At 73.7% G+C, this 42388-nt stretch carries 40 protein-coding genes and 1 rRNA gene (1 of these 41 cut by a window edge); 24 read left to right on the top strand and 17 right to left on the bottom strand.

The genetic code is table 11. The features are described 5' to 3' along the window. Positions 1–113: ribosomal RNA gene (gene rrf / locus C5507_RS08290) — 5S ribosomal RNA — on the top strand; the annotation flags it as partial. Positions 114–297: 184 nt separating this feature from the next. Here rrf and C5507_RS08285 read toward each other — a convergent pair. Together C5507_RS08285 and C5507_RS08280 are read right to left on the bottom strand one after the other, a co-directional pair. Then, on the bottom strand, positions 298–963 hold the full coding sequence (locus C5507_RS08285; protein ID WP_104528053.1) for a DUF2461 domain-containing protein: 666 nt from the start codon (positions 961–963) through the stop codon (positions 298–300). Next, entirely contained in the window at positions 960–1529 is a 570-nt protein-coding gene (locus tag C5507_RS08280; RefSeq protein WP_104528052.1) for a GNAT family N-acetyltransferase, read from the bottom strand. The genes C5507_RS08285 and C5507_RS08280 overlap by 4 nt, the downstream gene beginning before the upstream one ends. Positions 1530–1594: 65 nt before the next feature. On the opposite strand from C5507_RS08280, the gene C5507_RS08275 reads away from it, so the two are divergent. Next, positions 1595–2818, top strand: coding sequence for a winged helix-turn-helix domain-containing protein (locus C5507_RS08275; RefSeq protein ID WP_104528051.1), 1224 nt, complete (start codon positions 1595–1597; stop codon positions 2816–2818). Here the strand turns inward: C5507_RS08275 and C5507_RS08270 are convergent. Then, positions 2781–3212 (bottom strand): YkvA family protein, encoded by a 432-nt coding sequence (locus tag C5507_RS08270; protein WP_104528050.1) that lies wholly within the window; start codon positions 3210–3212, stop codon positions 2781–2783. The genes C5507_RS08275 and C5507_RS08270 overlap by 38 nt on opposite strands. Before the next feature lie 48 nt (positions 3213–3260). Here C5507_RS08270 and thyX point away from each other — a divergent pair, with 48 nt between their 5' ends. The 5 genes from thyX to C5507_RS08245 all read left to right on the top strand — a co-directional run bounded on the left by thyX (position 3261) and on the right by C5507_RS08245 (position 8063). Then, positions 3261–4013 (top strand): FAD-dependent thymidylate synthase, encoded by a 753-nt coding sequence (gene thyX / locus C5507_RS08265; RefSeq protein WP_104528049.1) that lies wholly within the window; start codon positions 3261–3263, stop codon positions 4011–4013. Positions 4014–4088: 75 nt separating this feature from the next. Then, on the top strand, positions 4089–4895 hold the full coding sequence (locus tag C5507_RS08260) for a thymidylate synthase (RefSeq protein WP_104528048.1): 807 nt from the start codon (positions 4089–4091) through the stop codon (positions 4893–4895). Then, the gene (locus C5507_RS08255; protein ID WP_242611104.1) at positions 4892–5455 is read left to right on the top strand and encodes a dihydrofolate reductase; all 564 of its coding nucleotides are present in this window, start codon (positions 4892–4894) and stop codon (positions 5453–5455) included. Before C5507_RS08260 ends, C5507_RS08255 begins: the two co-directional genes overlap by 4 nt. Then, positions 5452–6348, top strand: a complete 897-nt coding sequence (dapA, locus tag C5507_RS08250) for a 4-hydroxy-tetrahydrodipicolinate synthase (protein WP_104528047.1) — start codon at positions 5452–5454, stop codon at positions 6346–6348. The genes C5507_RS08255 and dapA overlap by 4 nt, the downstream gene beginning before the upstream one ends. Before the next feature lie 14 nt (positions 6349–6362). After that, on the top strand, positions 6363–8063 hold the full coding sequence (locus C5507_RS08245; RefSeq protein WP_104528046.1) for a ribonuclease J: 1701 nt from the start codon (positions 6363–6365) through the stop codon (positions 8061–8063). A 172-nt stretch (positions 8064–8235) separates the two neighbouring features. Here C5507_RS08245 and C5507_RS08240 read toward each other — a convergent pair whose 3' ends face one another. Beyond that, positions 8236–10167, bottom strand: coding sequence for an alpha/beta hydrolase family protein (locus C5507_RS08240; RefSeq protein ID WP_104528045.1), 1932 nt, complete (start codon positions 10165–10167; stop codon positions 8236–8238). Between the two features lie 285 nt (positions 10168–10452). Here C5507_RS08240 and nthA point away from each other — a divergent pair, with 285 nt between their 5' ends. The 6 genes from nthA to pgsA all read left to right on the top strand — a co-directional run bounded on the left by nthA (position 10453) and on the right by pgsA (position 17009). After that, positions 10453–11079 carry a nitrile hydratase subunit alpha gene (gene nthA / locus C5507_RS08235; protein WP_104528044.1) on the top strand — a complete coding sequence of 209 codons (627 nt, stop codon included), beginning with the start codon at positions 10453–10455 and terminating at the stop codon, positions 11077–11079. 5 nt (positions 11080–11084) lie between these two features. Next, the gene (gene nthB, locus C5507_RS08230) at positions 11085–11708 is read left to right on the top strand and encodes a nitrile hydratase subunit beta (protein ID WP_207225779.1); all 624 of its coding nucleotides are present in this window, start codon (positions 11085–11087) and stop codon (positions 11706–11708) included. Then, on the top strand, positions 11708–12067 hold the full coding sequence (locus tag C5507_RS08225) for a nitrile hydratase accessory protein (RefSeq protein WP_104528042.1): 360 nt from the start codon (positions 11708–11710) through the stop codon (positions 12065–12067). The genes nthB and C5507_RS08225 overlap by 1 nt, the downstream gene beginning before the upstream one ends. A 149-nt stretch (positions 12068–12216) precedes the next feature. Continuing rightward, positions 12217–14724 carry an FtsK/SpoIIIE family DNA translocase gene (locus C5507_RS08220; RefSeq protein WP_104528041.1) on the top strand — a complete coding sequence of 836 codons (2508 nt, stop codon included), beginning with the start codon at positions 12217–12219 and terminating at the stop codon, positions 14722–14724. Positions 14725–14937: 213 nt separating this feature from the next. Further along, positions 14938–16338, top strand: a complete 1401-nt coding sequence (locus tag C5507_RS08215; RefSeq protein WP_242611103.1) for a MiaB/RimO family radical SAM methylthiotransferase — start codon at positions 14938–14940, stop codon at positions 16336–16338. A gap of 5 nt (positions 16339–16343) precedes the next feature. Further along, on the top strand, positions 16344–17009 hold the full coding sequence (pgsA, locus tag C5507_RS08210; protein ID WP_242611102.1) for a CDP-diacylglycerol--glycerol-3-phosphate 3-phosphatidyltransferase: 666 nt from the start codon (positions 16344–16346) through the stop codon (positions 17007–17009). 46 nt (positions 17010–17055) lie between these two features. Here pgsA and C5507_RS08205 read toward each other — a convergent pair whose 3' ends face one another. The 3 genes from C5507_RS08205 to C5507_RS08195 all read right to left on the bottom strand — a co-directional run bounded on the left by C5507_RS08205 (position 17056) and on the right by C5507_RS08195 (position 20505). Beyond that, positions 17056–17367, bottom strand: coding sequence for a hypothetical protein (locus C5507_RS08205; RefSeq protein WP_130504236.1), 312 nt, complete (start codon positions 17365–17367; stop codon positions 17056–17058). Positions 17368–17433: 66 nt separating this feature from the next. Further along, on the bottom strand, positions 17434–19650 hold the full coding sequence (locus C5507_RS08200) for a hypothetical protein (protein WP_104528037.1): 2217 nt from the start codon (positions 19648–19650) through the stop codon (positions 17434–17436). A 93-nt stretch (positions 19651–19743) separates the two neighbouring features. Then, complete coding sequence (locus C5507_RS08195; RefSeq protein WP_104528036.1) at positions 19744–20505, bottom strand: AfsR/SARP family transcriptional regulator; 762 nt, start codon at positions 20503–20505, stop codon at positions 19744–19746. 117 nt (positions 20506–20622) lie between these two features. Here C5507_RS08195 and C5507_RS08190 point away from each other — a divergent pair, with 117 nt between their 5' ends. The 4 genes from C5507_RS08190 (at position 20623) to C5507_RS08175 (ending at position 23463) form a co-directional block, all read left to right on the top strand. Then, positions 20623–21108, top strand: coding sequence for a CinA family protein (locus C5507_RS08190; protein ID WP_104528035.1), 486 nt, complete (start codon positions 20623–20625; stop codon positions 21106–21108). A gap of 252 nt (positions 21109–21360) precedes the next feature. Beyond that, positions 21361–22410, top strand: a complete 1050-nt coding sequence (locus C5507_RS08185) for an IS110 family RNA-guided transposase (RefSeq protein WP_207225777.1) — start codon at positions 21361–21363, stop codon at positions 22408–22410. A 173-nt stretch (positions 22411–22583) separates the two neighbouring features. Next, positions 22584–22991: a helix-turn-helix domain-containing protein gene (locus C5507_RS08180; protein ID WP_104528034.1), complete on the top strand. Its 408-nt coding sequence runs from the start codon at positions 22584–22586 to the stop codon at positions 22989–22991. Positions 22992–23070: 79 nt separating this feature from the next. Continuing rightward, the gene (locus C5507_RS08175) at positions 23071–23463 is read left to right on the top strand and encodes a TetR family transcriptional regulator (RefSeq protein WP_242611101.1); all 393 of its coding nucleotides are present in this window, start codon (positions 23071–23073) and stop codon (positions 23461–23463) included. A 35-nt stretch (positions 23464–23498) separates the two neighbouring features. Here C5507_RS08175 and C5507_RS08170 read toward each other — a convergent pair whose 3' ends face one another. Both C5507_RS08170 and C5507_RS08165 read right to left on the bottom strand, forming a co-directional pair. Beyond that, positions 23499–23972 carry a GNAT family N-acetyltransferase gene (locus tag C5507_RS08170; protein WP_158657548.1) on the bottom strand — a complete coding sequence of 158 codons (474 nt, stop codon included), beginning with the start codon at positions 23970–23972 and terminating at the stop codon, positions 23499–23501. After that, a complete protein-coding gene (locus tag C5507_RS08165; protein ID WP_104528032.1) occupies positions 23969–24982 on the bottom strand; it encodes a PfkB family carbohydrate kinase in 1014 nt (337 codons plus the stop codon). The genes C5507_RS08170 and C5507_RS08165 overlap by 4 nt, the downstream gene beginning before the upstream one ends. Before the next feature lie 122 nt (positions 24983–25104). Here C5507_RS08165 and C5507_RS08160 point away from each other — a divergent pair, with 122 nt between their 5' ends. After that, the gene (locus tag C5507_RS08160) at positions 25105–25941 is read left to right on the top strand and encodes a PspA/IM30 family protein (RefSeq protein ID WP_104528031.1); all 837 of its coding nucleotides are present in this window, start codon (positions 25105–25107) and stop codon (positions 25939–25941) included. An 88-nt stretch (positions 25942–26029) separates the two neighbouring features. On the opposite strand, the gene C5507_RS08155 is transcribed toward C5507_RS08160, so the two are convergent. From C5507_RS08155 to C5507_RS08150, 3 genes are all read right to left on the bottom strand, one after another. Beyond that, complete coding sequence (locus C5507_RS08155) at positions 26030–26887, bottom strand: DNA-formamidopyrimidine glycosylase family protein (RefSeq protein ID WP_104528030.1); 858 nt, start codon at positions 26885–26887, stop codon at positions 26030–26032. Positions 26888–26950: 63 nt separating this feature from the next. Further along, positions 26951–27124 carry a hypothetical protein gene (locus C5507_RS22190; protein ID WP_158657547.1) on the bottom strand — a complete coding sequence of 58 codons (174 nt, stop codon included), beginning with the start codon at positions 27122–27124 and terminating at the stop codon, positions 26951–26953. 213 nt (positions 27125–27337) lie between these two features. Then, entirely contained in the window at positions 27338–31945 is a 4608-nt protein-coding gene (locus C5507_RS08150; RefSeq protein WP_104528029.1) for an ATP-dependent helicase, read from the bottom strand. A 92-nt stretch (positions 31946–32037) separates the two neighbouring features. Here C5507_RS08150 and C5507_RS08145 point away from each other — a divergent pair, with 92 nt between their 5' ends. From C5507_RS08145 to C5507_RS08130, 4 genes are all read left to right on the top strand, one after another. Then, the gene (locus tag C5507_RS08145; protein ID WP_242611100.1) at positions 32038–33309 is read left to right on the top strand and encodes an MFS transporter; all 1272 of its coding nucleotides are present in this window, start codon (positions 32038–32040) and stop codon (positions 33307–33309) included. Positions 33310–33451: 142 nt separating this feature from the next. Beyond that, positions 33452–33646: a DUF3046 domain-containing protein gene (locus tag C5507_RS08140; RefSeq protein ID WP_104528028.1), complete on the top strand. Its 195-nt coding sequence runs from the start codon at positions 33452–33454 to the stop codon at positions 33644–33646. Between the two features lie 186 nt (positions 33647–33832). Continuing rightward, complete coding sequence (gene recA, locus C5507_RS08135) at positions 33833–34870, top strand: recombinase RecA (RefSeq protein WP_104528027.1); 1038 nt, start codon at positions 33833–33835, stop codon at positions 34868–34870. A 94-nt stretch (positions 34871–34964) separates the two neighbouring features. Next, a complete protein-coding gene (locus C5507_RS08130; protein ID WP_242611099.1) occupies positions 34965–35531 on the top strand; it encodes a regulatory protein RecX in 567 nt (188 codons plus the stop codon). Positions 35532–35593: 62 nt separating this feature from the next. On the opposite strand, the gene C5507_RS08125 is transcribed toward C5507_RS08130, so the two are convergent. The 5 genes from C5507_RS08125 to C5507_RS08105 all read right to left on the bottom strand — a co-directional run bounded on the left by C5507_RS08125 (position 35594) and on the right by C5507_RS08105 (position 39550). Further along, the gene (locus C5507_RS08125; protein ID WP_242611098.1) at positions 35594–36118 is read right to left on the bottom strand and encodes a hypothetical protein; all 525 of its coding nucleotides are present in this window, start codon (positions 36116–36118) and stop codon (positions 35594–35596) included. Between the two features lie 143 nt (positions 36119–36261). Beyond that, positions 36262–37155 (bottom strand): amino acid ABC transporter permease, encoded by an 894-nt coding sequence (locus C5507_RS08120; RefSeq protein WP_104528025.1) that lies wholly within the window; start codon positions 37153–37155, stop codon positions 36262–36264. Continuing rightward, positions 37152–37802, bottom strand: coding sequence for an amino acid ABC transporter permease (locus C5507_RS08115; RefSeq protein WP_104528024.1), 651 nt, complete (start codon positions 37800–37802; stop codon positions 37152–37154). Before C5507_RS08115 ends, C5507_RS08120 begins: the two co-directional genes overlap by 4 nt. Before the next feature lie 87 nt (positions 37803–37889). Then, a complete protein-coding gene (locus tag C5507_RS08110) occupies positions 37890–38777 on the bottom strand; it encodes a glutamate ABC transporter substrate-binding protein (RefSeq protein WP_104528023.1) in 888 nt (295 codons plus the stop codon). A gap of 17 nt (positions 38778–38794) precedes the next feature. Continuing rightward, on the bottom strand, positions 38795–39550 hold the full coding sequence (locus C5507_RS08105) for an amino acid ABC transporter ATP-binding protein (protein ID WP_104528022.1): 756 nt from the start codon (positions 39548–39550) through the stop codon (positions 38795–38797). 210 nt (positions 39551–39760) lie between these two features. Between C5507_RS08105 and C5507_RS08100 the strand changes: the two genes are divergently transcribed. Together C5507_RS08100 and miaB are read left to right on the top strand one after the other, a co-directional pair. After that, complete coding sequence (locus C5507_RS08100; protein WP_104528021.1) at positions 39761–41713, top strand: Ig-like domain-containing protein; 1953 nt, start codon at positions 39761–39763, stop codon at positions 41711–41713. 94 nt (positions 41714–41807) lie between these two features. Beyond that, positions 41808–42388, top strand: the 5' end (the start) of a protein-coding gene (miaB, locus tag C5507_RS08095) for a tRNA (N6-isopentenyl adenosine(37)-C2)-methylthiotransferase MiaB (protein WP_207225775.1). 883 nt of this gene lie beyond the right edge of the window; 581 of the gene's 1464 nt are visible here — the first part of the coding sequence; its start codon is at positions 41808–41810; its stop codon lies off the right edge, out of view.

The following is a 42388-nucleotide window of genomic DNA, read 5'->3' as shown; positions in this document are numbered from 1 at the left end:
GCGGTCATGGCGAGAGGGAAACGCCCGGTCACATTCCGAACCCGGAAGCTAAGCCTCTCAGCGCCGATGGTACTGCCCTGGAGACGGGGTGGGAGAGTAGGACACCGCCGGACATACTTTCACCGAAGGGGCCCCAGCATCCGTGCTGGGGCCCCTTCGCCATTCCCGGACGCCCCCCGGCGGAAAGCACACGAGCCGCCGGGCGGAAGGCGCACGAACTGTCGGGCAGAAAGCGCACGAGCTGCCGGGCGGAAAGTGCACGAAGCGCCGGAGCGTCCTGCGGCCCGCGGGTCCTCGTCAGCGGCGAGGACGCGCCTCCTTCGTCGTCGCGCCGACGTTGTCGGCGAACCACGCATTGAGCGTCACGAGATCCCGCCACGACTCGCGGACGCGGTCGAGGGCAGCCGGCGTGTGCAGCCACTCCTCGGGCGTCCAGTGGCGCGTGGCGTACAGGGACCGGTGCTTCAGCAGGTCGATGCTGTCGTCGTCGGCGGAGAAGCCGGCCGGGACGCGGACCAGGCGGTCCCCCTCGATCTCCCACCCGCCGGCCTGCAGGCGGTCCACCTCCGATGCCAGCCGCGGCCCCTGCACGTCGTCGGCAACCGCACGGCGGTACCGCGCGACCTGGTCGGACTCCAGACGCCAGCACCCGCCGGAAGCGACCAGTCCTTCGGCGGAGATCTGCACGTACCAGGAACCCGCGCCGCGGCCCTCGGGCGTGACGACCGCACCCTGGTGCGTCTTGTACGGGGTCTTGTCGTGGCTGAAGCGCACGTCCCGGTAGGGCCGGAACACCTTGGCCGCGCCGAACTCCGGCGCCAGCTCCTCGACCAGCGCAGTCATGGGGGCGCGCACGGAGGCCTCGTACGCCGCGCGGTGCGCCGTCCAGTAGGTCTTGCTGTTGTCGGCCTCCAGGCCCTCGTAGAAGACCAGCCCCTCGTCGGGGAAGCCGCCGAAGCTCATCGGCCCTCGTCCTCCTGCTCCAGCGCGGCGTGCCAGCGCACTTCCCGCAGCGGTTCGTCTCCGGTCTCCAGCGTCCGCGCCCAGCCGTCGGCTGCCCAGCCCGCGGACTCGAAGAAGTCCGCCGAGACGCGATCGGTCTCGAGCAACCACGCCTGCAGCTCCACCACGCCGTCCGCGGAGGCGTGATCGGCGACCGCGGCCAGCAGCCGGCTGCCGTGGCCGCGCCGCCCCCATCGCGGCTCCACCAGCAACGGGCCCAGCTCGGCGGCCGCCGGATCGTCCTCGACCGGCGCGACGGCCGCGAACCCCACCACCTCGTCCCGCTCGAGCGCGACCAGCACGCGGTACCGCGGGGTGGGCGGTGCGGCGATCGCGGCGGCCCACGAGGCGGTGACCCCGTCGGCGTCCCAGTCGTCGAGGACGGCCGCCGGGAGGACCGCGCGGTACGCCGTCCGCCAGGTGGTGCCCTGCACCCGGGCGATCGCCGCGGCGTCGGCGGGACGGGCGGGGCGGACGGAGACGTCGGCCGACCCCGTGAGGCGGGGGAAGGGCGGCAGCGAGGTCACCCCAGCAGCGTATGTGCCCAGCTCCGGGCCGCCGACGTCGTACCCGGCAGGCAGGATGCGACGACGTGACCGCTGTCGAACGGCTGCCCGCCGCGCTGGCCAGGCGCATCGCTCTCGCGGCGCAGGGGTTCGCCGAGCCACGACCGGCCACCGCGATCGGCACACGCCAGTTGCGCCGGCTCACCGATCGGCTGGCGGTGGTGCAGATCGACTCGGTGAACGTGCTGTCCCGCTCGCACTACCTGCCCGCCTTCAGCCGGCTCGGCCCCTACCCGCGACCGTCGCTGGATGCGCTCTCCAACCAGCGGCACGAGCTGTTCGAGTACTGGGCGCACGAGGCGTCGTTCCTCCCGGCGCGCCTGCACCCGTTCCTCCGCTGGCGCATGGCCGCCGCCGACCAGGAGGCGTGGGGCTCGATGACCCGGGTGCAGCGCGAACGGCCCGAGTACGTCGCCGCGCTGCTGGACCGGGTCCGCGCCGACGGCCCGCTCAAGGCCAGCCAGCTGCAGGAGGAGCGCCCCAACCGCCCCGGGAGCATGTGGAACTGGCACGCGGGCAAGGCCGCGCTGGAGTACCTGTTCTTCACCGGCGCGCTCACCGCCACCGCGCGGACCGCCGGCTTCGAGCGGGTCTACGACCTGCCCGAGCGTGTCCTGCCCCGCCACGCCCTGGAGGCGTCCACCCCACCGCGGGCCGACGCCGTCCGGGAGCTGGTCCGCACCGCCGCGCGAGCCCTGGGCGTGGCCACCGAGACCGACCTGCGCGACTACTTCCGCCTCAGCCCTGCCGACGCGAGGACGGCGATCGCCGAACTGACCGACGCCGGGGAGCTCCAGCCGGTCGAGGTCGCCGGCTGGGGGCGCCCGGCCTACCTGGACCCGGCGGCCCGCCGTCCCCGGTGGATCCGGGCGCAGGCCCTGCTGAGCCCGTTCGACTCGCTGGTGTGGGAGCGACCGCGCGTGGAGCGCATCTTCGGCTTCCGCTACCGGCTGGAGATCTACACGCCGGCGGCCAAGCGGGTGCACGGCTACTACGTGCTGCCCTTCCTCCTGGGCGACCGGCTCGTCGCCCGGGTCGACCTCAAGGCCGACCGGCAGGCCGGTGTCCTGCGGGTGCAGGCCGCGCACGCCGAGGAGGGGGTCGAGCGATCCGCGGTCGCCGCCGCGCTGGCCGGGGAGCTGCGGCTGATGGCGGCCTGGATGGACCTCGGCGACGTCGCCGTCGCCGAGCGGGGCGATCTGTGGCCCGGGCTCAGCGGCGCGCTGCGGAGTCCGTCGTCCCCGGGCTGAACCCGGCAAGCCGGCGCACCACCGCCAGCCCGGCCGGCTCGCCCGGCCAGTGCCGCGCCGTGGCGTCGTCGCCGGCGCAGCGGACCACCGAGCGCAGCGCCCACGCGACGACCACCACGTCGTCGGCGTACCCCAGGACCGGCACGACGTCGGGGACGAGGTCGATCGGCGACAGCAGGTAGCCCAGCAGCAGCCACAGCCGGACCCGCAGGCGCCGGGGGAGGCCACGGTCGGCGGCGAGCCGTCGGACGAGCCGCACGACGTCGGGGAGCAGGCGCAGGCCGTCGCGGACGGTCAGCCCGTCCGGGCGGGTCCGCCAGAGGGCGGCGAGCAGCGCCAGCCAGACCAGCAGCAGTCCACCGGCGACCGCGAGCAGCACCCGGCCCCCGTCCACGCCCGTCAGTGTGCCGGGAGCGGAGACCCCCGGCCGTAGGCTCGGTGCGTGCCAGAGGTCGCGCCGCTCCGGGTCCAGGTCATCGCGCAGACGCAGTTCACCCCGCCGGTGGACGTGCCGTGGGAGACCGACGTCGACGGCGGCCAGGCGCTCGCCGAGTTCGCCGGCCGGGCCTGCTACCAGTCCTGGGACAAGCCCGTGCCCGCCACGGCCACCAACGCCGGCTACCTGCGGCACATCCTCGAGGTCGGGCACCTCTCGGTGCTCGAGCACGGCAGCGTCACCATGTACCTGACCGGCATCTCGCGGTCGCTGACCCACGAGTTGGTGCGGCACCGGCACTTCTCCTACAGCCAGCTCTCCCAGCGCTACGTCCCCGAGGACGACGCCGCCGTCGTCGAGCCGGCCGTGATCGCCGAGGACCCGGAGCTGCACGCGCGGTTCCTCGCCGCCACCGAGGCCGCCGCCGCCGCCTACGCCGCGCTGCTCGAGGGGCTGGAACGGCGCCTCGCCGACGTACCCAACGCGGGGCTGCGCCGCAAGCAGGCCCGCCAGGCGGCCCGCGCGGTGCTGCCCAACGCGACCGAGACGCGCATCGTCGTCACGGGCAACTACCGGGCCTGGCGGCACTTCATCGCCATGCGCGCCAGCGAGCACGCCGACGTGGAGATGCGGGAGCTGGCGGTCGCCTGCCTGCGCGAGCTGCAGCGGGTCGCGGGCAACGTGTTCGGCGACTTCCGGGTCAGCGTGCTGGCCGACGGCACCCAGGTGGCTGCGAGCCCGTTCGTCACCGAGGGCTGACGCCTCGTCGGCACCTCCCGGCACCTCCGTCGCTGCCCTTCCGGCGCTGTCGGCAGGCGGTCGTAGGCTCGGACCGTGGCAGCCGCGATCGACACCCAGTACGAAGACCTCCTGCGGCGGATCCTGGAGCAGGGGACGCCGAAGCAGGACCGCACCGGCACCGGCACGGTGAGCCTGTTCGGCGAGCGGCTGCGGTACGACCTGTCGGAGACCTTCCCGCTGGTGACGACCAAGAAGGTGCACTTCCGCTCGGTCGCCGTGGAGCTGCTGTGGTTCCTGCGCGGCGAGAGCAACGTCGGCTGGCTGCGGGACAACGGCGTCACCATCTGGGACGAGTGGGCCTCACCCGAGGGCGAGCTGGGCCCGGTCTACGGGGTCCAGTGGCGGTCCTGGCCGACGCCGGACGGGCGGCAGGTCGACCAGATCGCCGACCTGCTCCAGACGCTGCGCACCGACCCCGACTCCCGGCGCATGATCGTCTCCGCGTGGAACGTCGCCGCGCTGCCGGACATGGCGCTGGCCCCCTGCCACGCGTTCTTCCAGTTCTACGTCGCCGACGGCAAGCTCTCCTGCCAGCTCTACCAGCGCAGCGCCGACATGTTCCTCGGCGTCCCCTTCAACATCGCCAGCTACGCGCTGCTGACCCGCATGCTCGCCGACCAGGTCGGGCTCCAGCCGGGTGACTTCGTGTGGGTCGGCGGGGACTGCCACATCTACAGCAACCACGTCGACCAGGTGCGCGAGCAGCTCTCCCGCGAGGTGCTGCCCTTCCCGACGCTGGAGCTGGCGCCCGCGCCGAGCCTGTTCGACTACACCTTCGAGCATTTCGCGGTCGCCGACTACCGGCACCACCCGGCGATCCGGGCAGCCGTGGCGGTGTGACCGGGTCCGGAGGCCCGCAGGGGCAGCACGGCATCGGGATGGTCTGGGCCCAGGGCCGCGGCGGCGTGATCGGCGCCGACGGCGGGCTGCCCTGGCACCTGCCCGAGGATCTGGCGCTGTTCCGCCGGCTGACCACCGGTTCGACGGTCGTGATGGGCCGGCGCACCTGGGAGTCGCTGCCCGAGCGGTTCCGGCCGCTGCCCGGCCGGCTCAACGTAGTGCTCACCTCCCGCCGCGGGTGGTCCGCCGACGGCGCCCGCCCGGCGACGTCGGTGCAGCAGGCGCTCGACGAGCACCCCTCGTGCTGGGTGATCGGTGGGGGAGCGGTCTACGCGGCCTTCCTGCCGCACGCCGACCGGCTGGTCGTGACCGACGTCGACGTCGCGGTCGAGGGCGACACCTGGGCTCCGGCGCTGGACGGGAGCTGGACGCGGTCGTCTCGGACGCCGGACAGCGGGTGGTCGACATCGGCGGCCGGCCTGCGCTACGCGGTCTCGGAGTACGTGCGCCGTGGGCTCGGCGAGACGTCGGCGCGCGGCTCGGTAGATTCCTCGTCATGACCACCGACCCCGCCCGTCCGTTCGGGCGCGTCCTGACGGCGATGGTCACCCCGCTCGCCGAGGACGGTTCGATCGACCTGTCCGGGGCCCAGCAGCTCGCGGCCCACCTGGTCGACCGCGGCGGCAACGACGGGCTGGTCGTCTTCGGGACGACGGGTGAGTCGCCCACCATGAGCGACGCCGAGCAGCACGCCGTCCTCGAGGTCGTGCTGGACGCGGTGGGCGACCGCGCCACCGTGGTCGCCGGCGTGGGCACCAACGACACGGCCCACTCCATCGACAAGGCGCGGTCGGCCGAGCGGCTCGGCGCCCACGGTCTGCTGGTCGTCACCCCGTACTACAACCGGCCGCCGCAGGCCGGGCTGCTGCGGCACTTCACCTCGATCGCCGACAGCACCGACCTGCCGGTGATGCTCTACGACATCCCGGTGCGCACCGGCCTGCCGATCGAGGTGGAGACCCTCGTGCGCGCCGCCGAGCACCCGCGGATCGTGGCGGTCAAGGACGCCAAGGGAAACCTCGGCGACCTCGCCTGGACGCTGGCCCGCACCGACCTCGCCTACTACAGCGGCGAGGACATGCTGAATCTCCCGATCCTGGCGCTGGGCGGCGTCGGCGTCGTCAGCGTCGTCAGCCACCTCGTCGGTCCGCGCCTGGCCGAGCTGGTCGCCGCCGTCGAGGCGGGCGACCTGGCCACCGCGCGCTCGATCAACGAGAGCCTGCTGCCGGTCTACACCGGCATCTTCCGGACCCAGGGCGTGATCCTGACCAAGGCAGCGCTGCGCGAACTCGGCCTCCCGGCCGGTCCCGTGCGGCCCCCGCTGGTCGATGCCACGCCCGAACAGATCGCGCAGCTGCGCGCAGACCTCGCCGCCGGCGGGGTCCACCTCTGAGAGGCGACGACGTCGTGAGTGGTCAGGTCACCCAGCCCCATCTGGACCTCAAGGCGCCGCCGCCGCTGCCCGAGGGTGGCCTGCGCGTCATGGCCCTCGGCGGCCTCGGCGAGATCGGCCGCAACATGGCCGTGCTCGAGTTCGACGGAAAGCTGCTGGTCATCGACTGCGGCGTCCTGTTCCCCGAGGCCGACCAGCCGGGCGTCGACCTGATCCTGCCGGACTTCGGCGTCATCGAGCACCGCCTCGACGACGTCGTCGCCGTCGTGCTGACCCACGGGCACGAGGACCACATCGGGGCCATCCCGTACCTGCTGCGCATGCGCGAGGACATCCCGCTGGTCGGCTCGCGGTTCACCCTCGCGCTCGTCGCGGCCAAGCTGCGCGAGCACCGGCTGGACGCGACGCTGGTGGAGGTCGCCGCCGGCGACGACCACCTGGCCGGGCCGTTCCACTGCGAGTTCATCTCGGTGAACCACTCGATCCCCGACGCGCTGGCCGTCGCGGTGCACACCCCGGCGGGCGTGCTGGTGCACACCGGCGACTTCAAGATGGACCAGCTGCCGCTCGACGGCGTCCTCACCGACCTGGGCGCCTTCGCGCGGCTCGGCGTCGAGGGCATCGACCTGCTGCTGGCCGACTCCACCAACGCCGAGGTGCCCGGCTTCGTCACCCCGGAGCGGTCCATCGGCCCGGTGCTCGACGACGTCTTCGCCCGCGCCTCGCAGCGGCTGATCGTCTCCAGCTTCGCCAGCCACGTGCACCGCATCCAACAGGTGCTCGACTGCGCCGACAAGCACGGCCGCAAGGTGGCGCTGGTGGGCCGCTCGATGGTCCGCAACATGGGTGTGGCCCGCGACCTGGGGCTGCTGCGTGTGGCGCCCGGCCTGATGGTCTCCCTGGACGACGCCGCGAAGATGCCGGCGGAGCAGGTCGTGCTGGTCAGCACCGGGTCGCAGGGCGAGCCGCTGTCCGCGCTGGGACGCATGGCTCGCGGCGACCACCACCAGGTCACCATCGAGGCCGGCGACACCGTCGTCCTCGCCTCGTCGCTGGTGCCGGGCAACGAGACCGCGGTCTACAAGGTCATCAACGGGCTGGCCCGCCTCGGCGCGACCGTGGTGCACAAGGAGACGGCGCGGGTGCACGTCTCCGGGCACGCGCCGGCCGGTGAGCTGCGCACGCTGCTGAACGTCGCCAAGCCGCGCTACCTGATGCCCGTGCACGGCGAGTGGCGGCACCTGCGGGCGCACGCCAAGCTCGCCGAGGAGACGGGCATGGCCACCGACCGCATCCTGCTGGCCGAGGACGGCGTCGTCGTCGACCTCGTCGACGGCAAGGCGACCATCGTCGGCTCGGTGCCGATCGGCAACGTGTACGTCGACGGGCTGAACGTCGGTGACGTCGGCGAGGAGTCGCTGCAGGCCCGTCGCATCCTCGGCGACGAGGGCTTCGTCGCGCTGACCGTGGTGGTCGAGCCGTCCACCCGCACGATCGTGCGACCGGTGCACCTGTCGACGAAGGGCTTCTCCGACGACCCGTCGGCGTTCGACGAGGTGCTCCGCCTGGTGGAGGACAACCTGCGCCGGGCGCTGCAGGACGACGACGTCGACGCGCACCGGATGTCGCAGATCATCCGACGCACGGTGGGCAAGTGGGTGTCGGACAAGCACCGCCGCCGCCCGATGATCATCCCGACCGTCCTCGAGGTCTGACGGTCCCGACCTCCGCCGAGGGGTCGGGCCGGACCCTCGAGCCCACGCCCGTGGAGGGGGCCGTGCGGTCACCTTCCGGCCCTCATCGTCGGTGCGCGGGGATCAGGTGACCTGAGATCAGCGAGCGTCCTCCCTCAGCGTCGGCGGTGAGGCAGGACGCTGCGCGATCAGGTCACCTGATCATGATCGGCGCGATGCCCTCGTCGGCGGGCAACGCGAAGCCCCAGACCTGGGCGTAGAACGACAGCTCGCCGTCCAGGGCGGCGCGGATGTTCTCCGCCTTCCGGAAGCCGTGCTGCTCGCCGGGGAAGAGCAGGTAGGCGTGCGGCACGCCCCTGTCCCGCAGCGCGGCGACGATCGCCTCGGCCTGCGACGGCGGGACGACGGCGTCCTCCTCGCCCTGGAAGACGGCGAGCGGGGTGTCCAGGGTGCCGACGTGGTTGACGGGTGACCGCTCGGCGTAGACGTCCGCGCCTTCGGGCCAGGGCGCGACCAGCCCGTCGAGGTAGCGCGACTCGAACTTGTGCGTCTCGGCGGCCAGCGCCGCGAGGTCGGCCACGCCGAAGTGGCTGGCCCCGGCGGTGAACACCCCCGGGCGCATGCTGAGCGCCGCGAGCACCGTGTAGCCGCCGGCCGAGCCGCCGCGGATGGCCATCCGCGACGGGGCCACCCGGCCGCGGTCGGCCAGGTGCCGGGCGCAGGCGACCACGTCGTCGAGGTCCACGACGCCCCACCGCCCCTGCAGCGCGTCGCGGTAGCGGCGGCCGTAGCCGGTGGAGCCGCGGTAGTCGACGTGGGCGACGCAGAAGCCGCGGGACGTGAAGTACTGGATCTCGAGGTTGAGCACGCGGTCGTGGCTGGACGTGGGGCCGCCGTGGACCATGACGATCAGCGGTGGCAACCCGCCGTCCGGGGTCACGTCCGGGTTGGTCGGCGGGTAGACGACGGCGTGCGCCGCAGCGATGCCGGTGCCGTCGTCCGGCGTCGGGAAGGTGACGAACTCCGGCCGCGCGAACCACGCCGGGTCCAGCCCGAGGTCGCGCGCCGGGCGCAGCACCTCGACGGCTCCGCTGTCGGCGTCGACCGACAGCACCACCCGCTCGGCCGCCGGGCCGCCGGCCGCGCAGACGATCCGGGTCCCCTGCGCGCGTACGAAGCCGAACGAGGTGTACGGCAGGTCGAACTCGCGGAGCTCGCCGCCGGGAGAGAGGACCGCGAGCCGGTCGGCGCCGTCGCGGCCGTAGGCCAGCGCGATCCGGCCGTCGTCCAGCAGCGCGTACCGGCTCAGGTCGAACCGCCACTGCGGACCGGCGATGTCGCTGCCGACGTCCAGGACCAGCTCCGTCCCGCCGTCGGGGCGTCGCCGGTAGAGGGACCAGACATCGGTGCGGTCGCAGAGGAACCACAGCGAGCCGTCCGGCCCCCACGTCGGCTGCACCACCGATTCCCCGGGGCCGCCGGACACGACCATCTCGTTACCGTCACCCGACCGGACGACCAGCTGCGCGGCGTCCCAGGGCATCCTGGGGTGGTTCCATTGCAGCCAGGCCAGCGAGGAGCCGTCGGGGGAGAGCCGCGGGTCGGAGACGAAGTCCGGGCCGCTCACCAGCACCTCGGAGCAGCCGTCGGCCGACACCCGCACGATCTCGTCGACCACCTCCGCGGCGGCACCGGAGGCGGTATGCGTCTCGCGCACCGCCAGCACGCCGTCGGGGGTGACCCGCAGGTCGGCGTGACGGGCACCCGCTGGGATCGCCGGCTCCGCGGTCACGGCGACGGGGGATCCGCCGTCGGTGCCGATTCGGTACAGCCGCTGGTCCGAGTGGTTCGTGAACCACAGGACGCCGCGAGACACCGTCCACGCGCCGCCGCCGTACTCGTGGACCCGGGTGCGGGCGTCGAACGGCGCCGGGAGGGCGTCGGTCACCACGCCGTCCGGGGTGCGCCGCACGAGCACCGTGCGGCCGCCCTCGGCGGGGCGCGACTCGGCCCACCAGACCTCGTCGCCGTCGACGACCACCTCCTCGAGGCGGGCGGCCGACCGGACGACGAGCTCCGAGGTGAGGGGCGTGGGCCAGCTGCCGTGGGGGCGCGGGGCGCTCATGGCCGTGACGGTAGCCGGGGCCATCCTGGTGGTCGGCGCTTGCCGGGACCGGGTCCGGACCTGTGGCCGGACCGGGAACCGGCCACTAGCGTGGATCCACGGTGGCGTCCGGGCGCCGTTCCAGGCAGGCAGGTGGATGCCCCGCGACGGCCGGAGCCGCAGTGCCCGTGGCAGGCCACGGTCTCCCGACCAGGATGGACGGTCGACCGGGGCCGGGCGCACCTCCGAGCGGAAAGGGGGATGGGGCGATGGGGCCGCCGAGCGGTCCCGGGCCCCGGACCACCTATGGACGACCACGACCACGACCACCCGCAGTACAGCGAGCTGTCCGAGATGGACGCGAGGGTCCGCGCGCTCGAGACCCTGCTGACCGAGAAGGGTCTGGTGGACCGGGCCGCCCTGGACGCCGTGGTGGAGCGCTACGAGAAGGAGGTCGGTCCGCACAACGGTGCCCAGGTCGTCGCCAAGGCCTGGACGGACGCGGAGTACCGGCGGTGGCTGCTCGAGGACGCGGACGCCGCCATCGCCTCGCTCGGGCACGTGGGGCGCCAGGGGGAGCACATGGTCGCCCTGGAGAACACCCCGGAGCGGCACAACATGGTGGTGTGCACCCTCTGCTCGTGCTACCCGTGGCCCGTGCTCGGGCTCCCGCCGGTCTGGTACAAGTCGCCGGCCTACCGTTCGAAGGTGGTGATCGACCCGCGCGGGGTGCTGGCGGACTTCGGCGTCTCGTTGCCCGAGGGAACCCAGATCAAGGTCTGGGACTCGACGGCGGAGATGCGCTACCTGGTCATCCCGGTGCGCCCTGAGGGGACGGACGGCATGAGCGAGGGGCAACTGGCCGAGCTCGTGACCCGGGACAGCATGATCGGCACCGGGCTCGTCCACGCCCCGTCGGGAGCCGCGCGGTGAACGGCGTGCACGACACGGGGGGCATGCAGGGGTTCGGACCGGTCACCGCGGAGCCCGGCGAACCCCCGTTCCACGACGAGTGGGAGAGGCGCGCCTTCGCCATCACGCTGGCACTGGGTGCACTCGGGCTCTGGAACATCGACCAGATGCGGCACGAGCGCGAGTCCCTGTCCCCGGCCGAGTACCTGACCAGCAGCTACTACCGCATCTGGTTCCTCGCGGTGGAGCGCGCGGTCCGCGAGCTCGAGCTCCTGGACCGGGAGGGCCTGAGGGCACGCACCGCCGAGGAACTCACCGGGCTGTTCTCGTCACGGTCCAGCTACGAGCGCCCCATCGGGACCGGGCCGGTCTTCCGGGCGGGGCAGCGGGTGCGGACCCGCACCATCAACCCGAGCGGGCACACGCGTCTTCCCCGCTATGCGCGCGGCCGTGTCGGCACCGTGCTCGCGGTCCGTGGTGCGCACGTCTTCCCCGATCGCAATGCAGTGCCGCTCGGCCAGGAGCCGGACCCCGCCCCCGAATGGCTCTACACCGTCGATTTCAGCGCGGGTGAGCTCTGGGGCGAGGGCGCCGACCCGACCGTCACCGTGTCGATCGACGCCTGGGAGCCCTATCTGGAGGCCGCCTGATGGACACGACCGCCGCGGGGACGCTGGCGCGCATCTCCGCGGCTGCGGGTGCCGAGCTGCCGCTGCCGCCGCCCAGCGAGCAGGTCTTCGCCGCTCCCTGGCAGGCGCAGGTCTTCGCGATGACCGTGACCCTGCACGAGGCGGGTGCGTTCTCGTGGTCGGAGTGGGCACGCACCCTGGGGCGGCATGTCTCCGGTGGCCGGCCCGACGGCAGCGACTACTACGAGCGCTGGGCCGACGCGCTGGCAGAGATGCTCCGCAACCGGGGCATCGCGACCCAGGAGGACATGGAGCGGGCGACGAGAGCCTGGCACGAGGCCGCCGCCCGCACGCCGCACGGGATGCCGATCGAGTTGTGATCGACGGGGGTGCCGACCGGATGCGCCGCTCCCCGGGCACGTCCGACGGGCCGGTCCGGCGGCAGTCGGGTCGGAAGACGGACGCCGCGTGCGGGACACGACACCCGGCCTGGCCGTCCCGGGCCCTTGTCGGGATTACCGTCTGACGCATGCCTGCCCGCACCACGTCGACGCGCCGGCCGGCCGCCACCCGCAGCCGGTCCGGATCGACGGCGGCGAGCAAGAAGCGGCCGCCCGCCAAGCGCGCTCCCAATCGCCGTCCGGCCGCCAAGAAGAAGCAGCCGTCCGGTCCCGGTTTCTGGCGGATCGCCAGCGGGGGGTGGAACCTGCTCGCCCGGGGGGCCGGCGGGCTGGCCCGGTCGGTCGCCCGGCCGGAGGAGGCCGAGCCGCTCGCCCCGGAGCACCGCCGTGACGGGGTCGGCCTGGCCGTCCTCGGCCTGGCGATCGTGCTCGGGGCGGCCGCGTGGAGCGACGGCATCGGCCCGGTCGGGGCCGCCCTGACCGGTGGGGTCCGCTGGGTCATCGGCTCGCTCGTGATGGCGCTGCCCGTCGTCCTGTTCTTCGCCGCACTTCGGCTGCTACGCCGCGGACCGCGCCCGGAGGCGCGCGGTCGCCTGGCCATCGGCTGGCTCTGCGCGATCGCCTCGATCCTCGGCGTCGCCCAGGTGCTCGGTTCGCCGGCCAACCCGCAGGAAGGCCGTCCGGGCTCTGGCGGGCTGGTCGGCTGGGCCGTCGGCACGCCCCTGGTCGCCGGGCTCGGCGCCGTCGTCACCGTCGTCCTGCTGTTCCTGCTGGCCTTCTTCGGCCTTCTCGTCATCACCGCCACGCCGGTCCACCAGATCCCCGAGCGGCTGCGCGAGTTCACCGACCGGCTGCTGGGCCGGGAGGACTACGACGAGGACTACGACGAGTACGACGACGAGGAGGACGAGGAGCCCGCACCCGAGGGCCGTCGCCGTCGCTCCCTGTCGGAGGACCTGCTCACCACCGGCCCGATCGACCACGGCGCCTACGCGGAGGCTCCCGAGGCCACCCGCACGACCGACCCCGAGCACACCGTGCTGGCGTCCCCGCCGCCGGTACCGGCCGCCCGACCGCCGATCGTGGACCGCACCTCCCCGCCCGAGGAGCTGCCGCCGATCACCGAGCCGGAGCAGCTCTCCATCCAGCCGGTCGAGGGCGACTACGTCCTCCCGGCGCTGTCCATGCTGCGGCCCGGCGACCCGCCGCGGGCCCGGTCCAAGGCCAACGACGTCGCCATCGAGGCGATCAGCGGCGTGCTCGACCAGTTCAACATCGACGCCGCCGTCACCGGCTTCACCCGCGGCCCGACGGTCACCCGCTACGAGGTGGAGCTCGGCCAGGGCGTCAAGGTCGAGAAGATCACCGCGCTGACCCGCAACATGGCCTACGCGGTGGCCAACGACAACATCCGGATCCTGGCCCCGATCCCCGGCAAGTCCGCCGTCGGCATCGAGGTGCCCAACACCGACCGCGAGAAGGTCAGCCTCGGCGACGTGCTGCGCTCGCAGGCCGCCAAGCAGGACCCGCACCCGATGCTGGTCGGCCTCGGCAAGGACATCGAGGGCGGCTTCGTCTGCGCCAACCTGGCGAAGATGCCGCACCTGCTGGTGGCCGGTGCCACCGGTGCCGGTAAGTCCAGCTGCGTCAACTCGATCCTGACCTCGCTGCTGCTGCGCGCGACCCCCGACCAGCTGCGGATGATCCTGGTCGACCCCAAGATGGTCGAGCTCACGCCCTACGACGGCATCCCGCACCTGATCACGCCGATCATCACCGACCCCAAGAAGGCCGCCACCGCGCTGGCCTGGCTGGTCGAGGAGATGGAGCAGCGCTACCAGGACATGAAGTCCACCGGTGTGCGCCACATCGACGACTTCAACCGCAAGGTGGACAAGGGCGAGATCACCGTCCCGCCGGGCAGCGAGCGGGTCTACCGCCGCTACCCCTACATCCTGGCGATCGTCGACGAGCTCGCCGACCTGATGATGGTCGCCCCGCGGGACGTCGAGGAGCACATCGTCCGGATCACCCAGAAGGCCCGTGCCGCGGGCATCCACCTGATCCTGGCCACGCAGCGCCCGTCGGTCGACGTCGTCACCGGCCTGATCAAGGCCAACGTGCCCTCGCGCCTGGCCTTCTCGACCTCCAGCCTCACCGACAGCCGGGTCATCCTCGACCAGCCGGGTGCGGAGAAGCTCATCGGCATGGGCGACGCGCTCTTCATGCCGATCGGCGCCGGCAAGCCGATGCGCGTCCAGGGTGCCTTCGTCTCCGACGCCGAGATCGAGGCGGTCGTCGAGTTCAGCAAGCGCCAGGCCGAGCCCGAGTACCGCGAGGAGGTCTTCTCCGCCGGCAGCGCGGCCGGCGAGCAGAAGGAGATCGACGAGGACATCGGCGGCGACCTCGACCTGCTCGTGCAGGCCGTGGAGCTCATCGTCACCAGCCAGTTCGGCTCGACGTCGATGCTGCAGCGCAAGCTGCGGGTCGGCTTCGCCAAGGCCGGCCGGCTCATGGACCTCATGGAGAGCCGCGGCATCGTCGGCCCCTCCGAGGGTTCCAAGGCCCGCGACGTCCTCATCAAGCCCGACGAGCTGGAGTCCGTGCTGTTCACACTCCGCGGCGGCGCGGCCTGATCACGTCGGCGGCCGCGCAGAGGGGCGAGGTCGTCGCCCGGCTCACCCTCCGCGGCGGCGCGGCCTGATCACGTCGGCGGCCGCGCAGAGGGGCGAGCGGGCAGTGGGGGAGACCTCACCCGGATCACCCCGCCGAGCGGTGGGGACATCGCATCCGGCGACTACGATGGCCGGGTGACAGCCGCGCCCGACCATGCCCGGACCGTGGCGGTGGTGACGCTCGGATGTGCCCGCAACGAGGTCGACTCCGAAGAGCTGGCCGGCCGCCTGGCCGCCGAGGGCTACCAGCTCGTCGACGACGCCGACGGCGCCGACGCCGTCCTGGTCAACACCTGCGGCTTCATCGAGACGGCCAAGAAGGACTCGGTCGACGCGATCCTGGCCGCCACCGACTCCGGTGCCTCCGTCGTCGCGGTCGGCTGCATGGCCGAGCGGTACGGCTCGGAACTGGCCGGGGCGCTGCCCGAGGCCACCGTCCTGGGCTTCGACGACTACGCCGACATCGGCGGCCGGCTCGACGACGTCCTGTCCGGTCGTCCCCTGGTGCCGCACACCCCGCGCGACCGCCGCACGCTCCTGCCGATCAGCCCCGTCCAGCGCACCGCCGCCGTCGCGGCGTCGGACTCGCCGGCCATCCCCGGGCACGACTGGCTGCGCCGCAAGCGGCTGGCCTCCGGCCCGACGGCAGCGCTGAAGCTGGCCTCCGGCTGCGACCGGCGCTGCTCCTTCTGCGCCATCCCCACCTTCCGCGGCGCATTCGTGTCCCGGCCGCCGGCCGAGGTGCTCGGCGAGGCGCAGTGGCTGGCCTCCCAGGGCGTCACCGAGCTGGTGCTGGTCAGCGAGAACTCCACGTCCTACGGCAAGGACCTGGGCGACCTCCGCTCCCTGGAGAAGCTGCTCCCCGAGCTGGCCGCGGTCGAGGGCGTCGTCCGCGTGCGCGTCGCGTACCTGCAGCCGGCGGAGCTGCGCCCCGGGCTGCTGGAGCTCATCGCCGGCGGCGGCGGGGGCATCGCCCCGTACTTCGACCTGTCCTTCCAGCACTCCTCGCCCACGCTGCTGCGCCGCATGCGCCGGTTCGGCGGCACCGAGGACTTCCTGCGCACCATCGAGCGCGCCCGTAGCCTGGCCCCCGACGCCGGGTTCCGCACCAACGTCATCCTCGGCTTCCCGGGGGAGACCGAGGAGGACGTCGCGGAGCTGGAGCGCTTCCTCACCGAGGGCCGCCTGGACGCGGTCGGTGTCTTCGGCTACTCCGACGAGGAGGGCACCGAGGCCATGCGGCTGCCCGGAAAGCTCGACCAGGCCGAGATCGACGCGCGCGTCCGGCGGGTCACCGACCTCGTCGAGGAGCTGACCGCCCAGCGGGCGGAGGACCGGATCGGCGACCGGGTCGAGGTCCTGCTCACCGAGGACCTCGCCGACGACGAGGGCCCCGGCACCTGGCTCGGCCACGCCGCCCACCAGGACCCCGACTCCGACGGCACCACCACGGTCACCGGCGTCCCCGACGGCGCGGTCGCCGGCCGGCTGGTCACCGCCGAGGTCGTGGGCACCGACGGCATCGACCTGGTGGCGCGCGTGCTCGTGCCCGCCGTCACGCCGGCCGGGCGGTGAGCGCGGTGACCGACGTCGCCCCCGACCCTGCAGCGACCCCGCCGCAGTCGGCCAAGCTGGTCAACCTCCCCAACGCCCTGACCGTGCTTCGGCTGGCCGTCGTCCCGGTGTTCGCCGTGCTCCTGCTCAAGGACGACGGGCTGGACGACGCCGGCCGCTACTGGGCGACGCTGGTCTTCGGGCTGGCCATCATCACCGACCGGTACGACGGGCAGATCGCGCGGCGCACCGGCCAGGTGACCGAGTTCGGCAAGCTGGCCGACCCGATCGCCGACAAGGCGCTCACCGGCACGGCGCTCATCGGGCTCTCCGTGCTCGCGTTCCTGCCCTGGTGGGTCACGGCGGTGATCCTGGTCCGCGAGGTAGGGGTCACCCTGCTGCGCTTCTGGGTCATCCGCCACGGGGTGATCGCGGCCAGCCGGGGCGGCAAGGCGAAGACCGTCGTCCAGGCGCTGGCCATCGCCCTCTACATCCTGCCGCTGAGCGGCCTGATGGCCTCGGCCCGCTGGTGGGTCATGGCCGTGGCCGTGGTGCTCACGGTGCTGTCCGGCCTCGACTACGTCTACCGCGCCGTCACGCTGCGCCAGACCAGCGCCCGCGCGATGCGTGCCGCGACCGCCCGCCGCGCCGCAGGGCCGAGCACCGGCACCCGCACCGACACCGCCGCCTGAGCCGCCACCCCGCCGGTCGGGTACGGGGTCCGCGACCGGCGGGTCCTCAGAACATCGGCCCCTCGGGTGCCGTGCCGAGCGCCATGGCACCGGCCGGGTCCAGGTCACAGCGCAGCCGAACCGGGCCGGCCGCGGCGGGCCCGGGCAGGCGCTCCGCGCCGCGGGCACGGCTGCCCACCCGCACCTCCAGCAGCGGCTGCCCGTCGACCGGTCCGGGCAGCGGGACGACCGCGGCCAGGCCGATGGAGTAGTCGGTCGTGATCCCGCCGCCCGACCACACCTCGCGGCCGTCGAGCAGCACGGTCACCTCATCGTCCCGGAAGCCCGTCCCGAGCTCCAGCACCGCCGGCTCCGTCATGGTGGTAATGGTGCCGCCTCCGGGGCCGGGAGCGGGATGCTCGCTCCCGGCCCCGTCGGCCACCCCTCAGCCGTCCTCGCCCTCGTCCAGCACGGTCAGCGCGGCGTCGGGCAGCTGCTTGTCCGCGGCCAGCCGGCCGGCGTCCCTGCGCAGCTCGCGCGCCCCGTGACGGTCGCCCTCGGCCGCGTGGCTGCGGGCGAGGTATCCCATGACCTGGAGCAGCGTGAGGTCGTCCAGGCCGTCCCTGCCGCGGGAGGCGTCGATCGCCGGTTGGAGCAGGGCGTCGGCCCGGTCCAGATCACGGTCCCGCACCGCGACCGACCCGTCGGGCGCGACCGCGGTGTACGGGCGGGCGGCGTTGATGCCGAGCGCCAGCCGGGCGTAGACGGCGTCCGGGTGGTCGCCGTGCTCCTCGGCGATCTCCTGGAGCGACTCCATGCCGGTCGCCAGCGACGGTGCGTCACTGCCGAGCAGGGTCATGGCCATGCCCACCTCGTCGCCGAGCAGCAGCTCGGCCACGGCGCCGTCCTCGGCGCCGCCGGCTCCCCAGACCCGGACCATGGCGCTGTCGGAGACGACGACGGAGCCGTCCGGAGCGGTGTAGGTGGCCCGGATCCGGTAGGTGCCCGGGTCCTCGAAGACCTGCCCGACAGCGGCGTCGTAGCCGATGTACGCGCTGGCCGGGAGGACCTGTCCCGGCCGGGCGGCCACCAGCTCCGGCTCCGCGCAGTGCAGCACCGGCGGGCGGTGGACGACCGTGTCGCCCTTGGGCCGGCTGATCGTCACCTGCACGATCCCGTACTTCGGGTGCAGGAGCTCGGCCGGGTGCACCAGCTGGCCACGGTCGACGGTCAGCTCCAGCTCCAGGACGACCGGGGTGCCGAGGACCGGGCGAGCGGGCGAGGTGCGCAGCCGCAGTCGCAGGCCGCTGGTGTCGGACACCGGGTCGGGCGGCTGCGCGGGCATCTCGAGCGCGGCTCCGCTGCCGAACGGCGTCCCGCCCATGATCACGTTGTCCCGGAACCCGTGCCGCAGGTGCGCCAGCTCGAGGTCGTCGAACTGGAACGGGAAGGCGCCCCAGAAGGCGGCTGCGCCGCTGGGCGCCCCGCCTCCGGGGTTGTAGTTCTGCGGGTAGTTCATCCACGACAGGGAGCCGGGCCGGTTCGGCAGCGGCGGGGTCATGAACGACTTGTGGAACGAGTGGAACAGGTTGAAGCAGTGCCCCAGCTCGTGCACCGCGACGTAGAGCTGCTCGCGCAGGTTCTGCGGTGTCCCGGCCTGGATGACCTGGTAGAAGCTCGCGCAGCCCTGCCGCTGGAGGCCCTGCTGGTCGAACATGATGCCGCGCAGCCCGGTGCCCAGCTCGTGCCGCTGGGCGTGCAGCAGCCAGACCTTGAACTGCGCCCGTTCCTGCCACCGGGAGAAGTGCGCGGTCATGGCGCCGTGCAGGCTGGCGTTGTTCCACACGTGCCCGGCGGCGGTCGCGAGGGTGGTGGTGCCGCCGGTGTCGAGCACCTGGATGCCCGCCTCCCCGTAGGCGGTGGCCGCGGTGAGGGTGCGGGCCGGGCCGCCGCTGGTCAGCGAGCCGGTGTCGTAGGAGGCGAACGGGGTGACGCCGGCCTCGACGTCCTGCTCGAGCTCCACGACGCGCATCGCCGTCCCCGCGGGCGCGCACACGTACGTGGCGCCGACCGCGCCGCTCGGCGTGCACCACTGGATGGTGGCCGGCGCGGGCGCCTGGAACACGGTGCGCCGCGGGATGGTCACCCGGGCGACCGTGTAGGTGGTGGGCCAGGTGCACCGGGCCGTGCCCACGGCCACCAGCGCGCCGTTGGAGACCGACGTGGTGACCCCGTCGACGGTCCACGAGCCGAAGTAACCGAGCGTCGCCCCCGAGGCGCTGAAGTAGTCACCGCTGAGCTTCTTCAGCGGACGGCGACCGTCGACGTCCACCCGTAGCTCGAGCTGGAAACCCCCGGCCGGGGAGCGGTAGCAGCCGCTGACCTGACGCATCCGCACGGGGAGGACCGGGCGGTCCGGGATGGGGATCGGGGTGATCGGGATCCGTGCGCCCGTCGGCGTCTGGCCGGCCAGCCAGTCCTCCACCGCGGTGCCGACGCCCCCGCCGCCGTTCCCCGCCGCGGCCCCGGGGTCCGCGACGGTATCGGCGCCGCTCCTCGTCATCGCGTCGTCTTCCACCATGGCGGCGTCGCCGGGGAGCGCCGGCATGGTCCCGTCCCCGTCTGCGGTCATCGGTGCGGCGTTGGGTTCGACAACGGTCATTGCGATCAGCTCCTCGAGCGGTGGTCTCACCCGCCTGCTGGTCCCCGACGACGGGTGCGCGGGCACGGTGGCAGCCATCCCGTCACCGAGGCGTCACAGCCGCGTCGCAGGAACCGGCCTCCGCCCGGTGGCCACCGCGGTCAGCTCGGCGCTGGGCTCCACCCCGATCTCGCGGCGCAGCATCCCGCGGAAGCTGTCGTACTGCCGGCGGGCCGCCGCCCAGTCGCCGGCCGCCTGGTGGGCCTCGATGAGGGCCCGCTGGCCGCTTTCCCGCAGCGGGTCGACGAGCACGGCGACCTGGACGGCCTCGACGGCGGCCTCGGCCCGACCGGCGGCCTGCAGCAGCCGGCCCAGCGCCTCGAGGGCGTGCAGAACCCGCAGGGCGAGCCGCTCGCGCAGGACCAGGACCCAGTCGTCGTACCACCCCGGCAGCAGCGCCAGATCGGCGACCGGACCGGGCGGCACGGCCAGGTCGGCCGCGGTCGCGGAGCCGTCGAGGACCCGGTCGCCCCACGCCTCGAGCTCGCGCAGGTCCACCCGCACCGCGTCGTCCAGGCTGAGCGTGAAGCGTTCGCAGCGCACCAGCGGGCAGCCGACCTGCTGCAGCCGCCACAGCGCCGAGCGCAGGTTGCCGCCCGCGCGGCCGTCGGTCACCGAGGGCCACAGCACGCCCGCGGTGGAGCGGCGGTCCACCCCGGCCGGGTGCAGCGCGAGGTAGGCCAGCAGGCGCCGGCTCCCGGGCGGGACGGCGATCGTGCGGTCCGCGACGGTGAGGGACAGGCCGCCGAGCACGCGCACGACCGGCGCGCGCGGGGACGGACCGGCACGGCGGGCATCGTCGACGAACGCGTGCATCCCGCGCCTCCCGGGGCTGGGAGCTCGTTTCCCCCACGGGGATGACGGGAGCGGACTCTAGTGTTCCGGAGTGCTGCGAGGAAGGCGCCGGTGCGCGGGAGCGGCGAGGATGCTCCGGTGACCGCCCCCTCCCCGCCGTCCGGACCGGCCGTCCGGCTGCACCGCGCCCTGCTGGACCGCGGGCAGACGGTGGCCGCCGCCGAGTCGCTGACCGCCGGGCTGTTATGCGCGACCCTGGCCTCGGTCCCCGGCGCCAGCGCCACGCTGCGGGGCGGCGTGGTCGTGTACGCCACTGATCTCAAGGCGGCGCTCGCCGGCGTGCCGGAGGACCTCCTCGCCGCCCACGGACCGGTCGCAGCGGAGACCGCGCAAGCCCTGGCCGAAGGCGTCCGGGTGCGCTGCGGGGCGACCTGGGGGGTCGGGCTCACCGGCGTGGCCGGCCCCGACCCGGTCGACGGCCACCCGCCGGGACGCGTCTACCTGGGCGTCTCCGACGGGACGCGCACCGACGTCGTCGAGCTGGCCCTTCTCGGCGACCGGAACACGGTCCGCGCCTCGTCGGTCGTCGCCGCCATCGAGGCGCTGCTGGCCCGGCTGCGCTGACTGTGAGGCTGGCCGGGTCGGTTCATCGGTGATGGGCTGACAGCTGGCGGCAGCGGGCGTGACCCTTGCTCTGACTGGCCTCGTGCCTTTGCCGGGACTTGTCCGCCTGCTGCTGCCGGCACCGGCCCGGCCGGAGACGTTGGCCTGATCAGGAGCTTGACCGCCAGTTGCCGCTGACGTGTCTCATCACAGTCCTGCCATCTCCGCACCGGACCGGGGCCTGCTGCGTCCCATCTGGTGAGGAGAGAACGCATGTCCATGCTGGCAGAGCTGGTCGAGGTCGTCATCGGCGTCGACACCCACAGCCAGACACACACCGCCGCGGTGGTTGATGCCCGGACCGGTGCGGTGCTGGCCCGAACGACGGTCGCCGCCGATCCTGACGGCTACGCCGAGCTGGTCGCACTGGCCGAGCAGCACTCCGGGCTGCGGGCGTGGGCGATGGAGGGCACCGGCGGCTACGGCGCCGGCCTGGCCCGCCACCTGGGCGACGCCGAGGAGCTGGTCGTCGAACTCGACCGGCCCAAGCGCCCCGCTCGACGGGCCGGAGCGAAGTCCGACCCGATCGACGCCGAACGCGCCGCCCGCGACGCGCTTGCCCGCACTCGGCTGGCCCAGCCCAAGACCGGGCCCGAGCGGGCGGCACTGCAGATGCTCCTGACCGCCCGCCGAGCCGCGGTGGAGGCCGCCACCGCCGCTCAGCGGCAACTGCTGGCCATGATCATCACCAGCCCGGAGCCGGTGCGCGCCCGGTTCCGCGGCCAGACCACCCGCGCGATGATCACCACCGCCGTCAAACTGCGGCCGGGCGCCAGCAACGGAGACATCGAAACCGTCACCGCGCTGACCGTGCTCCACGACCTGGCCCGCCGCATCCGCTTCCTCGAAACCGAGGCGCTCGACCACGAGAAGTCCATCCGCACCATCGTGCGGTCCTGGCGGCCCGATTTGCTCGAGCTCACCGGGGTCGGCCCCATCATCGCGGCCACCGTGCTCACCGCCTGGTCCCACCCGGGCCGCTGCCGCAACGACGCCGCGTTCGCGATGCTCGCCGGCACCGCCCCCATCCCGGCGTCCTCGGGCAAGACCGTGCGCTACCGGCTCAACCGCTCCGGTGACCGCCAACTCAACAGGGCTGCACACCGTCGTCCTTTGCCGGCTGCAACGAGACGAGCGCACCCGCGCCTACGCCGACCGCCGGCGAGCACAAGGCAAGACCGACCGCGAGATCAAGCGCTGCCTCAAGCGCTACGTGGCCCGCGAGCTCTACCGACGACTCGAAAGCCCACACACAACCCTTGACGCGGCATAGGAGCGTCCCGGCCGTGCCCCGTGGAAGGCGACGGCCCGCATCGGCGTTACGCCATGAGCGGACTCGGGCCCGTCGGTGGGCTGACGGTGCGCGCGCCGCGTACCGTGAGCGCACGGTGCCTGACGGCACCGCCGCTTCCCCGCAGGCAGGACAGGAGACGGCCATGACGCTGCTGCGCACCCAGCTCGGATACACGCTGCGCGGCCACCGGCTGCGTCAGCACCGCACGTTGCGCGACGTCTCCGGGGCCGCCCGGGTCAGCCTCGGCTACCTCTCCGAGGTGGAGCGCGGCCAGAAGGAGGCCTCCTCGGAGCTGCTCGCCTCCATCTGCGACGCCCTCGAGCTGGAGCTGGCCGACCTGCTGGCCGAGGTGAGCCTGGAACTGCGGGTCGCCGCCGCCGGAGCCGACGTCCGGCCGCTCGCCGCCCCTGGCGAGAACCGCGAGGCCGAGCCCGCCGCTGCCGCCGAGCAGGGCGCCCCGGCCGCCGAGCCTGCGCTCGCGCTGGTCGGTGCGGGCGCGCAGGGTCGTGCCGCGCGTCGTCAGGGCGACGCGGTCTCCCTCGCCGCCTGAACCGCACCCGCGCCGAACTGCTGGCCGGCGCGCCCGCGCCTTCGCCGCGCACGGGTTGCGGCGCAGCACCATGCAGTCGGTGGCCGCCGAGGCCGGCGTCGCCAAGGCCACGCTCTACGACTACTTCCCCACGTTGGACGACGTCGTCCGGGCGCTGCTGGCCGCGGAGCTGGACCGGCTGAGGACCCTGGCCTCGTCGGCCCCGGCCGTCCTCGCCGACGAGCTCGCCACCCACCCCGTGCTGCGCCGGCTGGCCGATGCGGAGCCGGAGCAGCTGGCCGTGCTGCTGGGCGCCGACGGGGAGCACTGGGCGCAGCTGACGGCGTGGCTGGGCGGGATGCTGCACGTCGACGCCGACGCGGCCGAGCTGGCCGGCCGGTGGCTCGTCGGCGTCGTCGTGCAGCCCGGGCGCACCACCGGACGACGGCGTCAGGCGGCGGTGCTGGCCGCGGTCGCGCCCGCCGGCGCCTGAATTCCGCCCGCGACCCGCTTCGGCAGACGCGCGGGTCAGGCCGGCGGCAGCGACCGAGTGAGCACGACACGGTCGGCGCCGGGGCCGGCGTGGTCCCCCGACAGGTGGGTGCCGGCCCCCAGCGACGTGTGGAAGGCGAGCGCCACCTCGTTGTCCGGGCGGGTCACCGCCTGGACGACGCGCGCGCCGGTGCTCACGGCCAGCTCGTCGAACCAGCGGCACAGTCGCCGGCCGAGGGACGACCGTCGGTGGTCGTCCCGCACCGCCAGGAGGTGCAGGTAGGCCAGCCGGTCAGCGGTGACGACGCCGAGGACGTAGCCCACGTCCTCGCCGCCGGCGTCCAGGGCGAGGGCGCCGAACCCGCCGAACTGGTGGAACCAGACCGGGTGGTGGAGCGAGCGGGTGTCGGTGTCCCAGAAGCGGTCGTGCTCGGCGAGCAGGCGCGCCCGCACCGGCGTCGCGGACAGTTCCGAGAGCCCGACGATCCGCACGTCCCCGGCCGCGTTCACCGTGCCTCCCGCGCGGCGGTCAGCTCCGCCCGGGTGGGCGGGTCGGCGCCGACCCGGGTGCAGTTCAGCGCCGCCACCAGCGCGGCGTCGTCGACCAGGGCCAGCAGCTGCTCGTCGGAGGCCGCGTCGAGGGCGGCGCGCCCGATGATCCCCGCCGCGAGGAGACCGGCCAGCAGCCCCGCCGCGAGCGAGTCGCCCGCGCCCACCGTGTCCACGACGCGGACGGAGGGGATGGGACGGCGCAGCACCGCGCCGCCCGGCCGGGCGATCCGCAGGGGCTCGCCGCCGTCGGTCAGGACGACCAGGGCCGGACCGCGCCCGGCCCAGCGCTGCGCAGCCTCGTCCAGGTCGCCCGCCCCGGGCTCCAGCCAGGCGAGGTCCTCGGCGCTGACCTTCACCAGGTCGGCGCGGGAGACCAGCGCGTCGAGACGGCGGGTCACCGACGCCCGGTCGTTGCCGAGGGTGGCCCCGACCGGTCCGTCGGCCAGCATCGGGCGGATGTTCGGGTCGACGCTCACCAGCGCGCGGCCGGCGAGGCGCTCGACCAGCCCGGCGATGGCGGTGCTGCCGGGCTCCGTCCAGCTGGAGATCGAGCCGACGTGCAGCGCGCCGACGTCCTCGGGCAGCGCGCGGGCGAGCTCGTCGTCGGTCCACTGCCAGTCGGCGGCACCGAGCACGTGGAAGCCGTAGGCGGGGGAGCCGTCGGGCCCGACGCCGACCACGGCCAGGCTCACCGGTTCCGCCGCGTCGACGAAGCCCGCGGTGTCGACCCCGGCGAGCTCGGCGTGCCGACGCAGGTTGGCCGCCAGCGGGCCGGTGCCGAGGCGGGCCAGCAGGCGTACCGGGGCCTCCAGCCGGCCGGCCGCCACGGCCACGTTGAGCGCGTTGCCGCCGGGGCGGGCGACGTACTGCGGTGCGGTGCCCTCCGGCCCGGCACCGGCCTCCGGAACGGGCAGCAGGTCGACGACGAGCTCCCCGAGGACGCACAGGACGGGGCTGGCGGACGGCACGTGCGCACCCTATCCGCGGCCCGGAGCGCCTGCGTTGGCTGCCGAGGGTGATCACCTGGGACGATGATGAGGACGAGCATCGCCGGGCCGGCCAGCATGCCGGAGCAGGAGGACCCAGTTCCATGCCCAACCCGTTCGTGAAGCTGTGGAAGTACCTGACCGCGTCGGCCAACGCGCAGATCGACCAGCGCGCCGACCCCAAGATCCAGATCGCCCAGGCGATCGAGGCCGAGCAGACCCGGCACCAGTCGCTGGCCAACCAGGCCGCCGCGGTGCTGGGCAACCAGCGCCAGCTGGAGATGCGGCTCAACCGCCAGCTCGGTGAGGTGGAGAAGCTGCAGTCCTCCGCCCGCCAGGCTCTCGTGCTGGCCGACCAGACGCGCGCCAAGGGCGACGCCGCCAAGGCCGCCGAGTACGAGCAGGCGGCCCAGGCGTTCGCCACCCAGCTGGTGGCCGCCGAGCAGTCCATGGAGGACCTCAAGCGCAGCCACGACGAGGCGCTGCAGGCCGCCGAGCAGGCCCGGGGTGCCGTGGAGCAGTCGCGGATGCGGCTGCAGACCACGCTGGCCGAGCGCACCAAGCTGATGAGCCAGCTCGAGCAGGCGAAGATGCAGGAGCACGTCGCCGCCTCGATGAAGCAGGTCAACGAGCTGTCCGCGCCGGGGAACACCCCGAGCCTCGCCGAGGTGCGCGACAAGATCGAGGCCCGGTACGCCAACGCGCTGGGTCAGGCGGAGCTCGCCCAGAGTTCGGTGGAGGGGCGGATGCTCGAGGTGCAGAAGGCGACGCTGGACGTCGCCGGCGCCTCGCGGCTGGACCAGATCCGCGCCTCCATGGGCGGCGGGACGCAGGCCGTCGAGGGCAGCGCGCCCGCCGCGGCGATCGAGCAGGGCGCGCCGTCGGCGCAGCCGGCCGAGCAGCGCCAGGCGCAGCCGGCCGAGCGGCCCGACCCGGCCTGATCACCGGTGCCCGGTCCCGGGCATCCCTCCCGTCGTCGTGGGCGGTCTCCGGTGCTCCGGAGGCCGCCCACGACGCGTCGGGGCAGGGTCAGCCGGGCGTGGCCAGAGGCTGCGGCCGGCCCGGCTCGCCGGTGCGGGCGAGCGGGTCGACAGGGGCATCCGTGGCCTGGCAACGAGGGCACCAGTAGGTCACCCGCTCCTGCGTGTGCGGCCCCTGGTCGCCCATGAGGACGGGGGTCCGGCAGCGGCGGCAGGGCTTGCCCTTGCGCCCGTAGACCCAGTGGTCCTGGCCGCGGCGCAGGTCCCCGGTGGTGCTCTGCTCCGGGCGGTCGCGGTTGGCCAGCATGAGGGTCCGCGCGCGCGTGACCAGAGGTTCGAGCTTCGCGTCCACGTCCGCGACCCGTGCCCAGGGGTGCACCCCGCAGAGAAAGAGCGACTCGACCTTGTAGAGATTGCCGGGGCCGCAGAGGTTGCGCTGGTCGAGGATGGCCACGCCGACCTGCTCGTCGGGGTGCGACCGGAGCCGGCGCAGCGCCTCGGCCAGGTCCCAGTCGGGCCCGAGGACGTCGGGCCCGAGGTGGCCGACCAGCCGATCTTCGTCGGTGGTGGGGACGATCTCGACGTCGTGCAACCGGTAGCCGACGCACTCCCACTCGTCGGTGGCCAGCACGACGCGGACGTCGTAGCCCGGCCCCCCGCGCCACCGCGCACCCGGCCGGTAGATGTGCCAGCTGCCGTCCATGCGGTAGTGCGTCCGGAGCGTGCGCTCGTCGGCCAGCCGGATGAGCATGTGCTTGCCGCGCGGGACGACCTCGCGGACGGTGACGCCGGCGAGGTCGAGCGCGGCCAGCTGCGGCAGGCGGAACTCGCCGCGGCGCAGGGTCGCACCGGCCAGCGCCTGGTTCATGCGCTTGGCCGCCAGCCAGACGGTGTCTCCTTCGGGCACCCGCCCAGTGTCCCTGCCGGCCCCGCGGCGCGTGCGGTCCGAGCGGGGCAGCGGCGCTGCCGGTCAGTGGTGGAGGCGCGGCTGGCCCGGCGGACCCATGGCGGCCAGCGTCACGCTCGCGGTACCGGTGAGCACCACCAGTCCGAGGAGCGAGAGGACGAACAGCTGCGGGACGACGGCTCCGACGACCAGCAGCATGACGCCGACGAGGAACAGCAAGGTGAGGAGAGTGCGCATGAGGTGGTCCCCCTTGGGTGCGCTGACACCTCCAGGGTCCGCCTCCGGCGGCTGGTGGAGCACCCTGCGCGGCGACTCTCCACGCAACCGTCATCTCGTGACGGCGGGGTGACGGCAGCCCGGCCGCCACCGGCCGATGGCGCGGGACCGCCTGTGCGCATCGGCGGGACGATCGGTGCTCGGGGACGCCGATCCGTGAGCCGGCGGCTCCGGTCAGCCGCGCAGCCGCAGGCCCCGGGGCGTGGCGCTGAACCCGGCCGCCTGCAGGGCCGCCGACAGCGGCGTCGACTCGTGCACCGAGGCACCGTCGGCCTTCTGCACGACCATGCGGCCGAGTGCACCGGCGGCGACCGCGCCGGACAGCGCCGTCGCGGCCTCCTTGAGCACCTGCTCGTCCTCGGTCCACGACAGCAGCGTCTTGCCGCCCCGCTCCACGTAGAGGACCAGCTCGCCGTCGACGAGCACGACCAGCGCCCCGGCCTTGCGCCCCGCACGGTGGCCGGCGGCCTTGCGGGCTCCCGTGCCCTCGCCGAGGTCGACCGCCTCGCCGTCGGCCGCCACCGTCCGCTCGGGCCAGGGCAACGCCGCGCCGTAGACGTTGGCCGGATCGGTGGCGGCGAGCACCACCGCGCCGGCCGGGACGCGGTCGGGGGCGGCGAAGCTGCGCAGCCGGTCGACCGATCCGGGGGTGCCGAACTGGGCTGCGCCGAGGGTCTCGACGAAGTACCCGCGCCGGGCGCGGCCGTTCTCCTCGAACGCCCGGAGCACCGGGTAGACGGCGGAGAACCCACCGGCGACCTGCTCCGCCATCACCGCACCGCGGGTGAGCACGCCGTGCCGCTCCAGCAGCGCCTCGGCGCGGGCGGTCGTGCGCCGGGTGCTGTTGGCCTCCCGGTCGGGCAGCCTCGACCAGCGCCCCGCGACCGTGGGCGGGCCGGTGCGGCTGGGCATCGCCGCTCGGCCGACGCGCGGACGCCCGTACCGGCTGCGGGGAACGCGGGGCGCGGCCGTGGCGCGCTTGTGGGTGCCGCCGCCGCCGAGCCGGGTGCGCAGCGGCGCGAGCGTGTCGTTGGTCAGCGCTCCGGCCCAGACGAGGTCCCAGACCAGGTCGGCCAGCGCGGCGTCGTCGGTGGCGCCGAGGGCGTCGGACAGCCCGCGGAAGAACATGGCCTGGCCGCCGGCCAGCAGGTCGAGCAGCGGCTGACCCTCGCCGGCGACCTCGAGCTGCTCCGGCAGCAGCAAGGACGCGAGGTCGGCCGGCACGAGGCTGATCCAGCCGTCGCTGCCGGGCAGCCCGCCGGCGCCGGCCCACAGCACCTCGCCGGCGCTGGTCAGCTCGTCGAGCATGGCGGGGGAGTAGTCGCGCACCCGGGTCGGGAGCACGAGCGACTCCAGCGCGCTGGCCGGCACCAGTGCGCCGGCCAGCTGTTCGACGACGGCGAGCACGCCGTCGGCACCGCGCAGCCGGCTGCCCACCGACTGCCAGGAGGGCGTGAACCGGGCCAGCGTCCCGATCGGGACCGGCTCGACCTCCTGGCGCAGCTTGGCGAGGCTGCGCCGGCGGATCGAGCGCAGCACGTCGGCGTCGCACCACTCCTGGCCGCTGCCGCCGGGGCGGAACTCTCCGCTGACCAGCCGGCCGGTGCCGGTCAGCCGCTGCACCGTGGCGGTGACCACCGCGACGCCCAGCCCGAGACGGGTCGCCACCTCGGCCGGCTGGAACGGGCCGTGGGTGCGGGCGTAGCGCCCGACGAGGTCGCCCAGCGGGTCGGCGACGGGTTCGGTGAACACCTCCGGCACCCCGACCGGCAGGGCCGTGCCCAGGGCGTCGCGCAGCCGCCCGGCGTCCTCGATGGCGACGTAGCGCACCTCGCCGGCGATGCGGACCAGCAGTGCCCGGCGGGCGGCGACCAGCTCGTCCAGCCACGCCTGGGGCACCCCGCGTCGCGCGGCCTCGGCGGCGGTCAGGTCACCGACGACGCGCAGCAGGTCGCCGCCGCCGTCGACGTCGCGCGGGTGCCGCTGCTCCGGCAGCCGCTGCAGCTCCGACTCGATCTCGGCCAACGCCTGCGCGTCGAGGAGCTCGCGCAGCTCGGAGCGGCCGAGCAGTTCGGCGAGCAGGCCGGTGTCCAGGGCGAGGGCCTGCGCGCGGCGCTCGGCCAGCGGGGCGTCGCCCTCGTAGAGGAACTGGCCGACGTAGCCGAACAGCAGCGACTGGGCGAAGGGTGAGGCCGACTCGGTCTGGACGTCGACCACCCGCACCCGGCGGGCGCGGACGTCACGCATCAGCTCGACCAGGCCCGGGACGTCGTACACGTCCTGCAGCACCTCGCGGGCCGCCTCGAGGGTGATCGGGAAGGAGGAGAACTCGCTGGCGACCGAGAGCAGCTGCGCCGCGCGCTGGCGCTGCTGCCACAGCGGGGTGCGCCGCCGTGGGTCGCGCCGGGGGAGGAGCAGGGCCCGCGCGGCGCACTCCCGGAACCGGCTGGCGAACAGCGCCGAGGTGCCCACCTCGGCGGTCACCTCGCGCTCGACGTCGTCGGGGTCGAGGACGGCCAGCTCGCCCTCGGGCGGCTCGCCGGTGGTGTCGGGCAGGCGCAGCACGATGCCGTCGTCGGAGTGCATGGACGACACGTCGACGCCGTAGCGCTCGCGCAGCCGGGCAGCCAGAACGAGCGCCCAGGGGGCGTTCACCTGCGCGCCGAACGGCGAGTGGACCACCAGCCGCCAGTCGCCCAGCTCGTCGCGGAACCGCTCCACCAGCAGCGTGCGGTCGTCGGGGAGGTGGCCGGTGGCCGCCTTCTGCTCGGTCAGGTAGGCGGCGAGGTTGGCCGCTCCCCACTCGTCCAGGCCGGCGGCGCGGGCGCGCTCCAGCCCGGCCTCCGGCGTCGCGGAGCCGACCTCGCGGAGGAACGCGCCCAGCGCGCGGCCGAGCTCCAGCGGGCGGCCGGGTGCGTCGCCGTGCCAGAACGGCATCTTCCCCGGCTGCCCCGGTGCGGGGGTGACCAGCACCCGGTCGTGGGTGATGTCCTGGATCCGCCAGGACGACGAACCGAGGAGGAACACGTCGCCCACCCGGGATTCGTAGACCATCTCCTCGTCCAGCTCCCCGACGCGGCGGCCGCCGGTGCCCTCGGCGCCGACGAGGAAGACGCCGAACAGCCCGCGGTCGGGGATGGTGCCGCCGCTGGTGACGGCCAGCCGCTGGGCTCCGGCCCGCGCGGTGAGCGTGTCGGTGACGCGGTCCCAGGTCAGCCGCGGGCGCAGCTCGGCGAACGCGTCGGAGGGATACCGCCCGGCCAGCATGTCGAGGACGGCGTGCAGCGCGGACTCCGGCAACGAGGCGAACGCCGCCGACCGCCGCACCAGCTCCCCGACCTCGTCCACGGTGCGGGGGCGCTCGGAGACCATGGCGACGACCTGCTGCGCGAGCACGTCGAGCGGGTTGCGCAGGTAGCGGATCGACTCGATGGCCCCGGCCTTCATGCGCTCGGCGACCAGCGCGCACTGGACCAGGTCGCCGCGGTACTTCGGGAAGAGCACCCCGCGGCTCACCGCGCCCACCTGGTGACCGGCGCGACCGACCCGCTGCAGACCGCTGGCCACGGTGGGCGGTGCCTCGACCTGGACGACCAGGTCGACCGCGCCCATGTCGATGCCGAGCTCGAGGCTGGAGGTGGCGACGACGGCCGGCAACCGCCCGGATTTGAGGGCCTCCTCGACGATGGCCCGCTGCTCGCGGGAGACCGAGCCGTGGTGGGCGGCGGCGACCGGCTGCACGCCCTCGGGCACCCCACCGCCCGAGCCGGCCTGCGCCATGAGCGCGGCGGCGTTGGTGCCGGGTGGCACCGGCTCGCCGGTGGCGCGCTCGTAGGCGAGCTCGTTGAGCCGGCTGGTCAGCCGTTCGGCCAGGCGCCGGGAGTTGGCGAAGACGATCGTGCTGCGGTGGGCCTGGACCAGGTCCAGCACCCGTTCCTCGACCGCGGGCCAGATCGAGTTCCGCGGCTGGTTACCGGCGGCCGAACCCTCCAGCTCGCCGGTCGGCTGACCCAGTTCGCTCATGTCCTCGACCGGGACGACGACCGAGAGGTCCCACTGCTTCGTCGAGCCGGGGGAGACGATCTCGACGGGACGCCCGCCGGCGAGGTAGGTCGCGACCTCCTCGATCGGGCGGACGGTGGCCGACAGGCCGATCCGCTGGGCCGGCCGCTCCAGCAGCTCGTCGAGGCGGTCGAGGGAGACGGCCAGGTGCGCCCCGCGCTTGGAGTCGGTGACCGCGTGGACCTCGTCGACGATCACCGTCTCCACGCTGCGCAGCGCCTCCCGCGCGGCACTGGTGAGCAGCAGGAACAGCGACTCCGGCGTGGTGATCAGGATGTCCGGCGGCTTGCGGGTGAAGGTGCGCCGCTCGTCGGCTGGGGTGTCACCGGAGCGGATGCCGACCCGGATCTCCGGCCGGGGCAGCCCCAGCCGGGCCGCTGCCTGCCCGATGCCGGCGAGCGGGGCGCGCAGGTTGCGCTCGACGTCGACGGCCAGCGCCTTGAGCGGCGAGACGTAGAGCACCCGGCAGCGGCTGCCCTCGTCGGCCGGCGGGGTGGCGGCCAGCCGGTCGAGCGACCACAGGAACGCCGCGAGGGTCTTGCCCGAGCCGGTGGGAGCGACGACGAGGGCGTGCCGGCCGCTGCTGATCGCCTCCCAGGCACCGTCCTGGGCCGCGGTCGGGCGCTCGAACGCACCGGTGAACCAGGCCCGGGTGGGCTCGGAGAAGCGGGCCAGCGCTCCCTCGCCCCGGGAGCTGCCGACGGACGCGCGGGCGGACACGTGATGAGTGTCCCCGGGGTGTACGACACTTCGCTGGCCGGCGAGGGCTGCCTCGTCGCGAAAGCCCCGTTCGGGAGACAGGAGCGCACCCGGTGTCGCTGCAGCAAGGGCTGGACGGGGTGGACGTCGCCCGCGTCCAGCGCCGCACCGTCGGCGTCCTCGGCGGGGGAGTCGCGCTCGCGGGGCTGGGCGTGACCGTCGGCATCACCGCGGGTGGGCTGCTCGCCCGCGACGTCGCGGGCACGGAGGCGGCGTCGGGGCTCGGCACGACGGCCGGTGTCCTCGGCGCCGCCGTCCTCGCCGTCCCGCTGGCCAGGATCAGCGACTCGGCCGGCCGCCGGGCGGGGCTCGCCGTCGGCTACGGCATCAGCGTGGCCGGCGCCGTCGTCACCGTCGTCGCCGCCGCGGCGTCGTCCCTGCCGCTGCTCCTCCTCGGGCTCTTCCTGTTCGGTGCCTCCACCGCGTGCGGCCTGCAGTCGCGGTACGCGGCCGCCGACCTGGCGACCCCGGAGCGGCGGGGGCGCGACCTGTCCCTCGTCGTGTGGGCCACCACGCTCGGGTCGGTGGTCGGCCCCAACCTCGCGCTGCCCGGGGCCGGCCTCGGGGAGGCCCTGGGGCTGCCGGCGCTGGGCGGTGTCTTCGCCCTCTCCGCCGCCGTGTTCGCCGTCGTCGCGATCGGCTTCCTCGTGCTGCTGCGGCCCGACCCCCTGCTGCTGTCGCGGCGGGTCGGCGGGCAGCCGACCGGCCCCCGGCCACGGCGGGCGACCGGTGCGGCCCTGCGCGCGGTGTGGGCCACCCCGCACGGTCCGCTGGGGCTGGTGTCGGTGGTGGTCGCCCACTCGGTCATGGTCGGGGTGATGGTCATGACGCCGCTGCACATCGGGCACGGCGGGGGCTCCGCGGACGCCGTCCTGCGGCTGGTCGGGCTCGTCATCAGCATCCACGTGGCCGGCATGTACCTGTTCTCCCCGCTGGTCGGGATGGTCGTCGACCGTGCCGGTGCCCCGGCCGTCGCCGCGGGCGGTGGGCTGCTCCTGCTCCTGGCCGCCGCGGTGGCCGGCACGGCGGCGCCCACGTCCTCGGTCCAGCTCTCGCTGGGGCTCCTCCTGCTGGGCCTGGGCTGGTCCTGCGGGCTGATCGCCGGGTCGGCGCTGGTCACCGCCTCCGTCGGCCCGGACCTGCGGGCGACGGCCCAGGGCGGGACCGACCTGCTCATGGGGCTCGGCGCGGCCCTGGCCGGGGTGGTCGGCGGCCCGCTGCTGGCGTGGGGCGGCTTCGGACTGGTGTCAGCGGTCTCGGCCCTGCTGGTGGTGCCGCTCGCCCTCGTCTGGGTGCGGACGGCGCGGGCTCAGCGGCCGCGGTAGTTGCGCCACAGCAGCAGGATGCTGGTGAGCGCGGCCAGGGCGATGCCGATCTGCAGGACGCCGTCCAGCGTCCCGGAACCGGTGCTCGGGATCATGCCGCGAGCCTAGGACCCATCCCGCGCGCGCGGGTTAGCGTCGTGGCGTGCGACTCCAGGAGTTCTGGCGCCGGCTCGACGCCCAGTTCGGGACCATGCGTGCGCAGAGCGTCGCGCGCGACCACGTCTTCTCGGTGCTGGGCGGCCGCAGCGCGGTGGAGGCGATCGACGCCGGCGTCCCCGTCCGCAAGGTGTGGCTTGCCGTCTGCGAGGAGTTCGACGTCCCGGTCAAGGAGCGCTGAGCGCCCGATCGCGGCCAGGCCGCAGATGTCCGGCGTGTCGGCATGGCGATCGAACATGTGTTCGTCCTACTGTGGCATCCACAGGGCGGCGTCTTCTCCACACCCCGTCCCCGAATCCGAAAACTGTCGGTGCCTCGCCCTAGCGTCGGTCCCGACCCGCAACTCGCGAACCGAAGGTGACGCACCATGGCAGCAACGCTCGACCGCGACAAGGCCCTCGACATGGCCCTCGCCCAGATCGACAAGCAGTTCGGCAAGGGCTCGGTCATGCGGCTGGGCGACAGCCCCGAGGTGGCCATCAAGGTCATCCCGACCGGGTCGATCGCCCTGGACATCGCCCTGGGCATCGGCGGCCTGCCGCGCGGCCGGGTCGTCGAGGTCTACGGCCCGGAGTCCTCCGGTAAGACCACGGTCGCCCTGCACGCGGTGGCCAACGCCCAGGCCGCCGGTGGCATCGCCGCCTTCATCGACGCCGAGCACGCGCTCGACCCGGAGTACGCCCGGGCCATCGGGGTCGACACCGACGCCCTGCTGGTGAGCCAGCCCGACACCGGTGAGCAGGCGCTCGAGATCGCCGACATGCTGATCCGCTCCGGCGCGCTCGACATCATCGTCATCGACTCCGTGGCGGCCCTGGTGCCCCGCGCCGAGATCGAGGGCGAGATGGGTGACAGCCACGTCGGTCTGCAGGCCCGCCTGATGAGCCAGGCGCTGCGGAAGATCACCGGTGCGCTGAGCAACTCCGGCACGACGGCGATCTTCATCAACCAGCTGCGCGAGAAGGTGGGTGTGGTCTACGGCTCGCCCGAGGTCACCACCGGTGGTCGCGCGCTGAAGTTCTACTCCTCGGTCCGCCTCGACGTCCGTCGCATCGAGACGCTCAAGCAGGGCACCGACGCGGTCGGCAGCCGCACCCGCGTCAAGGTGGTCAAGAACAAGGTGGCGGCCCCCTTCAAGCAGGCCGAGCTCGACATCCTCTGGGGTCAGGGTTTCAGCCGCGAGGGCGGGCTCATCGACGTCGGGGTCGAGCAGGGCTTCGTGAAGAAGTCCGGCGCTTGGTACACCTACGACGGCGACCAGCTCGGCCAGGGCAAGGAGAACTCCCGGAACTTCCTGAAGGACAACCCGGACCTCGCCGACGAGCTGGAGAAGAAGATCAAGGAGAAGCTGGGCATCGGCCCGCAGCTGGATGCCCCGGTCGCGGTCGACGCCCCGGACTTCTGACCTGGCCATGGACGGCAGGTCGTCGAGCCGCCGGCGAACCCTGGGGGGACCCCGGGGTTCCCGGCGGACGAGCCGGTCGGGTGACGACGATCCCTTGACCCCGGATGTCGCGTCCGGCCCGCCGGACGACGCCCCCGGCGATCCGGAGGCGGTGGCCCGCGCGCTCTGCCTGCGAGCGCTGACCGGCGCCCCGAAGACCCGCCAGCAGCTGGCCGACCTGCTCGCCCAGCGGGACATCCCCGAGGACGCGGCGACGACCGTGCTCGACCGTTTCACCGAGGTCGGGCTGATCGACGACGCGGCCTTCGCCCGAGCTTGGGTGAACAGCCGGCAGGCCGGCCGGGGCCTGGCGCGCCGGGCCCTGTCCGCGGAGCTGCGGGCGAAGGGGGTCGACTCCGAGGTGGCCGCCGAAGCCGTCGAGATGGTCGACGACGAGGACGAGCGGGTGGCGGCCCGCCGGCTGGTCGAGCGGCGTGCCGGTTCGATGCGCCGGCTCGACCGCGCCACGGCCACGCGCCGTCTCATGGGCATGCTGGCCCGCAAGGGCTACAACGGCGGGCTGGCCGCGGCCGTCGTCCGCGAGGTGCTCGACGAGGTGGGCGCCGCCGAGGAGGCCGACGAGCTCGTCGTCGAGTACGACCAGGAGAGCGCGCTGCCCTGAACGGCGCCCGCACAGCACGAGAGCCCCGCACCGGAAGTCCGGAGCGGGGTCTCGAGCGTCTGTCAGGGGCGGGCGGCCCAGGCGGTGACGTCCACGGCCAGGCCGTCGCGGGCCTCGGCGTCGTCCACCAGCCATGCCGGGTCGTGCGGCCGGCCGGCGCTCAGCCAGTCGCTGATCTGCGTCTCGAACGGGTCCTGATCGGCCGCACCCGGCCGGCGGTGCTCCCCGACGAAGGTCAGGTCGGCCTCGGTGCCGTCGGCCTGGCGCAGCACGATCCGGCAGCGCGAGCGGCGGTGACGCGCGGGAGGCACCACCTCGCGGACGACGGCGCTGGCCGCACCCGCGGCCTCGGCGAACGCGGGAGCGGCCGCGCGCAGCCGGGCGACGAAGGCCTGCCCGGCGTCGATGCGGGCAGTGACGTCCGGCGCCGGCGCTGTCGACGTGACGGCGGTGGTCGGCGTCGCCACGGCCGCCGGGGTGGTGGGGGCGATGAGCGCCGTCTCGACAGCGGCCCGGGGGACCGGGGGCAGGTTGCGGCGCCCCGCCGCGTGCATGGTCTCCATCATCGTGACGAACAGTCTCGCCACGTCCGGGCTGGTCAACCGCCCGGCGCGCCCGGGTGGGACGACTGAGTCGGACGGGGTGGAGCGGGTGGCCGGCGGGGGCCGGCGAGGGCTGTGAGGGAAGTCGGCGACTTCCACCGTTCGAGGCGGCCCGAGGCCATGGGGTCTCAGAGCGGGCCGCCGCCACCGCCCATCTGCACGTCCGCCGGCAGTTCCGTCTTCTCCGCTGTCGCCGTCTTGGTGTCCCGCCGCGACCGTCGCTCGAGGATCCGGGCCAGCCAGGACAGCAGCAGGTTCACCACGATGTAGATCAGGCCCGCCGCGACGTACAGCTGGAAGGTGTAGATCGGCCCGAACTGGAAGTTCAGGGTCTCCACCAGGCTGCGGGCGGTCCGGAGCAGCTCCAGGTAGCCGACGATGAAGCCGAGCGAGCTGTCCTTGAGCAGCACGACGAGCTGGGCGATCAGCACCGGCAGCATCCGCCGCACCGCCTGCGGCACGAGGATGAACGTCATGACCTGCCACTTGCGCATGCCGATGGCGTACGCCGACTCGCTCTGCCCGCGATCGATCGACAGGATGCCGGCGCGGATGATCTCGGCCAGCACCGCCATGTTGTAGAGCGTCAGCCCCAGCGCCAGGGCGCCGAAGGCGCTGGTGGAGATGCCCACCCGGGGCAGGAAGAGGAAGCAGAAGAGGATCAGGACCAGGAGCGGCACCGCGCGGAAGAACTCGATGATCGCGGCGACGGGGATGCGCACCCAGGCGTGGTCGGAGAGTCGCCCCACGGCCAGGAAGGCGCCCAGCACCGTGGCCGCGATCATGCCGATCGCGGCCACCTCGAGGGTGTCCACCAGTGCCCCGAGCAGGCGCTGCGGCACGTTGGTGCGGGTGTCGAAGAGGATCGCCCAGCGGGCCGGGTCGAGTTGCCCGTTGATGCCCAGCCGCCACAGCGCGAGCCCGACCAGCCCGAGGACGAACACCAGACCGACGGCGCTGCCGATGCGCTGCCGCCGTCGGCCGCGCGGGCCGGGGACGTCGAAGAGGACGGTGGCGCTCATCGGACGATCGCCAGACGTCGCTCGAGCACGCTGATCACATAGGCCGACGGAAGCGTGATCACCAGGTAACCCGCGACCACGGCGACGAAGACGAGGGCGAGCTCGTCCGCGGCCGAGTTGGACAGGCGCTGCAGGAGGGCGGTCAGATCGGCGACGGCGAATCCGGCTGCGATCGAGGTGTTCTTGGCCAGTGCGATCCAGACGTTGCCCAGCGGCGGAACGACCGTCCGGAAGGCCTGCGGGAGGACCACGGTCGTCAGGCTCTGCCGGAAGTCCAGCCCCAGCGCGCGGGCGGCCTCGGCCTGGCCGGCGGGGACGGCGTTGATGCCCGACCGGAGCGCCTCGCAGACGAAGGCGGCGGTGTAGAGGGCCAGGGCGGCCACCGCGGTGAGGAAGCGGCTGGGGAACTGCAGGTCGATGTAGACGATCCCGAACGCGAGGAAGAAGAACACCACGGTCAGCGGGGTGTTGCGGAACAGCTCGACGTAGAACGTCGCCAGCCCGCGGAGCGCGGGGACGGGGCTGACCCGCATCGCGGCGAGCAGCGTGCCCAGCAGCAGCGCGCAGATCCCGCTGACCACCGCCAGGCTCAGCGTGGTCAGGAAGGCGTCGCGGATCAGCGGGAAGTTCTCCGCCAGGAAGGACACGGCCCCTCCTCTCTCGTCCGTCGGGAGCAGGCGGTCACGCGGGGAGCCGGAAGGACCCGGCTCCCCGCGTGCGCCTGCGGTGGGAGATCAGTAACGGTTGACCGACGGCGGCTCGGGAGCCTCCGTGCCGGTGATCGCACCCGCGGTCTTGTCCCAGGCGGCGGCCCAGGTGCCGTTCTCGTAGGCCTCCTCCAGGACGTCGTTGATGAAGTCGCGGAACTCGTCCTCGCCCTTCTGGACGCCGATGCCGTAGGGCTCCTCGGTGAACGGGTTGCCGACCAGCTCGAACGCGTCCGGGGCGCCGGCCACGAAGCCGGTCAGGATGACGTTGTCGGTGGTGACGGCGTCCACGTTCCCGTTGCGCAGGTCGTCGGCGCACTTGGAGTAGGCGTCGTAGAGGACCAGCTCGGCCTCGGGGTAGTTGGTCCGGATGTTCTCGGCGGGCGTGGAGCCCTCGACCGAGCACACGGACTTGCCCGCGAGGTCGTCAGGGCCCTCGATGTTCTCGGGGTTGCCCGCGGCGACCATGATGTCCTGCCCGGCCTCGTAGTACGGGCCGGCGAAGTCGATCAGTTCCTTGCGCTTGTCGTTGATCGTGTAGGTGGCGACGACGATGTCGACGCGGTCCTCCACGAGGAACGGCTCGCGGTTGGCCGACACGGTCTCGGTGAAGGTGATCTGGTCCTCGGAGAGGCCCATCTTCGCCGCGATGAGCTTGGCCATCTCGACGTCGAAGCCCTCGGGCTCGCCGGCGGTGTTGGCCAGGCCGAAGCCGGGCTGGTCGATCTTGGTGCCGACGCGGAGCTCGCCCGCCTCGACGATCTCGGCCATGGTCGACCCCTCGGGGAACTCGACCTCCTCGACCTCGGCGGTGGTCTCCGGTGCCTCCTCGGCCTGGTTGCCGGCCTCGCTGGCACAGCCGGCCAGCAGCAGGCCGGCGGCGGCGAAGCCGGCGGCGTAACGGGTGATGCGCATGGAGCGATCCCTTCGGTTCAGTGGTTGAGGATCTTGGACAGGAAGTCCTGGGCCCTCGGGGACTGCGGGTTGGTGAAGAACGTCTCGGGCTCGGCCGTCTCGACGATGCGTCCGCCGTCCATGAAGACCACCCGGTTGGCCGCCCGGCGGGCGAAGCCCATCTCGTGGGTGACGACGACCATGGTCATGCCCTCACGGGCCAGCGACGTCATGACGTCGAGGACCTCGTTGATCATCTCGGGGTCGAGCGCCGACGTCGGCTCGTCGAAGAGCATGACCTTGGGGTCCATCGCCAGGGCGCGGGCGATCGCCACGCGCTGCTGCTGACCCCCCGAGAGCTGGGCCGGGTACTTGTCGGCCTGCGCCGTCACACCGACGCGCTCGAGCAGCTCGCGGGCCCGCTTCTCGGCGTCGGCCTTCGACTGCTTGCGCACCTTGATCGGCCCGAGGGTGACGTTCTCGAGGATGGTCTTGTGCGCGAAGAGGTTGAAGCTCTGGAACACCATGCCGACGTCGGCGCGCAGGCGGGCCAGCTGCTTGCCCTCCTCGGGCAGCCGCTCGCCGTCGATGGTGATCTCGCCCTTCTCGATCGGCTCGAGGCGGTTGATGGTGCGGCACAGCGTCGACTTGCCCGAGCCCGACGGGCCGATGACGACGACGACCTCGCCGCGGGCGATGTCGAGGTCGATGTCCTGCAGGACGTGCAGTTCACCGAACCACTTGTTGACGCCGGACAGGCGGACGAGAGGCTCTCCGTTCGGACGGCTGGTCACCCTGGGGACCCTAAGGGGAGGAGGTCGCGGTTCCCGCACCGTGGGATCACGAAGGCGTAACGAAGGCGTCTTCTTCCCCCGGCCGGGGCACCGCGGGGCCGAATCAGCCGGGTCCTTGTCGGCGTCCGGGCCGTGGGGCATGCTGACGCGGCCGCGGGGGACCGGTAGAGGCGTCCCGCACCCGCGAGCCGACACGAGCGGATTCTCAGCATGCGCATCGTCCTGCGGTTGGTCACGGTTCTGGCCGTCTTCCTCGGTCTCACCCTGGTGGTGCTGCCGGTGTCCCGGGCGATCGAGTCCCCGGCGACGCTGGCGGACCGTCGACCGGTCGGCGTCGGAGCCGTCGAGCCCGGCTTCCCCATCGACTACCTCGGCGTCCTGTGGGACACGCGAGGCGCCGACGAGCATGCCGAGGATCAGGCCGAGGAGCACGGTGCGGTCCGGTTCCGCGTCGACGGCGCCTGGACGGCGTGGCACCCGCTGACCGAGGACGGCGCGCACGCCGAGGGGCAGTGGGCCAGCGCGCTGGTCCCGGCAGGTGACGCCGAGGCCTATCAGGTGCGAGGCATCCCCGCGCACGCCGGTGCTCCGCGCGCCGTGGCTCTCAACACCACCGACGGCCCGCTCGTGGAGGTGGGCCGTCGCCCGGCGGGCGGTGCCTCCGCCGTCGACAGCTGCGTCTCCCGAGCCGAGTGGAAGGCCGACGAGACCCTGCGGTTCGACGACCAGGGGAACGAGCTCTGGCCGACGGAGTTCCACCCCGTCCAGACGATGACGGTGCACCACACCGCCACGAAGAACGGGGACACGGACCCGGCCGCCACCGTACGGGCGATCTACCGCTACCACGCCGTCGACCGGGGATGGGGCGACATCGGCTACCACTACCTCATCGACGAGGCGGGCCTCGTGTACGAGGGGCGCTGGTCCGGGGCTGATCCGCAGACGGGCTCCCAGCCGTGCGCCACCGGCGGGGACGGCAGCGACTTCGCCCACGACGGCGGGAACGGGCTGGTCACCGCCGGGCACACCGGCGGCTACAACTCCGGCAACATGGGTGCCGCACTGCTCGGCGACTTCACCACCCATCCCAGGAACGGCGCCGAGCCGGCCGCTCCGGCGGTCGACGCGCTGGAGCGCCTGCTCGCCGAGTTCGCATCCCGCCACCAGCTGGACCCGCACGCCGTCGTCGACTACGTGAACCCCGTGGACGGTGCGACCAACACCGTCGACATGATCTCCGGGCACCGGGACTGGACGTCGACGGAGTGCCCCGGCGAACGCCTCTACGCCCAGCTCCCCGCGATCCGGGACGCCGTCGCCGCACAGAAGGCGACCCTCTCGGTGTCGGTCACGAGCCCGGCGGACGGCGCCACGGTCGCGGGCACGATCAGCGTGGCGGCCGAGGCGCCCGGCGCGACCGGCGTCACCTTCTCCGTCGGTGGGGCGGAGGTCGCCGGAACCCTCACGAACGGGGTCTGGTCGGTCTCGTGGGACACGACGGCTGCCGCGGAGGGTGCACACACGGTGACCGCATCGGCCACCGACGGGACGTCGACCGCCACGGACAGCATCGCCGTCGTCGTCGACAACGTCGCCGACCCCGTCGTCAAGCTGACCGGTCCGGCCGACGGGGCCACCCTCACGGGGTCCGTCGACGTCACCGCGGACCCGACCGGCACCGAGGGGGTGGCGCGCATCGACTTCTCCCTGGACGGCAAGGTGATCGTGACCGACACGACGTCGGCGGACGGCTGGACGTGGTCATGGGACACCGTCGGGGACGCGGAAGGGGCACACGTCCTGACCGCGACCGTGGTGGACACCGCCGGCCAGCAGAGCAGCGACTCCCGGTCGGTGACGGTCGACAACGTCACCGTCGGCTCGGTGACCCCCAGCTCCGGGAAGCAGGGCACGACGGTGCAGGTCGTCATCACCGGCACCGGTTTCGCCTCGGGCGCCACGGTGGACCTGCAGAACGGGGAGGGCACCGAGCCCGTGGTCTCCGGCGTGAGCGTGGCCTCGGACGGCACGTCGCTCACGGCGACGTTCACGATCGGCAAGACGTCCGGACCGCGGAAGGACCGGCCGTGGGACATCGCGGTCATCAACCCCGACGGCACGTCCGCCGTCCTCGTGGACGGCTTCACCGTCCTGCGCTGATCCCGCCTCCCGCCCGCGCCCTCCGCGGCGGGCGGGAGCGGACAAGCCCGTGCGACCGGCCGGGGCGCGTGCCCGCGCTCCGTACGATGCAGGGGTGTCAGCGGCGAGGACCTACCGGGTGCGCACCTACGGGTGCCAGATGAACGTGCACGACTCCGAGCGCCTGTCCGGCCTGCTCGAGGATGCCGGCTACACCGCCGCCGCCGAGGGGGACGACGCCGACGTCGTCGTCCTCAACACCTGCGCAGTACGGGAGAACGCCGACAACCGCCTCTACGGCAACCTCGGCCACCTGCGCCCGGTCAAGGACGCCCACCCGGGTATGCAGATCGCCGTCGGCGGCTGCCTGGCGCAGAAGGACCGCGGCGAGATCGTCCGCCGCGCCCCGTGGGTCGACGTGGTCTTCGGCACCCACAACGTCGGTTCGCTGCCGGCGCTGCTCGACCGGGCCCGGCACAACGCCGAGGCGCAGGTGGAGATCGTGGAGTCCCTCGAGGTCTTCCCGTCGACGCTGCCGGCCAAGCGCGACTCCGCCTACTCCGGCTGGGTGTCGATCAGCGTCGGCTGCAACAACACCTGCACGTTCTGCATCGTCCCGGCGCTGCGCGGCAAGGAGAAGGACCGTCGTCCCGGCGAGATCCTCGCCGAGGTGCAGGCCCTGGTCGACCAGGGCGT

It is taken from the genome of Blastococcus saxobsidens (assembly GCF_002938435.1).
GTDB classification, from domain to species: Bacteria; Actinomycetota; Actinomycetes; order Mycobacteriales; family Geodermatophilaceae; genus Blastococcus; species Blastococcus saxobsidens.
This window is presented reverse-complemented; position numbering and strand designations above follow the sequence as displayed.

What these genes read in the sequence shown, in the direction of transcription:
- C5507_RS08200 (WP_104528037.1), bottom strand. Translation starts at nt 19,650, where the DNA reads ATGACCGTTGTCGAACCCAACGCCGCACCGATGACCGCAGACGGGGAC.
- C5507_RS08160 (WP_104528031.1), top strand. Translation starts at nt 25,105, where the DNA reads ATGCCCAACCCGTTCGTGAAGCTGTGGAAGTACCTGACCGCGTCGGCC.
- C5507_RS08240 (WP_104528045.1), bottom strand. Translation starts at nt 10,167, where the DNA reads ATGAGCGCCCCGCGCCCCCACGGCAGCTGGCCCACGCCCCTCACCTCG.
- nthA (WP_104528044.1), top strand. Translation starts at nt 10,453, where the DNA reads ATGGACGACCACGACCACGACCACCCGCAGTACAGCGAGCTGTCCGAG.
- C5507_RS08195 (WP_104528036.1), bottom strand. Translation starts at nt 20,505, where the DNA reads ATGCACGCGTTCGTCGACGATGCCCGCCGTGCCGGTCCGTCCCCGCGC.
- recA (WP_104528027.1), top strand. Translation starts at nt 33,833, where the DNA reads ATGGCAGCAACGCTCGACCGCGACAAGGCCCTCGACATGGCCCTCGCC.
- C5507_RS08100 (WP_104528021.1), top strand. Translation starts at nt 39,761, where the DNA reads ATGCGCATCGTCCTGCGGTTGGTCACGGTTCTGGCCGTCTTCCTCGGT.
- C5507_RS08220 (WP_104528041.1), top strand. Translation starts at nt 12,217, where the DNA reads ATGCCTGCCCGCACCACGTCGACGCGCCGGCCGGCCGCCACCCGCAGC.
- C5507_RS08180 (WP_104528034.1), top strand. Translation starts at nt 22,584, where the DNA reads ATGACGCTGCTGCGCACCCAGCTCGGATACACGCTGCGCGGCCACCGG.
- C5507_RS08225 (WP_104528042.1), top strand. Translation starts at nt 11,708, where the DNA reads ATGGACACGACCGCCGCGGGGACGCTGGCGCGCATCTCCGCGGCTGCG.
- C5507_RS08110 (WP_104528023.1), bottom strand. Translation starts at nt 38,777, where the DNA reads ATGCGCATCACCCGTTACGCCGCCGGCTTCGCCGCCGCCGGCCTGCTG.
- C5507_RS08285 (WP_104528053.1), bottom strand. Translation starts at nt 963, where the DNA reads ATGAGCTTCGGCGGCTTCCCCGACGAGGGGCTGGTCTTCTACGAGGGC.
- dapA (WP_104528047.1), top strand. Translation starts at nt 5,452, where the DNA reads ATGACCACCGACCCCGCCCGTCCGTTCGGGCGCGTCCTGACGGCGATG.
- C5507_RS22190 (WP_158657547.1), bottom strand. Translation starts at nt 27,124, where the DNA reads ATGCGCACTCTCCTCACCTTGCTGTTCCTCGTCGGCGTCATGCTGCTG.
- C5507_RS08120 (WP_104528025.1), bottom strand. Translation starts at nt 37,155, where the DNA reads ATGAGCGCCACCGTCCTCTTCGACGTCCCCGGCCCGCGCGGCCGACGG.
- C5507_RS08185 (WP_207225777.1), top strand. Translation starts at nt 21,361, where the DNA reads ATGTCCATGCTGGCAGAGCTGGTCGAGGTCGTCATCGGCGTCGACACC.
- C5507_RS08205 (WP_130504236.1), bottom strand. Translation starts at nt 17,367, where the DNA reads ATGACGGAGCCGGCGGTGCTGGAGCTCGGGACGGGCTTCCGGGACGAT.